Raw genomic sequence first — 57,246 nt, 5'->3', positions numbered from 1 at the left:
AGAAGGGGTGTGACACCATAGAGCAGGTTATCTGGGACGAACAGGTCAAGGCCGGGCTGATCGCGGGCGGCGGCTTCGAGTATGCTTTCACCAAGCATTTCGTCGGGCGCGGAGAATATCTCTACGCTAATTATGGCAGCGTCACACTGTCCAGCCGGGACCGCACCCGCACTGAATTCCGCAACGAGATGCATCTCGTGCGCGTCGGCGCCAGCTACCGGTTCTGATGGTTCGTTCGAATTGGTCCGGCGGCGATTGGCTGCCGGATCATGCTTCTCCACGCGCCTCAGGAGGACCGCGGCGCGGTGATCGCCTTGCGGATCGCCGCGAGCGGCGCGGTGTCGTCGAATTCGAGATCCTCGCCAACCCGCTTCAATCCGAGGTCGCGCCAGAGCGCAGCAAGATCTGGCGTCACCGGCTTCGGCCCCATCTCGTCGTGGAGCCGGGTCAGCACGTCGACGCCGACGGCCTTGTCGGCGGTTGCAAGAATGCGCTCGATCGACCAGTCCTGCTCATGACTGCCGCCGGCGGCGAGCACGCCGCGCATCGCGTCCTGCAGCCCGCGGCGATTATTCGTCGCTTTGCGGATTTCGATATCGGCCAGCAGGCAGAACATCGCGCCGCCCCAGTATCTGCGCCCCCAGGTGGGCGTGTTGTCGAGGCCCTGGTCGCCGGCCTGCGGCAAACCTTTCGGCATGTCGCGCATCATCGCCTGCCAGATTTCCCGCTCGTTAAGATCTCCGGCCTGCACCCGCGCGACCGGCTCGACATAGACGGCCAGTCCTTCCGACAGCCATGCGTAGCGATCGGGCATGTCGGGCAGGGCGGTATGCACCATCTCGTGCACCATCACCCAGTCGCGCTGCAAGACATCCTCGGTGGAATCGCGGCCGAGCGGAATGCGAATGGCGGCGCCGCGATAGCCCCACGTCGTGCCGCCGCGGATGCGCCCGCCGTCGACGGGCACCAATAGCAGTCGCAGCGAGGCGACGGGAAACCGCCCGTAATAGGTCGTGACGGCCCGGGCCGACATCCTGATCCAGCCGAGCAGTTTTTCCCTGGGGAGTGCGATGTCGCCCGGCGCGAACGCGACATGGATGGTGCCGCCAGGCACTTCAAGATCGGTCCTGGGCAGCCGGTCGAACGCATCGTAGGGCATGCGGTCGCCGCGCATGTATTCCGATTGCGCGTCGGCGCGGAACGATAGGGCGCTTGCCAGCATTGCGGCGAGAACAGCGGCGGCAACGGTCCAGCGAAAGGCACCGGCGGATTTCATCGCAGCAGGCTTTGCACTACGGCCGGGCGGTGCTGCTCGGTGCCTTGCGCGATGAAGGCCGCGGCCTGTTCGTGGAGATCGTCAAGCATGGCGGCGAGCAAGGCTTCGCCCTTGGTCGATGTCGCCCGCGTCGGATCGCCATAGCTGCCGGAGCGGCTGTAGTTCGGTGAATTCGGGTCCGACGGTGTCAATGCGCCCGGCGTCCCCTGTTTCAGCTCAGGGCTGGCTTCGGCGCGCGTCATGTCGACCACGTGCGGCGCCAGTGCCAGCATCAGCGACGTTTCCAGTTCGTCGGCATGGCTGCCGTGGCTCTGCTCGGCCAATTGCCTGGCCACGCGGGGATAGCGCGGACCTTCGTGGATCCACAAATGCTTGACCCGCTCGCTGGCGAGGCGCGCCAGGGCGCGGTCGACCGGCGCCAGCGTGCTGATCCCGGTATTGAGCACGAGCAGCTTTGGGCATGCGCTGCCGAGAATCTGCCCCGCCACCTCGCGCACGAGCGCCTCGAAGGTCGAAATCGAAAGGCTGCTGCTGCCGGCATATTCGACGAAGGCGGGGTAATGGCCATAGGTCAGCGTCGGCCAGATCAGCGCGTCGATTTTTTCCGCCATCTGGCCGGCGAGCCATTCGGCCTGAATGCGGTCGGTATTGAGGGGCAAGTGGAAGCCGTGCTGCTTGGCCGCGGCGCCGATCGGCAATATGGCCACCGCGCCATCATTGATGCGCTGCGCGACTTCGTCCCAATGCATGCGCTCGATGAAATGGCGATCGGTGTCTTTTCCCATTCGCCGGGCGCCCCTCTTTATGAACCGACGGAAACATCCGTCAAAAGTCCTGCCGTGATCCAGCCGTGCAGATAGCCCGCGCCGCGGCCCGCCGCGCTGTCGGGATCGTCATAGGTAGCCAGCATTTCGCAGAGCACGCCGAACGGAATGCCGTTCGCGGCCTCGTCCCACATCATCGCTTCCTCCGCCGAAAGTTCGCGGAACATCGGCGTGACGTCCTGGCGCCAGATCAGGAGATGCGCGGGCTGCTCCAGCCCGGTCGCGTCCGGCGGTGCTTCGTCGTTCTTGAGCGCAAGCCAGATCGCAGCCGCATTGGTCGCGACGTCGAGCCGGAATGCAGTGGGATGCGGCTGGAATCGGAGGCCCGACCATGCTTCGGGCGCAAAGCCTGCCATGTCGGTCAACGCGACGACCTTGCCTTCCGCGGCGTCGAAGGCGTCGTTGAGCGCCTTTTCGAGTGCGGCGAGATCGGACAGCTCGGGATGGTCGGAGTAGGGGGCGGTCGATTTGAGGAACGCCGGCAGGCCTTGCGAGAACCAGCGCAGGTTCGGATGCCCGGACGGGCGCGCCTTGACGTAAGCGTGGCCCATCTCATCGAACATCTCGTCGCCGAGATAAAGATGCAGCAGCTCATGGTCGTTGCGCATGGCCTCGACCAGCCGCGAGCCATAGGCATAGCGATAGACGCCGAACAGCACCTCGCGCTTCTCCCGCGGGCTGTCGAGGATTTCAGCCAGCACCTTTTTGTCGCCATCAAGGATGCCGCGCTGAAACTCGGCCTGCTGTCGCGCGAAGTCGCTCATCCCGTCTGCTTGCCTGCCGGCAGAATTTTTTCGGCCATCTCGCGGGTCCTGGCAATCTCGATGAGCAGTTCGTCGAGCGGCGGAATGTTGTCGTCGCGCTCGATCATGGTCGAGACCCGGCCAAAGCGTTTCAGGGCCGCGGCATAGAGCTCCCAGACATCCTCGCACACCGGGTGGTCGTGGGTGTCGATGATATGGGTGCCCATGTGGCTGTGGCCGGCCATGTGAAACTGCACCACGCGATCCGCCGGAATTCCATTGAGGAAGGTCATGGGATCGTAGCCGTGGTTGAAGGCGCTGACATAGACGTTGTTGACGTCGAACAACAGCCAGCATCCGGCGCGTCGCGACAACTCGGACAGGAATTCCCATTCCGTCATTTCGGAATTGTTGAACTGAACGTAGGTCGAGACATTCTCCAGCACGATGGCGCGGCCGAGGAAGTCCTGCACCAGCTGGACGCGGCTGACGACGTGATCGAGCGCTTCCTTCGTGTAAGGAATCGGCAAGAGATCATGCAGGTTCTTGCCGTGGACGCCGGTCCAGCACAGATGGTCCGATACCCATTTCGGCTCGATGCGCTTGGCGAGATCCTTCAAGGCTTGCAGATATTCGAAATTCGGCGGCGCGGTGGAGGCGATCGACATCGACACGCCGTGCATCACCACGGGATAGCGTTCGCAAATGCGATCGAGCGTGCGCAGCGGTTGGCCGCCGGGCAGCATGTAATTTTCGCTGATGACCTCGAACCAGTCGATCGGCGGATTGCCGCCCAGGATTTCGTCGTAATGCTGGTGGCGCAGGCCGAGCCCGAAGCCGAGGAAGGGCGGCTTGGCCGATGTCGCCGGACGGTCTGCAAGCGCAGCCGCCGAAGTGTCTGGCAATCTGCTCGCGACGTTCATCTCGTCTCCGCTCGAACGGCACCGCCATACAATGCGTGTCCCAAACTGTGCCGTCAACCTAGCATGGATGCGAGGCCCGGCCTACACCGGGCCTCGATCGGGCCGTCACTAGGACGGCATGAACTTGCCCTTGGCGGCGTCGCACTTTTCCTTGGTCATGGCCGAGAAGCCCTGACCCTTGCAGGCGTTCTGGCCCTTGCAGGCATTTGCCCCGCCCTTGCATGCGCTCTGACCCTTGCAGGCATTGGCGCCGACGCACTTGCCTTCGCCGGCCGCGTAGGTCGGGCTCGACATGGTGGCGCCCGCCAGGAACAGGGTGGCTGCGGCGGCGGCAATGGCGGTGCCGGACTTGGATGTCATCTTCATGGGTATCCTCCAAAGGAAGTGAGAGGGTGCATCGCCCGCAAGCCGCGACAGTTCCAGCCGACAAACGGCACCCTGAGATAGCTACGCGGCGGGTCTGGCTTTGGTTACGCGCGGGGCCGAATTTATTTCAGCCGCCGGGTCGAAACAACGAGGGCCCGGCAGTGCCGGGCCCTCCCTCGCACTGGTCCGCCGATCAACCCTTGACGAACTTGGCACCCTTGGCGGCGCACTCCTTTTCGGAGGCCATCGAGAAGCCGGTGCCCTTGCAGGCGTTCTGGCCCTTGCAGGCATTGGCCCCGCCCTTGCAAGCGCTCTGGCCCTTGCAGGCGTTACCGGCCATGCACTTGCCCGCGGCGGCGTTCGCTGATGTCGACACTGTCGACACCACCGAGCCGGCGAGGAACAGGGTGGCGGCGGCAGCGGCAAGCGTCGCACCGGACTTGGAATTCAACTTCATGACGATCTCCTCGATGATTGTTTGAAGACAATACGCCGTGCGCACCCGTGGATCTCTCGATCACGGACCCCACAACGCAAGCGATGTGACGGATGGCAATCGGGTCGCGGAGGCCTGCCGTAAACGGCGGGTCTCCGTGACCTTGGTGCTCATCCAGAGCCAGCTACGGGGCATCGGGCGATTTGGTTACAGAGTTTCAAAAGAAAATTTTCTTTTTTTCATTTGGACATCCCGCCCATGTCCAACCCCGGCGGTTCCAAAGTATTTCGTTGCGTATGACAGAGACCTTCGCAGCCGTGCGCCGTGCGGAAAGCGCAGCGCTTCAACGGATTAGCCGGGATGCGGCGGTCGGTTGCATTGCACAACGAGATTCAATCAAGCTATCCACGCACAGGTTTTAGTCTGGCCATCTGCGCAACCGTGGCCCGCAACTCCTCGGCATTGAAGGATGGAAACGAACAGATGCGGTTGCTGCAGGCGAACGCCGCGGGTTCGCCGAGGTCGGGATATTCGACGTCGGGGTTGGGCAGCTTGCCCTCGCGCAGATCGAGCCACTCCAGCCGCTTGTAGCGGGCCGGCAGCGCACGGGCCAGCGCGTGCAGGGTTTTCGCGCGGGCGTCGTCCTTGTGTCCGACGATTGTCATGTGGGTGGGCTCGACCGCGAGTTCTTCGTCGGCGAGCAGGACGCCGGGTACGGGGCGCATCATTCCGGCCGAGGCGCTGGCGAGATAGCGCATCGCGTGCGCAGCCTGCTCGCGATAGGTCTCGCTGCCGAAGTAGCGGTTGAGCAGGTTCGTGAACCTTGCGACCTGCACCTGGTCGTCGATCAGCTTGGCGGGTTTTGCGAGCACGCCGGTCTTGCCTTCCGCGGTCTTCGAGGTCACGAAGCCGCCGGCCTCATCGCGGAAGGTCGCGACGAAATCGCCGGCCTTGGCGGCGGCGGTGAGCCAGTCGCGGTTTCCCGTGGCGGCATAGAGATCGAGGAAGGCTTGGCCCATCGCAAGCGTATCGCCCAGAAATGGTCCGCCGCGATCCTTCTCGCCATGACGGAAACCGCCATCCGGCAGCGCGCGGTTGTCGATCACCCATTTCGCAGCGCGTTCCGCGACCGCCAGCACCTTGGGATCATTGGTAACGTTGTAGTACGCGGCAAGTGCTGAAATGGCCCAGCCATTTTCGCGCGCGTATAAATTCTTGTCGATGCGCGGCATGCCCAGTTTGCGGCGCTCGCCGTCCGGCAGCGCGTAATATTTGTGCCCATCGGTATCGTGATCGAGATCGGCATCCTGGCTGACATAGAACGCACCGTCGGGGCTCGTCAGAAACGCCGCGAGATAGCGTTCGATGTTGCGTGCGGCGGCCAGATATTTCGGATCCTTCCACAGCGCATAGGCCTGGCTGTACTGCCGGAGATATTGCGCCTGGAACGACATGATCTTTTCGAAATGCGCGCGGGTCCAGGAGCCGCCTTCGGAATACTGGTACACGCCGCCCCACACCGGATCGATCAGCGCAGTAGCGGCATCCAGGGTCTGCCGGACGCGCTTGATTGCCACGGCGTCGCCGGCCTCGGCACGGGTGATCGCAAGATCCATGCTGTCGCCGTCGATAAATTTCTGGTCCTCGCCCCAGCCGCCGAGGTTTTCCTCGTAGGATTCGTCGACATTCTTCGTCAACGCGGCGCGCTGCGCCTTGTCGAGGAAGGCCGAGGTCGACGGCTTCACCTCAAAGGCTTCGCCGACCGACGGTCCGGGTGAGGGATCGTCGATGATCGCCTTGAGAAGCGCCTGCATCCGCTCCGGCTCGATATAGCCCCTGATCTTGGCTATCTCGGTGCCGTCGGGGCCGAACACGATGGTCGCCGGCCAGCCCCAGTCGCCATAGCGGCTCGACAGATCCGGGTTGGCATCCTGATCGACGCGCACCGGCAGATATTTTGCGGCGAGCAATTCCCTGACCTCGGGATTGGCGTAGGTCGTCTTCTCCATGACGTGGCACCAGTGGCACCACACCGCCTCGAGATCGAGGATGACGAAGCGCTGTTCGGCCTGCGCGCGGGTGAACAGGTCGTCGCTCCATTCACTCCATTTCGGCCCATCCGAAGCGAACGACGGAGACACGGCAAAGGCGGCGAGGGCGAAGGCGGCAAGGCGGACGAGTTTCATGGCGGCTCCCGGAAACGCTGGCGTTTCGCCAGCTACGCTGCAGGCGAAATCCGGGCTCAGCTTTTCGGGCGTTGTCACAGCATTGTGAGATCAGGTCGATTTCTCGCTGTGGCCGGCCGTATTCACCAGCAGCCGGTCGAGGGACGCAGCGCCGGGACCGGCGATGGCGAGCCACATGAAGCCGGCGAAGTAGACTGCCTCCTCGAAGCCGAGCAGCGTCTCCAGCGAATCGACGTCGCCCCATTTCGCCGCCTTGATGGCAACGACCATGACCACCGCCAGCATCGCGGCCGGAATTCGCGTGAACAGGCCGAGGATCAGCATGGCGCCGCCGAACAATTCGACGCCGGCTACGAAGGGGGTGAGGATGTTCGGGAATGGAATGCCCCAGCCGACAAAATTCTCCGTCACCTGCTCAAGATGGGTGAGCTTGCCCCAGCCGGACAGCATGAAGGTGTAGCCGACGATGAGCCGCATGATCAGGGGCCCGGCCCAGGAAAAATACGATGCGATTTGCGCGGGCAGCAGGATGAGCAGATTGACGATGAAATACATGCGAACCCCCCTTTAATTATTGGCGATGCCGCAACCTGCGGCTTCTTTCACTCCAGTGCGCGCAAAAAGCCACGGGCCGCGATTGCGGCGATCTGGTCCTGACAGGAATTTCGTAATGGCCCGGCCGCTTGTTACGTGGCCTAACCGAAATTTTGCAGTGCGGGGAAAGTCTCCAGCAGCCAGATGCTGATGCTGGTGACGGAACCGGTCAGGAAGCCGATGCCGGTGATCACCATCAGGATGCCCATGGCATGCTCGACCTTGCCGAGGTGCCGCTTCATCCGCGCGAACAGCGAGGAGAACTGCTCGACCATGAAGGCTGCCAGCAGGAACGGAATTCCGAGCCCGGCGGAATAGACCGCGAGCAGGCCGGCGCCCTTGGTGACGGTGGCCTCAGCGGCTGCGATCGACAGGATCGCCGCCAGAATGGGGCCGATGCAGGGCGTCCAGCCGAAGGCGAAGGCGAGGCCCATGGCATAGGCGCCCCACAGGCCGACCGGTTTCGGCATCGTCATCCGGCCCTCGCGCATCAACAGCCCGATCCGCGTCAGGCCGAGGAAATGCAGGCCCATGATGATGATCACGATGCCGGCCAGGATCGAGAGTTCTGCCGACCAGGCGCGGATCAGGCCGCCGATCAGGGAAGCGCTGGCGCCGAGCGCCACGAAGACGGTGGAAAAGCCCAGCACGAACATCAGCGCCGAAGCCATCACCGCCCGCCTGGAGGTCTTCGTGGTCTCCTCATTGGCGACATGCTCGATGGTCGCGCCGGTGAGATAGATCAGATAGGGCGGCACCAGCGGCAGCACGCAGGGGGACAGGAAGCTGACGAGACCGGCAATCAGGGCCGCCGGGATGGAAACATCGTGCATTGCGTGACCTTCGAGAATTGCCACAAGGCATAGCGCCGTACTGGCTTGTACGGAACAGACAATCGATAAGTTTCGTCGCCATTACGGCTCAAGTTCGGTCACAGAGGCGTGTCCGGGCTGCCGAAATGGCCTCGCGGCTGAAACAGACGCTGGTATGGTCCCGTAAGGCCCATAAGCGCCCCCGCGAACAGGACCCCTGCATGCGCCTTGGCATCCGCACCGCCATTTCCGCCCTTGTGCTGACGTCCATCGTCGTCAGCGCCGTCGGCGTGCATCTGTTGTGGTGGCGCACCGCCCATCAGGTCAGCCAGACGCTGGCCAACACCATCAACGACCAGATCGTTTCGGCAGTGGGTGACGAACTGCAATCGGTCACGACGGAGGCGCGCTCGTCCATGATGGCGGTGCGAACGCTACTCGCCGAAAAAGTGTTTGATCCGCGCGATGCCCGAAAACGCGAAGTCGTTTTCCGGTCGCAATTGCTGTCGCAGCCGACCATCTCCTCGGTGGCGTTCGGATGGCCGGATGGATCGTTCTTTGCCGGCCACAAGGCCGGCGACGGTGTGATCGAAATGCTGGAGATCGCGCCCGACCGCAACATGCGCATCAATCGCTACGAATTCGTCGGCAACGATCTTCGGCTCAAGGCCAGCTGGTTCGAAGAAACCGACTATTCCGTGGCAGAGCAAGAATGGTTTCGGGTCGCCAAAGAGACCAACGATGAATACTGGTCGACGCTGACGACGCATCCGCGGGGCGAACGGCTGGCAGCCGCCTTTTCGGCCCCTCTCGACATCGATAAGAAGCCGGCCGGCGTCATCGCCATCATCATCGAACTGACGCGGGTGTCGAATTTCCTGTCGCAGCTCACGGTCGGAAAATCCGCCGGCGCCTTCATCCTCGAGCGGAACGGCAAGGTGGTGGCCTCACCCGATCCGAACGCCAACGAGGCAGTGGCGCTGAAGACCGATCATCCGCTGTTTCCCATCGCGGTCGAGGCGATCCAGAATGCCAGTGCTTACGAACCGGGTGAAGGGCAGCCGTTCAACACCAAGGTGGTTCGCGACGGCAAGGCCTATCAGGCGGTGCTGACGCCGATTTCGTTTCCGGGCTGGTCGCTGGTGACGGTGGTGCCGGAATCCGAATTTCTCGGACCGGTGCAGATGACGATCCGGAATTTGCTGATCGGGCTGGCGGTGTTGATCGTTTTCGCGGGGCTCTTGTCGGCATGGCTCGCCCAGCGCCTGATCGCCGCGCCGCTGATCAAGGTGGTCAACGAGATCAGGCATGTCGAGCGCTTTGACCTCGACAAGGTGCAGCGGCATCCGTCGCGGCTGACCGAGATCGGGAATCTTTCAGGCGCCATCGGCGACATGGCGCAGGGGCTTGCCGCGTTCCGGAAATACATTCCGGCCGACCTGGTGAAGCGGCTGATCAGCGACGGTAATGGTGCGCGCCTCGGTGGTGCGATACGGCCGATGAGCGTGATGTTCATCGATCTCGCCGGCTTTACCGGCATGTCGGAGCGTCTCGGCGACCGCATCATTCCACTGCTGTCGCGCTATTTCGACAGCGTCTCGGTGCAGATTCAAAACCAGAACGGCACCATCGACAAATTCATCGGCGATGCTGTGATGGCGTTCTGGGGCGCGCCGGCGCCCAATCCCGATCATGCCGTCGATTGCTGCCGGGCGGCGCTGGCATGCCGGCGTGCGGTGGAGGAGGCCGGCCTCGTCGACGACCACGGTGAGCCGGTCAAGATTCGCATCGGCATCAATTCCGGCGACATGCTGGTCGGCAATATCGGATCGGAAGTAAGGCTGAATTACACCGTGATCGGCGACGCCGTGAATATTGCGAGCCGGCTGGAGAGCACCAACAAGGCGTACGGCTCCACGATCATCATCGGCCCGGAAACGCGCCGGCTGGCGGGGAAAAGCATCGTCGTTCGCGAACTCGACCGGCTGGCGGTCTATGGCCGCGCCGGCGGACTGCAGATCTATGAATTATTGGGCATGGCCGGCGAGTTCGGCGGCGCCCCCGACTGGGTGGCCTCGTATGAATCCGGCCTCGCCGCCTTCCGCGCGCGTGATTTCAAGGCCGCAATCGCTGCGTTCGAGAACGTGCTGGAAATCCGTAACGATGCTGCGTCATCTGCGATGATCGAACGCTGCCGGCAGCAGCTCGAAAATCCCGCCGGTGAAGATTGGGACGGTACGACGGTCGCCCGATCCAAGTAGCCCGACACGGCCGCCGCAGCCTTGCGCGAGGCGGCGGCTTTGCCATAGATGTGCCGGCCGTGACGCCACATGTCATGGCGATCGACAGGGAAGCCGCCAGCGTTGAAAATCCTGCTGACCCACACGCCCCAGTCTCGCGCCCAGTATTATGGCGAGCGCAGCCTCGAGGGGCTGCAAGCCATCGCGCAGGTCAAGCTGCATCAATCAAGCGACGCGCTCGACGCCGCCGGGCTGATCGAGGCCGCACGCGAGGTCGATATCATCGTGGCCGACCGGCTCACCGCGGGACCGGGCGAGATCTTTCCGGCGCTACCAAACTTGCGCGCCTTCGTTCGCTGCGCGGTCGATATCCGCAACATCGATGTCGAAGCCGCTTCAGCCGCTGGCGTTCTGGTGACGCAGGCCGGGCCGGGCTTCGTGCAATCGGTCGCCGAACTCGCGGTCGGCTTCATGGTCGATCTGTCGCGCGGTGTTTCGCGCGCGACCGCCGACTACCATTCGGAGCGCAAGCCCGAGATCATCATGGGCCGGCAACTGGCCGGCAGCCGCCTCGGCATCATCGGCTACGGCAGCATCGGCCGTTACCTGGCTGATATCGCGAAGGTGCTGAGGATGGAGGTGCTGGTCGCTGATCCCTTTGCAACCGTGAGCGATGCCACGATCCGGCATGTGCCGCTCGACGATCTGCTGGCGCGCGCTGACTATGTCGTCTGTCTCGCGGTTGCCAACGAGCAAACCGAAAACCTGGTCGGGCAGGCGGCGCTGGCGCGCATGCAGAGGCATGCCTTCTTCATCAACCTGTCGCGCGGCAATCTCGTCGACGAGGCCGCGTTGTCGGCGGCGCTCCGCGAAAACCTCATCGCCGGCGCCGCGATGGATGTCGGCCGCGCGCTGGACCAGATGCCGTCGCCGGAATTGGCAAAACTGCCGAACGTCATCGCGACACCGCATATCGGCGGACTGACGCCGCCGGCGATCGAGAGCCAGTCGCTGGAGACGGTGCGGCAGGTCGAGCAGATTGTCAGGGGCGAGGTTCCTCCGGGTGCTGTGAACGCCAACAGCTGGACGCGGCGGCCCTGACACTACGGGGGCTCCAAATTGCCGCCACCGCGTTTCTCGATTTCTACATAGTCGCCCGGAGACGGAACGTCGGTCGCCTGCGGGAATTGAGCCGGCGGCTTGGCAATATGCCGCGCCAGCTGGGGTGCCGCTGTACTGGTACCTGTAAGCCGAAACACGGCGCCGCTCCTGTTGCCTCCCGCACGTATGCCGCCGAGAGCGTAGGACTCGTCGCAGGGCAAGAGGTAATCAGGACCGTAGCGACGGGTAAGCGGGCCGGGGCGAGCCGGGCCAGCCGACGAATAACGCGACTTGCGCCGATTCGAGATAATGAAGCCGCCAGCAACGTGCACGCCGTCATCTTTGGCGGTAGCAATCCCGTTGAGGGTGCCGTGGCGATCGATTAGCGATCCGGTCCTGTTGAACTCCCCATTTGTGTACGTGCATTTGTCCTCGGCCGACCGGGCTCGCTCCCAGTTTCCGTCGACAAAATACGAACGTTTGGCGCCCGTCCGCATATTCATATTGGGATCGGTGCGTGCGACATAGGCATGAAGCTCGACACCTTCGGGGATCTTGGCAACCTGGATCGTCCAGTCGCCATGTTCTGCCACGACCTCGTCGGTGGCGATGGTAGGTTCGACGTGAAGCCGCCACATCGTGTCTTCAGTGGTCCACGGAATCGGGACGTCCACTCCAGCGGGTGGTGTAGGGGGCAAAGGGGTGGGAAGGGGAAGCGGAGGTGCGGTCGGCTTGTACTGGACGCCGCTAGGCGAAATCAAAGTGACTTCGACAGGGGCGGCATAAGCCGTTTTCATCCACACTTCCGCGAAGCACAGACTGGTGTTGTCGGGAGGAAGACGCCAAGTCCATTCGACATGGTCAGGCTGACCACTGGTCCTGCAGAAAGTAACGTGATCCTGAAGCAGATAGGAATTGCCTGCAGCGATCACGATATCGAGCTCGAGCTTTCCTTCGCCGTCGTATTTTTCGACGAACGTCGTCAGCAACGTTTCCAATTCGGCCAAACCGTTGTGCGGTCCTGTCGTCGGCCCGTAACTGAGGTTTATCACGACGCGACCGGGCTTCGTCGAATCCACATGCGACAGGATGTACAGGATGGCATCATGAACATACGCCTTCAGCCACACGCCTGTCGCATCGCGAAGGCAATGCGTTGGGAACTGGACGAACACAACGTCCGTCTCGTCTTGGCTAGCCGCGTCGGCGCCCACGCTCCAACTCGGCGGATCGCGCCGGTCGCCTGGAAAGGGACCGATTCGTGACGAGGTCGGGATGCGCCCCGCGAACAGGTCCATGACATGCGCACCATGCGACGCGTGGTGCGCAAGGCAGGGAAACCCGGCATCGGCATAGCAGCCGTCTTCGTCGACGCTGCCTTGCGGCGTCACATGCAACTCGATCCATTCGTTAAGTCCCATTTGCCGCGGGGACGCGGCGCCGGGCGCGTCGGAAGCACGCCGAAATTCGAGTCCGTATTTGAGATCACCCAGCGTTTTGCCAAACACGCAAGGCTGGCCGTCCTTGTCATTCACATTGATCGGCTGTCTGCCAAAATTCTGATCCCATATGCCGCGCACTCGCGTCCTTCTGCCGACTCCCGACGTACTCTTGAGGAAATGTGCGGCGGCGAACGGGCAGCCATCGTCGATCACGCCCAGCAAGAGCGGCCCCACCGGATCGTCGCCATTTTCGCGACGATCCATCTCCCTCTCCACAACACCCGGTTCAAACTTCGGCTTCAAGGGTAGAGACAGTTCGACCCTTGAGACGAAGCGGTCCCAGACATCCAAGGCTTCGCCAGCCACAGCCGACTTAGTGGCAAACATCGTAGCATACCGGGTGCCGTTTGGCGGGCTCAAGTCGACGGCGCCCCCATGGGCCTTTGCCACGTCATCTACGAATCTTCTGTGCTGATCTTTTTCAGCGGTCTTAAATTCCACCAGAAAGAACAGCGCGGACTGCAAGTCGAAAAATTCGAAATTCCTGAAGTCCGTCGAGATCGCGTACCGGAGATACGGACCGAAGCATTTCGGGTAGCTGCGGGGTTCGGGCATCGTATGCTCTCCGCTTCGGGTTGCGAGATGATACTTCGCCTATGGGAATCTACCCGCCCACTCGTATCGCGCTTTTTCCCAGACGTGCTCCATCAATTCGGACTCCTCTACGTTCCCTGTTCCTCCCGAAAGTTCGGAGTAGAATTTTCCGGTGCTGAGATGCTGGTCGGCGTTGAACGGATTGAAGTCCGTGCGAGGGGCGGCGTCGATCTCTGCAGCGAGGAACTTGCGCTCCATGAATTTCTGGCCACCTGCGCAACGTCCGACGAAGTAGTCAGCCAAAGCAACGCCCAGCATGCGGCCTGCCATGCTATCGACCGGGAAATGGACCCCGGCAACGACACGGTTGGTTGCAATGCGTGCAGCCTGGCGGTCGAGCTGGTCGATTACCGGGGCGTGTGCGGGCTTGGTCGGATCGAGATCCAGCAGCGCTTTCAACATATGTGCGACCGCATGGACCTGGGTGGCGTGTCCGCTCGGAAAGCTTCCGTGCCCGGGAGTCGTGATCATTGGTTGCACCTGGGCGTTGTATTCGACGGGCCGCCAGCATGCGAGCGCATGCTTGAAGCGCATTTCTACATACACGCAGAACTGCAAGAGCATGTTGATGAGTTCGAATGTGCGTTTAGTCCGGTCGGGGTGCATGTAGATGATCGACGACCAGAAGGCGTATTGGGGGTCGATCTGGGCCATGATCTCGGTGGCGCGTTCGCTGCGCAGTTCGGCCCAACTAAGCACCATGGGAATCTGTGCCTCGAACGTCGGCTTATGCGGACGTTGGATTTCCGCAATCAAGTATGTGCCCGATAGAACCTGGAATCCGTTGCCCGCCGCGCGAAAGTTGATCCCCTGCAGCATCTCGCCGATCGCCGTGTAGGCGCGAACCCACGGCTCCCAGCGTTCCATTTGTTCCTCATTATCGATGCCCGGCAAATTCGGCGCGTAGAAGTAGTACCGCGGGGGAGGACCCGGATCTTCAGGAACAACGATCGTCCCTTCGCGACCGAGAATGAGTGCATCCACCATGATCGGATTGGCATAGACGTCGCCCAATGTGCCGAGCATTGCTCCGCCGGCTCCGCCAGCCCCTCCCGCGCCGCCAGCGCCACCGGCGCCTCCCGCTCCACCGGCGCCACCCGCGCCGCCCGCACCACCTGCTCCGCCCGCACCGCCCAGTTGAGCCATTCCTGCCTCCTCTGTGTGTAAGTCAGCTTTCCGCCAGTAAGCGCCTCGTTGCAATTTCCCCGGTCACGCTCGTTCCGAATGTGTACTGCTTCACACGGGCGAGATATTTTTCTCCAGGATCAGTGCCGGTTCGAGTTGCCGTTTCCCGATGGCAACCCCGCCATGGCCAGACAGCACGCCCATTGCCGGCCGGTTTCGAGCGCCGCATTCGGCATGCGCGCAAGATATCGCTCCACCGTCAATTGCGGCTCGAGCTGTCGCAGCCTGGCGAGCGCCTCGCGCGCCTCATCCATTCGATCCTGCGCCACGAGCGAGATCGTCAGGGCCCGCCATGTGGAAGAATGCATGCGGTGGTGCACAAGCGATGAGCGCGCAAGCCTTTCAGCATTCTCGTATTGATGCGCGGAAAGCTCTGCCGCCGCGCCAAGGCACTCGAAGTAGTAGCGTTGCGGATCGAGCGGAGAGAGCTCTATCGCACGGCGTGTCGCGTCCACAGCCGCTTTCCCTTCCCCCATGAACGCGTTAACGGTGCCGAGATAGAGCCAGCCGAGGGCGTGGCTGGGGTTGGCATTCACAGCCTCGTTGCAGCGCTTGCGCGCGGTCTCCAGATCCTTCAACAAGTGACAGTAGACAAAGCCCTCGGTCGCCAGCGCAAGCGCGTCCGACGGATCCCGGTCGAGGGCGGCGTGGGTTGCGCTTAAGGCCTCGACCGCCTCGCGCTTGCGGTCCTCAGACCAGCCGCGTGTCACCTGCAGAATGTACCAGTTGCCGAGCCACGCGCGCGGCGCCGCGATCCGGCTATGCCGGTTAATCAGTTCGTCAAGAATTCTCCGCGTCTGGAGAAACTCCTCCTTGCTGGAGCGGTGCATCAACTTGATGCTGCCAAGCAGCAGCGAGTAGCTCTCGAGGGTCGGCAGCGGCTGGGTCAGAATATGCTCGACCTCAGCGTCGAGGACGGACAAATGCACTGCCTGGGCGATGCGATCCGCCAGTTCGCTTTCCGGCCTCAGCAGATCGCCGATTTCGCCGTTCAGTCGGTCGGTCCAGACCACTTGGTTGTTGCGCGCTTCGGAGAGTTCGGCACTCACCATGATCTTGCCGGCATCCGCAACATACGCGCCGCTGAGGACATAGGTGGCGCCGAGATGTGCCGACACCTCTCCGACATCGCTCGCGCGGCCGCGGAAAACGGCGGTCGACAGACGTGAAATCACCTTCAGGTCCGCTGCCTTCGACAGTCGCCAGATCACGCTGTCGGCAATCAGGTTGCCGACATCGAAAAGCGCTGGGCTGTCGTTCCTCGCAGAGAAGGGGATCACGGCAATGGTCGGCTGCATGGCCGTTCCATAGTCGCGCCGCCGAGTAAGGCTTGGAAGCGGACTAGGCGGGCCAACGCGATAGGCCCGAACCGGCTTGTCAAAATGTTTGAGAATGCATTCTCCAAGGTCTTCGCACGACGCGTCAACACCATGCGTAAGCTCGTCGCGTGCTGTGGCGCTGCCGATGGTCTCGCCGGGCTTCGCAAGACTTGCCAGGGCGGCCGCCAGTTGCTCATGTGCTGAGGCGCTGGCAATCGTCTCGCCCGGGCCGGCCAGCGTTGCCAGCCGCGCCGCCAGGTTTACGCCGGTCCCGTAGATATCGATCCCGTCGCTCCATGCCATCGCGGCGTTGATTCCGGCGCGCAGGTCGAAATGCTGGTCTTCGGGCATGCCGACGTTCTGCGCGGCAAGTGTCCGATGCATCGCGGCGGCGGCATCAGCGGCGTCAGGCACCGTCTCGAAACGCGCCAGAAGGCCATCACCGAGACTCTTCACCAGGACGCCACGATAGCGCGGCAGTATCTCAGTAGTGACGATGCCGACAAAGTCTGCCCATCGGCGAATGGTGAAAGCTTCGTGCTCTCGCATGAGCCGCACCGATTCCACGAGATCGACCAGCAGCACGACGGTCTCTTGACGCACGAGTGCAACGCCTGCACCCGGTACAGCAAATCGCCCGGTCCGGGCGGCTTGTTCTTCGCCTTTGTCCACCGCCTCATCGTTCATGTTGAACCAATTTCGCGATCCGGGCGCTGCATCTTAGATGGTATGGAACCACACGCAAGAGCTGCGCGAAAAGCACTCGGAATCAAGAGCTGCCAACCATGAGTACCCCTCGACAAGCGAAACGATCGTGGTGCGTCACAATTCTAAAGCGATTAAGTGATGAAACACCGGATAAGGTTGTGCATCGAAGCCACATCCGGGTACGGTCCCTGAGAAATTCGTGTCATCTTGAGTCGCGGATGCGAAGGTGATGGCCGATCAGACTATTGCCAAGAACATCCTCATTGCCGAGACATCGAAGAAAATCCATACGAAAAGCCCCCCGATGCATCTTCCCTTCTTCTACGGCTGGCTGATCGTCGTCGTGACGTTCGTCACCATGGCGATCGGCGTCAATGCGCGGACGGCGTTCTCGCTGTTCTTTCCGCCGATCATTTCCGAGTTCGGATGGGAGCGCGGCGTCACCGCGGGCGCTTTCTCGTTCGGCTTCGTGGTATCGGGTGCCGTCAGTCCGCTGATCGGGCGCATGATGGATCGCTTCGGTCCGCGCGCGGTGATGGAGCTCGGCGTCGCGCTGATGGGCGGCGGGTTGTTGCTCGCGCCGCTGACGACGCAGCCATGGCATCTCTATCTCACGATCGGCGTGCTGGTCGGCGCGGGCAGCGTCTGCCTCGGCTATTCCGGCCAATCGCTGTTTCTGCCGAACTGGTTCATCCGCCGCCGTGGGCTCGCCATGGGGCTCGCCTTTGCCGGCGTCGGCATCGGCTCGGTGACCTTGCTGCCATGGGTGCAGCATTTGATCGAGCAGACCGGCTGGCGCACCGCCTGTACAGCGATGGGCATTCTGGTGCTCGCCGTGCTCGCGCCGATCAATTTCTTGCTGCGCAAGCGCCCCGAGGATATCGGCTTGCTGCCGGATGGCGATGCGGCGCCGTCGGCGACATCGGCCGCGCCTCGCTCGAACGTCGTCGATCCCGTGTGGGCCGGCACTGACTGGACGCTTGGCCGCGCGCTGCGCACCGCGCGGTTCTGGTGGATTGCGATTGGTTACTTCTGTGGCCTGTACATCTGGTACGCCGTGCAGGTTCACCAGACCAAATTTCTGCTCGATGTCGGCTTCAGCGCAAACGTCGCGGTGTGGGCGCTCGGCGTCGTCAGCCTGCTCGGCATTCCCGGCCAGATCTGGCTCGGGCATCTTTCCGACCGGATCGGGCGCGAATGGATCTGGGCGATCAGCTGCGCCGGCTTTGCTATCTGTTTCGCCGCGCTGATCGCCTTGAAATTCGCGCCGGTATTGCCGCTGGTCTATCTCATGATCTTCACGCAAGGCGCGCTCGGCTATGGCCTGACGTCGATCATGGGCGCGGTGGTGCTGGAAATCTTTCAGGGCAAGCAATATGGCAGCATCTTCGGCACCATTATGCTGGCGGCGCTGGCCGGCGGCGCCGCGGGTCCGTGGGCGACCGGGGTGCTGTACGATCTTTCGGGCAGCTACACGTCAGCCTTTGCGATCGGCATTGCCGTCAGCATCCTGTCGGCGGTTGCGATCTGGCGGGCGTCGCCGCGCAAGGTGAGGGCGGTCGCGGGACAAATGCACAAGGCGCACATCGGAAGCGACACGGGCTAGCTGCCGTTATTGCAAGGCTCGCGATCGCCGCTCATCGGGCGCGCTTCAATGTCGAACGTCTTTCGCAGCACTTCCGCACCGTCTCTGATCACGAGGCGGATATTTTCGTCTCAGGTCGATGAAATTCCCATCGTCCTCTGCAGGTCGCCGATGGCGCGAAAAAAGCTGTCGGGCGGCGTGGTCTCGGGATCGATCAGGCGGTGCAGACGAAAACCGTCCTCCAGCGCCAGCACCAGCGCGCCGGCCCATGTCGGGTTGAGAATGGTCGTCCTGCCGCTGTTCCTGGCCGTGGTCTCGATGATGTCGGTGACCAGCTTTCGCCGGGCGCGCAGCCGCTTGGCGAGTTCAGGCCGGCGCTTTTCGGCGCGCGCCACGAACAGGATCATTTCCATGTGCAAGAGGGGAGAGCGGCCGAGCGGATCCTGCTGGCTGCGGTTCATGGTCTTCAGCGCATCGATGAAATCCGCAAGGTTCCTGTGCTTCTCAAGCAGGTCGCGGATGCGCCCGATGGATTGCTCGACGTGATTCTCGAGCATGGCGATGATCAGTTCGTCCTTGCTCTTGAAGTTCGAATAGAACGCCCCGCGCGTGAAGCCGGCCGCCGCCGCGATCGCCTCGATGCTGGCGCCGCCGATTCCCTGTTCCTCGAACACGCGCGCCGCCGCTTCGAACAGCTTTTCGCGGGTGTCGTCCCTGGTGGGTCTCGTTCGCACTCTTGACATCTGCCCAGTTTAGGCGAGAATGCAACTCAATACAATAATGTATCGAATTTCGATCGCTCGGCCCGGGGGAAACGCGCTGTACTGCGCATAGCAACCAGTTGAGGTCACCATGAACGAGCACGCTCAGACTGCCAGCAGCGCGCCGCTGTTCAATCCGCTGTCCCCCGATTTCATTCGCGATCCCTATCCGCATTACGAGCGGATGCGCACCACCGATCCGGTGCACCTGACGCCGCTCGGGGTGTATGTCTGCAGCCGCCACGCCGAGGCCAGCCTTGTGGTGCGCGACAAGCGGTTCGGCAAGGACTACGTCGAGCGCACGATCCGCCGCTACGGCCCCAAGATCATGGACGAGCCGGTGTTCCGCAGCATGAGCCACTGGATGCTGCAGCAGGATCCGCCGGACCATACCCGCCTGCGCGGGCTGGTGGTGAAGGCCTTCACCGCGCGCCGGGTCGAGGACATGCGCCCGCGCATCCAGCAGATCGTCGATGAGACGCTCGACCGCATCATCCCGCAGGGCAAGATGGACCTGATCGAGGATTTTGCGTTCCGCCTGCCGGTCACCATCATCTGCGACATGCTCGGAATCCCCGAAGAGCATCGCGAAGTGTTTTATACCGGTTCGCGCGATGGCGGACGCCTGCTCGATCCGGTGCCGCTGACGCCGGACGAAATCAAGCAGGGCAACGCCGGCAATGCGATGGCGGCGATGTATTTCCAGCAGATGTTCGAGCTGCGGCGGAAGACCCCCGGTGACGACCTGATCACGCAATTGGTGCAGGCGGAGGAGGACGGCAGCAAGCTCTCCAACGAGGAACTGACCGCCAATATCATTCTGTTGTTCGGCGCGGGCCACGAGACGACCGTCAACCTGATCGGCAACGGATTGCTGGCGCTGTATCGCAATCCCGACCAGCTTGCGCTGCTCAAGGCCAGGCCCGAGCTCATCACCAACGCCATCGAGGAATTCCTGCGCTACGATTCCTCGGTGCAACTGACCGGCCGGGTGGCGCTGGAAGACATCGACGATCTCGGGGGAAAACGTATCCCGAAGGGCGAGAGCGTGCTGTGCCTGCTGGGCTCGGCCAACCACGACCCGGCGGTCTATCCCGACCACCCGGAACGCCTCGATATCGCCCGGCCCAATGTAAGGCCGCTGTCCTTTGGCGGCGGCATCCATTTCTGCCTCGGCGCCCAGTTGGCGCGGATCGAGGCCGAGGTCGCGATTTCGACCCTGCTTCGGCGGATCCCGGACCTGCGGCTGGATGACGCCGTCAATCCGGAATGGCGGCCGACCTTCGTGCTGCGCGGCCTGAAACGCCTGCCGGCGAGCTGGTAACGCCCTGGCGCGGCGGTTTTGAGCCCCCGGCGTCGGATCTGTTTCAATTCACAGCCGAAAGAGCTCCGGCCGGAGCCCGGCCGGGCGCCTGTCAGTATGCCGCTGTGACATCGCCGCACTTGCCTCTATATTCCGGGCTGCTCCGGGGCCGGGTTCGGCGTAGCGCGGCCTGCGCGCCGGGGCGGTTCAAGGGGAGATACCGTGCAGACGACGCTGCTCGGCCTGGCAATCGCCTTCATCATTGCGTTGATTGCTGCGCTTGTCGGGCCATATTTCATTGACTGGAACCAGTTCCGGCCGCAATTCGAGGCTGAGGCGACGCGGATCGTCGGCGCGCCGGTCCGGGTCGGCGGCAAGCTCGACGCACGGCTGTTGCCGGCGCCGTCGCTACAACTGCGCTCGGTCGTGGTCGGCGGCGCCAACGATCTCGGCAAGGTTCGCGCCGACAAGCTCGACGTGGAATTCAGCCTGGGCTCGCTGATGCGCGGCGAGGTGCGCGCCACCGAACTGACGATCAACGGCATGTCGCTCGATCTCGGGCTCGACGCCAAGGGACGCATCGATTGGCCGGCATCGACCGGGACGGTCAATCTGGGTTCGCTGGCGATCGACCGGCTCAATCTCACCGGGCGCATCGCCCTCCATGACGCGGCCAGCCGCAGCACGCTCGAACTGAACGATATCGCCTTCAGTGGCGACGTGCGCTCGCTGGCCGGCTCGGTCCGCGGCGACGGCAACTTCATGCTGTCGGGCACGCGCTATCCGTTCCGCGTCTCCTCGGGGCAGGGTCCTGACGGCAATGGCACCCGCATTCATCTCAATGTCGACCCGGGCCAGCGCCTGCTCCTGGCAGATCTCGACGGCGTGCTGAACTTCGATTCCCGCAGCCCCCGCTTCGAAGGCGCGATCACGCTGGCCGCTCCTCCCGGCCAGAAGGGCAAGGGTAACGATCCACCGTGGCGCATTGCGGCGAAGGTCAAGGCCGATTATTCGGCGGCGCGGCTCGATCAAATCGAGGTGACCTATGGCGCCGAGGAGCGCGCGCTGAAACTTTCAGGCAATGGCGACATCCGTTTCGGGGTGGCGCCGCTGTTGCGCGCGGCGCTGTCGGCGCGTCAGCTCGATGCCGACAGGTTCGTCGCCAAGGACAATGCCACTGAGCCGGTTCGGGCGTTACCGGCGCTGCGGGCGCTCACATCAGTCATTCCGCATCTGCCGATCCCCGCGCAGGTCGAACTCGCTTCCGAGCAGGTCATGCTGGGCGGACGCCCGTTGCAGGACATCGCCGCCGAGCTGCATGGTGACGACAAATTCTGGCATCTGCGAAGACTGGAGTTCCGCGCGCCCGGCGCCACCAGGGTTTCGCTCAGCGAGGCCAGTGCGACGGTCGCTGCACCGGACCGCTTCAAGGCCGCGCTCAGCGTCGAATCCTCCGATCCCGAGGCGCTGCTGACCTGGCTGCAGGGCCGCGGCGAGATCGCCTATCGCAGCCAGAAGCCGCTTCGGCTGCGCGGCGATGTGACCGTGGCGCCTGAGGGCTTTGCCATCGATGCCATGAAGGCCGACATCGAGGGCGGTACGGTGGAGGGGCGGGTGGTGGTGTCGCACCGGCAAGCCATTCACGGCTCCCGGCTCGATGCGGAACTGAAGGCGGAGCGTCTCGATCTCGATGCCGCCATGGCCTTTGCTCGGTCGCTGGCGGGGCCGCAAGGCGAGTGGCCGGATGAGGGGAAGCTTTCGCTCGACATCGGCCGCGCCACCTCCGCCGGCCAGGAGCTTAGTCCGCTGCTCGCCAGACTGGCCTATTCGCCGGCGAAGATATCGCTCGAGCAGTTGAAGATCGGCCAGCTTGAAAGCGTGACGCTGGACGGTGCGGGCAATTTCGACCGCGTCAGCGCGACCGGATGGTTCGCGCTAAATTCGAGCGCCGCCTCGCTCAGTCGGTTGACCGGCCTGATCGTCCCCTTTTCACCGGCGCTGGCCGCGCGGCTCAATGCAACGGGGACCAGCCCGAGCCCGGCGCGCCTGAAACTGGCGCTCGATCTCACCAGGATTGCCGGGCAGTCCGATCGCGTCCAGGCGCGCGCCACGGCCGACCTCGACTCGGCGCTGCTCAAGGGCGTCACCACGATCACCGCCAGGCCAACTGTGGCGGCCATCCAGGGCATCGATCTCGCCGCGCTCCGGCAGAGCGACGTCGGGATCGAATCGAAATTGTCGTCCGAGCAAGGCCGCGCGCTGCTTGTCCTGCTCGGCCTCGATCGCGCGGTGGCGGCGGGCGACGGCCCGGCGCAATTCGAGGGCAGCGCGACAGGCACGTGGGGCGGGCCGTTGCGGCTCAAGGCAAAGATCTCGGGAACGGGACTTGAAGCCGAAGCGGAAGGCTCCGCCGAACCATGGGCGCAGGAGGCCAAGGGCAGTCTCTCCTTGAAGGTTCGCCGCGCCGATTTCGGGCCGCTGCTCGATCTCAAGCCGGCGGATACGCTGGCGCAGAACATCGGCCTGTCTTCGCGCGTGCAGCTCACCGGAAACAGGTTGACCTTCGACGACCTCGACAGCAGCCTCGGCGGTTCGCGCCTGCGCGGCAGCCTCGCCGTGACGCTCGGCGAGGAAAAGGAGATCGAGGGCGAAATCGGCGCCGAGCAGCTCGCGCTGGCGCCGGCCTTTGCCCTGGCGCTCGGCGCCGCCGGACACGATGCCGCCGAGCCGCTCAGCACCGGGCTCGCGAAGGGCTGGCGCGGCAGGATCGCGTTTCAGGCATTGCGCGGCCTGCTGCCGGGCGGAAGCGAATTGCAGCCGGTGAGCGGCGTGGTCAAGAGCGACGGCCAGTCGCTGAGCTTCGATGCCATCAAGGGCAAGATCGGCGGCGGCGAGGTCACCGCCAGTGTGGATGCGAAGCCGGGCGCGAACGGCATTGCGTTGAACGCGAGCGTCCAGTTCTCCGGTATCGACGGCACGGCGCTGCGCTATCGCAACCTCGCGATGCCGGCCGGCCGCGCGTCGATGCAGATGACGCTGACGAGCCAGGGCCGCAGCGCCTCGGCGCTGGCGGGCGCGCTGTCCGGCAGCGGAACGCTGACGCTGGAGGCGGCGCGGATCTCAGGCCTCGATCCGCGCGCCTTCGAAGTGGCGGTCCGCGCCAATGACAGCGGGCAGGCAAAGGACGACGTCCGATTGAAGCAGATCGTCGAAGCCGCTCTTCCGGCCGGCGCGCTCGCGGTTCCTTCCGCGCAGATCCCGTTCACCGTCAGGGACGGCCGGCTTCGCGTGGGCGCCACGACGCTGGACGGCAACGGCGTGCGGGCCACCGTCTCCGGCGGATACGATATCGCCGCCGATCAGGCCGATATCCGCGCCGCGCTTTCCCTGACGATGACGACCGGGCGTCCGGAGATTCAACTGCTTGCCGTGGGCACGCCCGACGCGCTCAGCCGCAGTGTCGACGTTGCCCCTTTGTCTTCGTGGCTGGCGGTGCGCGCGATCGATCACGAAACCCGAAGGCTCGATGCCATCGAACGTGGCGAACCGCCGCCGCCGGCGCCGGCGCCGATCGTGCTGCCGCCCGTGGATGGACAATTGCCTATCCCGGAAGCGACGCTGCCGCCCGCACTGGTGACGCCAAAGGGGCGCGACCCACGGCGGCCTCCGGCGAAGAAGGCGACGGCGCCGCGTCCACCCGTGGTCAATGCGCCGCCCGCGCCCGTCGCGGGCCAGCCGCAGGTTGCGCCGCTGCCGCCGCCGATCGACGTGAGGCCCGCGCCGGGCGCCGCCAAGCCGAGGCCGCCGCGTCCGCCGCTGGCGCTGACGCCGCAAGTGGGCAATCCGCCGCCGCGCTCGAACTAGGTGTGGCTCATTGGCGCGCAGCCGCAGACTCAGTCGAAAATGACCCTTTTCAGACTTCGCGGGGTAAAGGCCTACCCCCGGCTGCGGGTTCTGCTAACTCGAAATGGGTAGTTTCCTCAACGAACCCGAGTTGCGAATATGCAGCGCAATTGCGGTGGCCGCCGGGGGTGTGGGGGCGGCGTTGATTCCTATCAGAGTCAGCGGCAGGTCGCTTAGCCCGTCTTTAGATGCTCGAGTCTGTCCGTAGTAACAGTAGCGATCTTTGATCTTTATCAAGGAGATCAAAAAGTCAGTCATGGTGGACGATCCAACTGCCTAGTCTAGGCGTCGACGATGTCCGATCCACGATCACTAACGCCAGAGATAAATTTCCGCCGAGGCATTAGCTATGCCGGCGGTCTGGTCGCAATTGGAGTGATCTATTTCGCCCTGGCAAAAGGCGGCCTTGCTCTCGCCTCTATTCATGCCAGTGCAACGCCAATTTGGCCACCGACGGGTGTCGCGCTGGCGGCGGTGATGTTGTGGGGATATCGCGCTTGGCCCGCAATTTTCACGGCAGCGGTGATCGCCAATGCGACGACCGCCGGCTCGGTTGCCACCGCAATTGGGATTGCGACCGGTAACTCTCTTGAAGCGGTCGTTGGCGCTTACCTGATCAATCGATGGTCGAGCGGATGTAATACTTTTTCGACGCCAAATTCTGTCGCGAAGTTTGCTCTGATTTGCTTCGTGATCGCGACACCGATCAGCGCCAGCATTGGGCTGACCAGCCTGGCAACCGCCGGGTACATCGAACGGGCGAATTTTGCGGACGCCTGGGTCACATGGTGGCTGGGAGATGCGACCGGCGCGCTGGTCATTGCCCCCGCTATCGTGCTTTGGGCGTCAAGTCACTACCGTGCTTTCAGCCGCAATGAATTTTTGGAGACGGTCGGCGTCCTCGCAACAGCGGCGGCCGTTGGACTCATTGCCTTCAGCCCCGTGATCGAGCAAACGCCGGGTCGAGATCCGCTGGGTTTTCTTGCGATCCTGCCAATGTTGTGGGCGGCGCTGCGCCGCGGTCCACGTGACACCGCAACGGTTGCGCTGGTGCTTTCCGGCATCACGATTTGGGGGACGTTCACCGGCGGCGGCCCCTTCACGACCGCGGATCAGAACGTTTCATTCCTGCTGGTGTTGATGTTCCTGATCAGTATTACCGTTCCAAGCCTGTTGTTGAGCGCCGACGTCGAGGTGCGCAAGAAGGGGGAGGAAAGTCTGCGCCGCGCGCAGATCGAACTCGAACGGAAGGTCGCAGAGCGTACGCAACAGCTGGAGCTCGCCAATGCAGCAAAATCGCGCTTTTTTGCCATGGCAAGCCATGATTTGCGGCAACCACTACATGCACTCGGCCTGTTCGTTGCACAGCTGCGCACGCCGCTCAAATCGGGGGAAAGGACAAAGACGATCGAGCAGATCGATGCAACGCGCAAAGAAATGGATGAAATGTTCAATTCGCTCCTGGATATTTCCAGGCTCGATGCTGGGATCCTTACACCCAAAATTACCGAATTCCCGATCGCGCGCCTGTTGCAAAAAATTGAGACGACGTTTGATCAGGCAACGCGAGACAGGGGCTTACGTCTACGCGTTAGGCGAAGTGACGCCTGGGTGAGGAGCGACGCCATGCTGCTCGAACGCATACTCCTCAACTTGGTATCCAATGCTGTGCGCTATACATTGCGCGGCGGGATCATTGTCGGCTGTCGTCGGCGCGGTGAAATGTTGCGCATCGAGGTCTGGGATAGCGGTCCCGGCATTCCTGAGGATCAGAAGCAGAATATCTTTGGGGAGTTTTTTCAACTTGCTGCCCCAGAACGGTACCGGTACGGCGGCCTGGGGCTCGGCTTGGCTATTGTCGACAGGCTTCGCCTGCTTCTCAACCATCAAATCGACTTAGCTTCGACTGTGGGCCGAGGTTCGCGCTTCGCAATCCTGGTTCCGATGGCCGATGAGTGCGTCACGTCCACCGAGCCCGTCGACGCACCTCACCCAGCGGCCTTTGCGGTCGAAGGCAAGGTAATTCTTGTTATTGCCGATGCTCCAATTGTGCAGGAGGGAACGGGCGGATTGCTTGGCAGATGGGGATACTCCGTCCTTACCGCCGGATCCGACGAAGCGGCACTTATCCGACTTGCTGAGCGCCAACAACGCCCCGATCTTATAATTTCGGATTATCATCTTGCTAGCGGAAAGACCGGGATCCAAGCAATTGAGCAAATTAATGCCGCGTTTGGCTCTTCAATTCCAGCTATTCTCATCAGCGGCGATACGGCAGCTGAACCACTACGTGACGCAAAGGATAGAGGATACGTTTTGCTGCACAAGCCTGTCGACCCAATGCGGCTCCGCGCTGTCATGCACGAGCTCTTTAGGGGTCATTGACGATAGGAGAGGCGTCGGTGCGGCTTTATGATTCAGATTTCGGCGACGATTCCCAGCCCATTTTTCCTACCTTTATTACTGCCTCGGTGCGGCTCGTTACGCTGAGCGCCTTGAGAACGACCGTGATGTGGTTCTTCACTGTCGGCACCGCCATATTGAGGGTCTTGGCAATGACCTTGTTGCTTTTTCCCTTCATCAGGAGCGCAAGCACTTCAATCTGCCGATCGGTCAACCCGAGACCCTTGAGAGAGTCGCGCGTCGCTAGCTGATTTGTAAGCCGCGGAGACGTTGTTTCCTCCAGAATTTCCGAGGGAATGTAAATACCGCCGGAGAAAACTAACTTGATGGCGTTGAGCATGACCTCACGTTCGGTAGTTTTCGGGATGAATCCCAGAGCGCCAAGTTTGAAGGCGCGCTTGACCGTGTCTTGATCACTTGAGGACGAGAGAATGATGACAGCAATGGTCGGATAGTAGTCTCGCAGTTCGCGTAGGACAGAGAAGCCGTCTCGATCAGGCAAATTGATATCAAGCAAAATGAGGCTGATGTCGGGATGTTCCTCGACTATGTGCATTGCCTGACGGCTGTTCGAAGCTTCAAATATGACGGCTTCCGGCTTCAGTTGTTTCAGGACAGCCTGCAACGCCTCGCGAATCAACGCATGATCGTCGACAATAAGAACTTTCATGAAAAGCTCTCCGTCATCCCATTGTACGGAGATCCAATTGAAGGAAAATCATACACCCATCTCGGGGTCTTTGGCGAGGAAGAGGCTGGCGGAAGACCGGCTCCCGAAACCGTCCGTCCTCCATCGTTGGCCCAATAAGCGGTTCACCGTCAGGCACTCAAGGTAGGAGCCGAATGCCGTTGTGTGCTGTAATTGCAATCACCTCACAGTAGGACACCGAAAAGACGAGTGGGGATCACGAGACCGGGGGACTCAGAGTCTCCTTTGCCTATGCGCAACAGTGAATGTCAAACTGATGCGGAGATCCGTACGATACCTTGATCATAGGACCTAAGGACCTCTCTGTTTGGACCTCCGGCTGATTTACGCGCTGTGCCGTTGAAGGATAATCGTCAATGGACGGCCTCCCGCGCCGTTCTACCAAGCGCCGCCATATGATCGTTCTCGCAATAGCCTTCGTGGCCCGGGTTGGCGTCAAGCAACTCTAGACTGCGACGTTGTCACGATCCGACAGTGCGCGGGCGATGTTTTTTGTTGAATTCGGTCCCTCTTGAGAGCGTGCTCACGCGCCGGACGGGGCAACCAGATGCATGATCGAACTGCCACCCCGAAGCCATCGGCAGGCGCGCTGCCGGAGCTGAAAGGCTACGGCCGCGATCTGCGCATTGATGCCTGCCGCGGCATCGCGCTCTGGTGCATCTTTCTTGACCATGCCCCCAACAACATCGGGAGCTGGCTGACGCCGCGCAACTACGGCTTCAGCGATGCCGCGGAAGTGTTCATGTTCCTCTCGGGCGTGACCTGCGCGCTGGCCTACGGTAAGGCACAGCGGAGCGGGGGCTGGACCGGCGTGATCGGCCGGACGCTGTGGCGGAGCTGGGATATTTATGTCGCATTTCTGCTGCTCACGCTCGCCTGCGCCGTCATGGTTCACCTCGCAGGCGGCGGCCATCTTGCCGACAAGAGCAATACGCGCATTCTGTTTGAACAGCCGGGCGTGACGCTCGCGCACGCGGCGATCCTGCAATACCGCCCGGTCAACACCGACGTCTTGCCGCTCTTCGTGCTTTATCACCTTTTGTTCGCGCCGCTGCTGTGGCTGCTGCTGCGAGTGCCGAACGCAACGCTCGGCGCGTCGCTGTTGCTTTACGCACTGGTGTACGTCTTCGGCTGGACCATCCCGGCATGGCCGAACAGCCACTGGTTCTTCAATCCACTGGCATGGCAGTTGCTCGTCGTGCTTGGCGCGTGGTGGATTATCGAGGGCAAGAGATTCCGGCCGTGGGTGACCTCACGCACCGCACTTGTGCCTGCCGTTCTCTATCTGGGGTTCAGCCTCATTATCGCATTGAGCTGGAGCATCAAACCGCTGGAAGGGCTGGTCCCGCAGGCGCTGCTGACGCTGCTTTACCCGACGGACAAATCGAATCTCGATCCATTGCGACTGCTGCATTTTTTGGCCCTTGCGGTTTTGGCCGTATGGTTCGTGCCTCGCGATTGGCGAGGGCTGACGACGGCGGTGATGCGCGGCGCCATTCTCTGTGGCCAGAACTCGCTGCCAATCTACTGCCTCGGCGTTCTGCTGACGCTCGCCAGCCACCTGGCGCTGCTCGACATCTCGGAGGGGTTGATGATGCAGATCGCGCTCAGTGTTGGTGGCGTCGTGGTGATGATCGTGGCGGCGACGCTGCTGAACTTGATCCAGACCAAACCCGGGCAGCAGCCGCACGCGAAGCCCGCCGACCTGCCCGTCGAGCAGCCAACCAAGTTTGAACTGGTCATCAATCTCAAGACAGCCAAGGCGCTCGGCGTTTCCGCCCACGCTGCTCGCCCGAGCCGACGAGGTAATCGAGTAAAGATGCTGTTTGCTCCGGTGCGCGAGTCCGGCTGCGGCGCTGATCCAGTGCCAGCAATCGCGCACGCCTTCGGGCCACCGGCAAAAAATGCGGCTCAGGATGTGAATTAGACCACAAAGACCGTGGAACCTTATTTTTCCGATTATCGTAGGAGCCTAGGCCATGATTTCCCACCCAAAGACCCACAAGGGCGCGGTGCTGATCGCGGCGTACGTGATGTTTGCCTGCCTAGCGGCATTACTGTCGGTCAACCTGACATCACCCACCAGCGCCGCGCTCGGCGCTGACTGGCAGTGCAGCCGGTTTGCGCTCGTACTCACGACCTGCACCCCGGTGCGTGCACACGAGACCCGTTCCACTGGCGATGATGGCCCGAGTCACAAGCTCGCAATCATAGATTCGCAGTAGATTCGCGTCGCTTTTCGTCTGTACCTCGCACCACCGGTTTATAAGTACACGGCCTAGCCCAGCGCGATCTCCCGCCCGATCCCGATCGCCTGCAGAAATGCCTCGTCATGGCTGACCGCGATCAGCGCGCCGTCGAATCCTTTCAGCGCATTTTCCAGTTCCTCGATCGAAGCGAGATCGAGATGGTTGGTCGGCTCGTCCAGCAGCAGGACGAACGGCGGTTGCGGGCGTGCGAAGGCGCAGGCTAGGCCCGCGCGCAGCCGCTCGCCGCCTGAGAGCGTGGCCGCGATCTGCAGCGCCGCCCGCTTACGGAACGCAAACCGCGCCAGCGCGGCGTGGGCCGCGTTGGCCGAGAGCTCCGGATTCAGGCGGCGCAGATTGTCGAGAATGCTCAGCCCGGGGTCGAGCAGGCCGATATGCTGATCGAGCACGGCAACGCGGTCGGTGTGACGGCGGACATCGCCGCGCGCGGGTTTCAGCTTGCCGGTGATCAGGCGGAACAGGGTGGTCTTGCCACTCCCGTTGGCGCCGCGGATGGCGATCCGCTCGGGTCCGCGAACGTCGAACGACAGCGGTCCGAACAGATGGCGCTCCCCGAAGGCCATCACCACGTCCTTGAAGGCGATGAGTTGGCGCCCGCCGGGCAGATCGGTGCGCGGCAGATCGATCGAAAGCGGCGTCAGGATCTCGACTTGCGCCCTGGCCATCTCCAGCGCCTCGGCGCGCTCGCCGAGCAGGCGGCCGGCGAGCTGGCTTTCGCGCGCGGCGCTGTTCTCGGCGCGCTCCTTCTCGCGGTCCATGAACATTTTGTCCTCTATGCCCTTGCCGCGCCAGGCGCGGCCGGCCTTGTCGCGGCGCGCCTTCTTTTCCCGCGCCTTCTGCAGCGCGCGTTCGGTATTGCGCAGGGCATCCGAGGCGCGCTCGAGGTCGTCAGCGGCGCGGGCGCGGGCCGCCTCGCGCGCTTCGGCAAAGTCCGACCACGCGCCGCCGAATATGCTGATGCCGACCGGCGTCAACTCGACGATGCGGTCGACGCGTTCCAGCAGCGCGCGGTCGTGGCTGGCGATGAGGACGCCGCCCTGCCAGCGTTCGAGCAACTGCGCCACGGCCTGCCGGCCACAGGCATCGAGATTGTTGGTGGGTTCGTCCAGCAGTAAGAGATCCGGCGCCTCGATCAGGAGGCGTGCCAGCGCGAGGCGCGTTCGCTCGCCGCCGCTCAAGGAGACGATCGGGCGATGCAGCGGCAGTGACGGCAGTCCGGCTTCGACCAGCGCCGCCTGTATCCTCGCTTCCAGCGTCCAGTCCGCTTCGGTTGCGTCATCAAGCGATTCTTGAAGCGATCCTTCGCCGCGTTCGAGCCGGCGCAGGCGGGCAAGATCGTCGGCGACGCCGAGCGCTCGGTCGACCGTCAGCCGTTCATCGGTCAGCTGCGCGAGCATGCCGATCGAGCCGATGCGTTGCAGCGATCCGCCCGCAGGTTCGATCTCGCCCGCGATCAGGCGAAGCAATGTGGATTTGCCGCAGCCGTTGCGGCCGACAAGGCCGGTGCGCTCGCGCCCGATGGCAAGCGTCAATCCATCGAACAGCGGGCGTCCGTCAGGCGTGGCGAGGGAGATGGAATCCAGAACGAGAAAGGCAGGCATGGAGAGCTTCCGAAAATGGACTGAGGTCGCGAGGCGCGGTCAGCTTTGCGATGTCCATTTCTCTCTCCAGGCTTTCTCTGTGACGGGTCTTCTTCCGTTGGTCGTCGTCTTCCGTCGGTCGTCGGGTTCCGCCCGCCAGTTAGGCAGGGAACCGCAACGGCCAATCAATTAGATACATTGCCGTCATTCGTCCAGCCTGCCGCAACGCGCAGCGCCTCTGCGCGGCAGGCGGAATACTTGCCGCCCGGCGGGGTCTGTACCTGCGGCTGGACCATGGATTCGCTCACGCTGGAAAACCGGAGGGTTCGCATGTTGAAATCAGCTATCAAGCTCGCAACGCTGGCACTGTTTTCGGTGGCTCTGATCGCATCGCCGCCATCCGTTCCGGCCTTTGCGGCGGGCGGCGGAGGCGGAGGCGGCGGTGATCCGCCTTCGGCCAGCCCGCCGCCGCCGGATACCAGGTCCGCTCCCAGGTCGAGCTCCAAATCCAAGAAGAAGCCCACCAAACAGTCGAGCGCCGACGATGCCGCCTTCCGGGAGGGATACCGTGCGGCTCACGCGACGATCTACGAGCGCAACGATTATGCTGCCGCCATCGATCAGCTCAAGGTGCTCGGCCACGACGACAACGCCGGCGTCGCCAACCTGATCGGCTATTCCTATCGCAAGCTCGGCGATTACAAGCTGTCGCAGACCTGGTACGAGCGCGCGCTGAAGGCGGACCCGAACCACGTGCTGACCTGGCAGTATTACGGCCTGTGGCAGATCGAGCAGGGCAATCGCGACCAGGCGTCGTATCATCTCGGCCGTATCGCGGCGATCTGCGGCACCGGCTGCGAGGAGTACCGGTCGTTGGCCGCAGCGCTCGAAAAGCCGCCTGGCACCGGACTCGTTTATTGAGCGTTGCGATCGAGCTGGGTGGGCGCGCCTTCTGACGCGCTCGCCCTGATCGAAGCCTTAAGCCTGTGGCCGCGGCGCGTCCGGCGCGGCAGGCGGCAGGGCGCGGGTGCGGAAATAGTCGAGCACGAAGAGACGGATCGCCGAGGACAGATTGCCCTGCTGGCGATTGCTGTCGATCTCGCCGACCAGTTCGGACAGCGTCATGTTCCGCAGGCCCGAGATTTCCTTCATGCCGTTCCAGAAAGCCTCTTCGAGGCTGACGCTGGTCTTGTGGCCGGCGACCACGATCGAGCGCTTGACGACAGGTGACTTCATGATGCGTCTCCGTCATCGAGCTTGTGCTGATCCAAGAGATCGCCGGCGCGATCCTTGCGACGTTCGTTGAGAGAGCGTTCGGCCTTGGTGCGGCCGAACCGTGCGCGGTTGGCATCGGCTTGCTTCGCCGATTGTTCCCGCTCGCTGCGCTTCTTGAACCGCTTCAGGTTGATCACGTCTGCCATGTGCGCTTCCATCATCCGGCGACTCGAAGGCGTGATGATCGATGACTTAAGCAAATATTTTCGCGCGGCGCGCGAGCAAACTCGACCGTCATTCAGAATCCCCGTGTGGTGCTCTTTGATAGCACCAAAAAATATATTTCGCTCTGCGAAAACCGAACAATGCTTGCTCCTACCATGCGTCAACGCAACCGCGATAGATGATCAACCTCATTCTTCAGCAATGATCCATAATATTTATATCTCTCACCCCGTAGTTTCCCGGGGGGGGGCGCCGCCGCGGCGATCAGCCCGGGTGTGTCATTTTGTCCGGCTGCACCAGGCGTTCGAATTCGGCGTCGTTGACAAGGCCGAGGCGCACAGCCTCTTCCTTCAATGTTGTTCCGCGCGCATGCGCCGATTTGGCGACCTTCGCCGCGTTGTCGTATCCGATCTTGGGAGCCAGCGCGGTGACCAGCATCAGCGAGCGCTCCATCAATTCGCGAATTCGCTTTTCGTCGGCGCGTATGCCCACCACGCAATGTTCGGTGAACGAACGCGTCGCGTCCGACAGCAGTTGAATGGAATGCATCATACAATATGCCAACACGGGCTTGTAAACATTCAATTCGAAATGCCCCTGGCTCCCGGCAACGGTGACGGTTGTCTGGTTACCGAACACCTGACAGCAGACCATGGTCATCGCTTCGCACTGGGTCGGGTTGACCTTGCCGGGCATGATCGACGAGCCCGGTTCGTTTTCCGGCAGGATCAATTCGCCCAGACCGGAACGCGGGCCCGAGCCCAGCAGGCGAATGTCGTTGGCGATCTTGAACAGGCCGGTCGCGGCTGAGTTGATCGCGCCATGCACCATGACATAAGCGTCGTTGGAAGCCAGCGCCTCGAATTTGTTGGGCGCGCTGGTGAAGGGCTGTCGTGTGATTTTCGCGACGTGCCTGGCAAACAGTTTTGCAAATCTCGGTTTCGAGTTGAGGCCGGTGCCGACAGCCGTTCCGCCCTGCGCCAGCGGGAACAATTCCTTCACCGCGATGCGCAGCCGCGCCATGCCGCTTTCGACCTGCGCGGCGTAGCCCGAGAATTCCTGTCCCAGCGTCAATGGCGTTGCGTCCTGGGTGTGGGTTCGCCCGATCTTGACGATTTTTGCGAAGGCCTTTTCCTTCTTGCGCAATTCGCGATGCAGTTCGTCGAGCGCCGGAATCAGGTCGGCGATGATGCGTCCGGCGGCAGCGATATGCATCGCCGTCGGAAATGAATCGTTCGACGACTGACTCATGTTGACGTGATCGTTGGGATGAACCGGTTTCTTGGCGCCGAGTTCGCCGCCCAGCATCTGGTTGGCGCGGTTGGCGATCACCTCGTTGAGGTTCATGTTGGTCTGGGTGCCGGAGCCGGTCTGCCAGACGACCAAAGGAAAGTGATCGTCAAGCTTGCCTTCGATCACCTCGCGTGCGGCACGGATGATGGCGCCGGCGCGGCGCGCATCGAGCAATCCGAGTTCCCGGTTGGTTTGGGCGGCGGCGAGTTTGACGATGCCGAGCGCATGGACGATCGCGATCGGCATGCGGTCCTGGCCGATCTTGAAATTCTGTCGCGAGCGCTCGGTTTGCGCGCCCCAATAACGATCGGCGGGAACATCGATCGGACCGAAGCTGTCGGTCTCACTGCGGGTGGATTTGTTTCCAGATGTTTCTGTGCGGGCCATGCGTCATGTCCGTTGCGCCGTGAAGTGGCGGAACGTTTACACTACAGCGTAGCCGATTTCTCGCGCTTAGATTATTTCTTGCGGAAACGATCCAGCCGAACCACTTCAGCGCCTTCGCTCGTCTTCACCGGCTCGTCCTTGCTTTCCGCGGCGGGCTCCGGCGCGGCGACGGGCAGGGCGGACGGAGCGGGGACAGCCGGCAGCTTCGCCGCCGGCGCCTCGGCCGCCGTCTCCGACGGCTCGAATTGCAGGCCGAACTGCACCGAAGGATCGAGGAAGCTCTTGATCGCCGCGAACGGAACCACCAGCCGCTCGGGGATGCCGCCGAACGACAGGCCGACCTCGAAACGATCCTCCGTCACCACCAGGTCCCAGAACTGATGCTGCAGGATGATCGTCATCTCTTCCGGGTATTGCGCGAGCAGCCGCGGCGACAGCTTCACGCCGTCGGCGGTGGACAGGAAGGTGATGAAGAAATGGTGCTCGCCCGGCAGGCCGTGTTCGGCGGCGTCGGTGAGCACGCGGCGCAGGACCCCGCGCAGCGCGTCGCGCGCCAGCACGTCATAACGGATGTGATCGGTCGCCATGGTCGTCCTGTATGGTCGTCCTGTTACGTTGGATGGCCGCCGGTCCCCCGACTCGCCCCTTTGCGCCATGCTACCCCGGCGGGAGCCGCAGGTCAGCAGGCGTGACGGAGCGAATTTGCGGCAGAACGGCGTCGTCGGCCGGAAATAAAAAGAATAAAGTGGAGGCTTCTGTTGCCAGGTGCCTCCGAACCCCGCCTAGCGGAGCTTAACCCACCAGGACTTTAGACTTGGTCTTTCAAACTGCGTTACGCAGCCTGAGCAACCGGAGCATAGTTGTCGTTTGCAACTATTGCATAGCCCGATAACGGCGGAACCATACCGAGAAAAAACTCGCCCTTTACGCCCTCGTCGATCCTGGTTCGCCCCCGCCGAAACCCATGCTGCAAGGTAGGCAAGGGTGGGCTTGGGTGGAGGCGCCGGGTACTGCCCCCGGGTCCGAATGGTTTATTGCGACGGTCATTTATTTCCATAGCCGGCGAACCGGCACCCCCAATATAGGGCGCAAATTTGGAGAAAAACAGGGGGCGAAGGCGCTGAACAAGAGGGGAACGCGAGGTAATACTTTCGGTTTGATGTCGGTCAGTTGCGGTTTTGCCACGGATTCGACCGTTCCTGAAGTGCGACGGGTGCCGATCGCGCGTCCCGGCGCTGCATGAATTTTCGCCAGCCGGCCGCGCGGATCGCGCGGCCGATCGCCAATCGCTAGGGGGCTGCGGTGCACCAATCGAAGGTTGCGATCTGCGGCCCCGTTGCTGGGCCTGATTGCAAGCTTTGCATTTCATTTGCCATTCGGCTCGGAAGCGTTTTGGGTTTTGCTGGCGTTGTCTGAGGAAACTCGCTAGCAAGTTTCCGGGACAAGCATCCAGGTTATCCAAGCAACGGGCTCGAAGCCCGCTTTGGGGGAGGAGTATCCATGAACGCCACGCCGGGCCATACGCCGGTTGAATCTATCTTGCCAAAATGGGTCCGCGGCCCGCAGGATTTTATCGGCGGCCTTGCGCTGATTGCCATCGCCCTGTTCGCCCTTTGGGCGTCGAGCGACCTGCAGGGCATGCGCGGATTTTCGTTCGGTGCCGGCACGGCGCCCCGGATGTTCGGATTTCTGCTGCTGGGTCTGGGCGCTGCCATCGCCCTCGTCGGCGTTTTCACCGAAGGCGCTCACCTCGCGAAATACCACTGGCGGGGTCCTCTGTTTGTGTCGCTGGCGATCCTGTCGTTTGCCTTCACGATCCGGCCGATGGGAATGATCTTCGCGGCCATGGCAAGCTTCGTCATCGCGGCATGCGGAACGCCAGAAACCCGGTGGACGGAAACGCTGATCGTCGGCGCCTGCCTGACGGCGTTTTGCGCCCTGCTGTTTCCGTACGCGCTCGGTCTGCCTTTGCAGCTGCTGCCGACTTTCCTGATACGTTGAGGGTACGATGGGAGATATCTTCTCAAATCTTGGGCTCGGCTTCGGTGTCGTTTTCCAGTTCGTACAGTGGACGCCCGCCTTTCTGGGCGGGGCTTCGATTCCGATTCCCGTCAACATTCTGCTGTGTCTGATCGGCGCGCTGGTCGGCACGCTGGTCGGCGTGCTGCCGGGCATCGGCACCATCGCCACCGTGGCCATGCTGCTTCCGATCACCTTCGGCCTGCCGCCGGTTGGCGCGCTGATCATGCTGGCCGGCATCTATTACGGTGCGCAGTACGGCGGCTCGACCACGTCGATCCTGGTCAACATCCCCGGTGAGGCCGGGTCTGTAGTCACCGCGCTGGACGGCTTCCAGATGGCCAAACGGGGCCGCGCCGGTCCGGCGCTCGCGATCGCTGCGATCGGGTCGTTCTTCGCCGGCTGTGTTGCGACCGTTCTGATTGCCGTGCTGGGCGCGCCACTCACCAAGCTCGCGCTGGCATTCGGGCCTGCCGAATATTTCTCGCTGATGGTGCTCGGCCTGATCTTTGCGGTTGTGCTCGCAAAGGGATCGGTGCTGAAGGCGATCGCGATGATCGTGTTCGGGCTGCTGCTGTCCATGGTCGGGTCCGACATCGAGACCGGTGCGTCGCGTATGGCTTTCAACATTCCCGAACTCGCCGACGGTCTTGGCTTCGCCACGGTGGCGATGGGCCTGTTCGGTTTTGCGGAGATCATCAGAAATCTCGATGCCGGCGGTGAAACCGATCGCAAACTGGTGCAGGAAAAAGTCACGGGACTGATGCCGACGCGCAAAGACCTCAAGGATTCGGCCCCCGCGATTCTGCGCGGCACCGTGCTTGGATCGATCCTCGGTATTCTGCCGGGCGGTGGCGCTGTAATCGCTTCCTTCGCCGCCTACACGCTCGAAAAGAAGATTTCGAAAACGCCCCAGCAGTTCGGCCACGGGGTGATCCAGGGCGTCGCGGCGCCTGAAAGCGCCAACAATGCCGCGGCCCAGACCTCGTTCATCCCGTTGCTCACGCTGGGTATCCCACCCAACGCCGTCATGGCGCTGATGGTCGGCGCGATGACGATTCATGGCATCGTGCCGGGTCCGCAGGTAATGCAGAAGCAGCCGGAGCTCGTTTGGGGCATGATTGCCTCGATGTGGGTCGGCAACTTGATGCTGCTGATCATCAACCTGCCGCTGGTTGGAATCTGGGTGCGGCTGCTGCGGGTGCCTTATCGCCTGATGTTCCCGGCCATCGTGGTTTTCTGTTCCATCGGCATCTACTCGGTGAACAACGCCCCAACGGACGTCATGCTTGCCGGTGCGTTCGGGCTGGTCGGCTATTGGCTGATCAAGCACGATTTCGAGCCGGCGCCGTTGCTGCTCGGCATGGTGCTCGGGCCGTTGATGGAAGAGAACCTGCGGCGGGCGCTTCTGATCTCGCGCGGCGACTGGTCAGTGTTCCTGACCCGCCCGTTGTCGGCGGTGCTGATGGCGATCGCTGCGGCCCTGCTTGTGCTTGCGGTACTGCCTTCGCTGCGCAAGAAGCGCGACGAGGTGTTTGTGGAGTCGGAAAACTGACCTGCGTCGGTGCGTCGCAGCTCGAAGTCTGGGCGACTTCGGGCTAACTGATGTGAGAAGCGAATGCCGGCTCGGGAGCGCCGGCATTTACGAATATTTCGGGAGGAAATCAAAATGAACTGGTATGGTCGCTCGCTTGCGAGCGGTTGCTTGGCTGCGCTTGCCGGACTGGCTGTGTTTACGGCGCAGGCGCAGGCTCAAGCCTATCCGACACGCAGCATCACCATGATCGTGCCGTTCGCGGCTGGCGGTCCGACCGATGTCATCTCGCGCATCGTCACCGGCCATATGGCGCAGACGCTCGGTCAAACCATCATCATCGAGAACGTCGTCGGCGCCGGCGGCACCACCGCTACCACGCGCGCCTCGAAGGCAGCCAATGACGGTTATACGCTGATCACCGGGCATATGGGAACGCATGCGGCCTCCGTGCCGCTTTATCCCAAGCTGGCCTATCATCCGGAGAAGGATTTCGAGCCGGTCGGCCTGCTCGCCGGCACGCCGATCCTGATCCTGGCGCGGAAGGATTTCCCGCCGAAGGACCTCAAGGAATTCATCACCTATGTGAAAGCGAATGAATCCAAGGTCAACGCGGCGCATGCCGGCGTCGGTTCGGTCTCGAACGTATCGTGCGAATTGTTGAACTCGATCCTGGGGGTCAAGCCGATCGGCGTTCCTTTCAACGGCACCGGTCCGGCGATGAACGCGCTGGTGGGCGGGCAGGTCGATTACATGTGCGACCAGATCGTCAACGCGGTGCCGCAGATCAATGGCGGCACGATCAAGGCCTATGCCGTGGCGACGGCGGAGCGCAATCCGTCCCTGCCTAATGTTCCGACCACCACCGAGGCCGGTCTGCCGGCCTTCCAGGCTCAAGCGTGGAACGCGATTTTTGCGCCCAAGGGAACGCCAGCGGACGTCGTTGCCAAGTTGAACGCCGCGATCGTCAAGGCGCTGGATGACGAGGGCGTGCGCAAGCGCCTGCTCGATCTCGGCAGCGTTATCCCGGCTGCCGCGGATCGCACCCCGGCTGCGTTGGGAACCCTGGTGAAGAGCGAAGTCGCGAAGTGGACGCCGGTGCTCAAGCCGGTGAATTAACCCATACAATCAAGACAATGGGCGAGGGGCGGGACGCAGGTTCCGCCCCTTGTCGTTTGCGCGCGGGATGATCATTTTTCCGGGTATAATCAGTGTGCGAAGCCGAATCGGCGTGTCGATCGGCTGTCCCGGCCGCTAAATTCGCCGTTCTGACAAAGGCCTGAAGCACCAGCCATGAACCAGTACCACGATCTGCTCGAACGGATTCTCTCTGACGGCGCGGAGAAGCACGACCGTACCGGCACCGGCACGCTGTCGATCTTCGGTCACCAGATGCGGTTCAACCTGTCGGCCGGGTTTCCGATGCTGACGACCAAGCGGTTGCCGCTGAAGGCGATCGTGCACGAATTGCTGTGGTTCCTCGCCGGCGACACCAACATCAAATATCTCAAGGACAATGGCGTTTCGATCTGGGATGAATGGGCCGACGCCAACGGCGATCTGGGGCCGGTCTACGGATCGCAGTGGCGCTCCTGGCCGGCGCCGGACGGGCGCAGCATCGACCAGATTTCCAACGTCATCGACATGATCAAGCGCAACCCGGATTCGCGGCGGCTGATCGTGAGCGCGTGGAATCCGGCCGACGTCGACAAGATGGCGCTGCCGCCCTGTCATTGCCTGTTTCAGTTCTATGTCGCCAACGGCAAGCTGTCCTGCCAGCTCTATCAGCGCTCGGCCGACGTGTTCCTCGGCGTCCCCTTCAACATCGCGTCCTATTCGTTGCTGACCATGATGGTCGCGCAGGTGACGGGATTGAAGCCCGGCGATTTCGTGCACTCGTTTGGCGACACGCATCTCTACTCCAACCACCTCGAGCAGGCGCGGCTGCAACTGACGCGGCCGACGCGTCAATTGCCGGTCATGAAGATCAATCCGGACGTGAAGGACATCTTCGCGTTCCGTTACGAGGATTTTGCGCTCGAGGGCTACGATCCGCACCCGCACATCAAGGCCGAAGTCGCCGTATGAGCAGCAGCGGTGTGAGCATCTGATGTCCCTTCTGATCCGCCGCGCGCGGCCGGGCGAAGCGGGACTTGTGCTGTCCTTTGTTCGCGAACTCGCCGAATACGAAAAGCTGCTTCACGAAATGGAGGCGACGGAGGCCGACATCGATGCGGCGCTGTTCGGCGCCAATCCGCGATTGTTCTGCGAGATCGCCGAATGGGACGGGATGCCTGCCGGCTTCGCGGTCTGGTTCGTCAATTTCTCGACCTTCAGCGGCCGCTCCGGGATCTATCTGGAAGACCTGTTCGTTCGCCCCGCACTGCGCGGCAAGGGTATCGGCAAGGCACTGCTGGTGCGTCTCGCCAGGGAATGCGTGGCGAACGGCTGGTCGCGTTTGCAATGGTCGGTGCTCGACTGGAACACGCCGTCGATCGAATTCTACAAATCGCTCGGCGCCGAACTGATGGACGAGTGGACGATTTGCCGGGTCGGCGGTCCTGATCTGACGGCGCTGGCGCAAGGGACGCGGTAATGGAAATCGTTCTCATCGTGGCAGTCGCCGAGAACGGCGTGATCGGGGCCAGCGGCGCCATGCCGTGGCGGCTGAAATCCGACATGGCGCGCTTCAAGGCGCTGACAACGGGAAGGCCCGTGGTGATGGGGCGCAAGACCTTCGTCTCGATCGGCCGGCCGCTTCCCGGACGGACCAATATCGTCGTCACCCGCGACGCGGGCTTTCGCGCCGGCGGCGTTGTGGTCGCCAACTCCTTCGCGGATGCGAGGGCGATCGCCACCGGCGATGCGCTGCGACGTTTCGCCACTGAGATCGCTGTGATCGGCGGCGCGGAAATCTATGCCCAGTGGATGGAGGACGCCGATCGCCTGGAGATTACCGAGGTGCACGCCCGGCCCGACGGCGACACGCGTTTCCCACCCGTCGATCCAACCGCATGGGAAGAGGTGGGGCGCGTGCGGAATCCGGCCGGGCCGCACGACAGCGCCGATTTCTCCTATGTGACATTTCGCCGGCGCGGGAAGCGCTAATCGTCGCGTTAACCTCGCTAACCAATGTTTCCATTGACAATTATGGCGTCAGGCATAGCTGCTTCGAGCAGTAAGCTTGCGTTGTAAGGGACCTAGCGGTCCCCTATAAAGCCGGGCGGATATGCGAGGCTTAAGGCATCCTGCCCCACAGGCGGACCCCGGCCACCCGCAGAGGAGAGTTTATATGCCGTGGAAGAATCAAGGCGGGGGCCCCTGGGGCCAGGGTCCCAAAGGACCATGGGGCGGCGGTCCGCAATCGGTCGGGCCAAGGCCCCCCGATCTGGAGGACCTCCTGCGGCGCGGCCAGGACAAGCTGCAGCAGCTTCTGCCCGGCGGGCATTTCAGCGGCATGGGCATCGCGCTGGTGCTGGTTGGCGCGCTGGCGATCTGGGGGTTGTCCGGATTCTTCCGCGTGCAGTCGGAAGAACTCGGCGTCGTGCTGCGCTTCGGCAAGCACGTGCGCACCGTGCAGCCCGGCCTGAACTATCATCTGCCCTATCCGATCGAGACCGTGCTGCTTCCGAAGGCGTTGCGCGTCTCCACCCTCTCGATCGGCATGTCGCTGATCGACGATCCGGCGCGGCGCGGCCGCACCATGCGGGACGTGCCGGAAGAAAGCCTGATGCTGACCGGCGACGAAAACATCGTCGACGTCGACTTCACCGTGTTGTGGCGGATCAAGCCCGACGGCGTCGGCAATTTCCTGTTCAACATCCAAAACCCCGAAGGCACCGTGAAGGCAGTGGCCGAAAGCGCGATGCGCGAGGTGATCGGCCGCTCCTTGATTCAGCCGATCCTCACCGGCGCCCGCACCACGAACGAGCAGGGCGTGCAGGAATTGATGCAGAGGACGCTCGACACCTACGGCTCCGGGATCCAGATCACGCAGGTACAGATGCAGAAGGTCGACCCGCCCGCGCAGGTCATCGACGCGTTCCGCGACGTGCAGGCCGCGCGTGCCGACTTCGAGCGGCTGCAGAACGAGGCGCAGAGCTATGCCAACCGCGTCGTCCCCGACGCGCGCGGACGCGCCGCGCAGATCCTGCAGGTCGCCGAAGGTTACAAGGAACAGGCGGTCGCCGAGGCCAAGGGCCAGAGCTCGCGCTTCACGAAAGTCTACGACGAGTACAAGAAGGCGCCTGACGTGACGCGGCAGCGAATTTACCTGGAGACGATGGAGCGGATTCTCGGCGGGTCCGAGAAGCTGGTCTATGACGGCGGCAACTCGGCACAGAGCCTCGTGCCGTATCTGCCGCTCAGCGAATTGACGCCGCGCCGTCCGGCGCCGACGGCTGGCCAGCAGCAGACCGGAGGCACCCGATGAGGTCTCCCGTTACAGGTATTGTCACCCTGATCCTGCTGTTTCTCGCGGTGATCGTGGTCTACAGCTCGATCTTCACGGTGTCGCAGACCGAACAGGCGCTCGTTGTCCGGCTCGGCCGGCCGGTCGACGTCGTGTCGGAGCCGGGCCTTAACTTCAAGGCGCCGTTCATCGACACCGTCATCAGCATCGACAAGCGCATCCTCGATCTGGAAAATCCGTCGCAGGAAGTCATCGCTTCCGACCAGAAGCGGCTCGTTGTCGACGCCTTCGCCCGCTACCGGATCAAGAACCCGTTGCGCTTCTATCAGAGCATCGGCTCGATCCAGGCCGCCAACATCCAGCTCACCACGCTCTTGAACGCGGCGCTGCGCCGCGTGCTGGGCGAGGTCAGCTTCATCAATGTGGTGCGCGACGAACGCGAGGGCCTGATGACGCGCATCCGCGAGCAGCTCGACCGGGAGGCCGATCAGTACGGCATCCAGGTGGTCGACGTGCGTATCCGCCGCGCCGATCTGCCGGAACAGAACAGCCAGGCGGTCTACAAGCGCATGCAGACCGAACGTGAGCGCGAGGCCCAGGAATTCCGCGCCCAAGGCGGCCAGAAGGCGCAGGAGATCCGTTCGAAGGCCGATCGCGAAGCGGTCGTCATCGTCGCCGATGCCAATTCGACCGCCGAGCAGACCCGCGGCGTGGGCGACGCCGAACGCAACCGGCTGTTCGCCGAGGCCTATGGCAGGGATCCGGAATTCTTCGCCTTCTACCGCTCGATGTCGGCCTACGAGACCGGGCTCCGTTCCAACGACACCCGTTTCCTGCTGCGGCCGGATTCCGAGTTCTTCCGCTTCTTCGCCAATCCGTCGGGCCATCCGCCGGCGGCCGCGGCGCCGAAGCCTTAAGAACGTCCGGGCCGGATACACGCGTTACGGCGAAGCGGGGCCCGCTTCGCCGGCATAAAAGCAAAAGACGCTTGAATAGCGGGGGGTTGTTTTCCGATGAGGTCCATAGCGTTCACCGACTTCCTCATCGGTGTGGGCATCCTCTTTGTGCTCGAAGGCCTGATGTTCGCCGCCAGTCCGGCCTGGATGCGCCGGGCGATGAAGAGCGCGCTGGCAACGCCGGATAATGTCCTGCGGATCGTCGGCATCGTCTCGGCGGTCGTGGGTCTGGTGCTGATCTGGTTCGTGCGGCGGTAGACGTTCACCGTCATTCCGGGGTGTTCCGGAGGACCAGCCCTCAGGTGTGCAAGTGCACACCGGGGAACCCAAAGATTCCAAGATGTGCAATTGCACATCTAGTTTGACTTCGCGCCCCGGAATGACGGCAATAAACGGCCCGCAACTAGCTGTGGCGTCAACGCAATCGTGAGCCGCCTGGGGCCGGTTTTCCGGCGGAATATCAGGCGAGATGCTTGCGCCTCGGACCCGTTCGGGCGCACTGTGGGCCCGAATCCACCCCCTTGGAGACAAGCCGACATGACCGGTGCCAGACCCGCCTTGAGCCGCCGCCTGTGCCTGATGGGGATTGCGATCTCGCTCAGTGCCGCCAGCTTGCTGGCGTCGGTGCCGGCTAGCGCGCGCGGGCCGGACGGCATCGCTGACATTGCCGAAAAGGTGATCGACTCCGTCGTCAATATCTCGACCTCGCAGAACGTCGAGGCCAAAGGCGGCGGCAACAACAGGGAAGCGATGCCGCAATTGCCGCCGGGCTCGCCGTTCGAAGAGTTCTTCGACGATTTCTTCAAGAACCGTCGCGGCGGCGCTGCTCCCAAGGACGGCGACAAGAGCGGTGAGTTGCAGCGCCGCAAGACCAATTCGCTCGGCTCCGGTTTCATCATCGATGCCGCAGGCGTCGTCGTCACCAACAATCACGTCATCGCGGACGCCGACGAGATCAACGTGATCATGAACGACGGCACCAAGATCAAGGCCGAACTGGTCGGCGTCGACAAGAAGACCGACATCGCCGTGCTGAAGTTCAAGCCGGTGAAGCCGGTGAACGCGGTGAAGTTCGGCGATTCCGACAAGCTGCGGCTCGGCGAATGGGTGATCGCGATCGGCAATCCGTTCAGCCTCGGCGGCTCGGTCACGGCCGGCATCGTGTCGGCGCGCAACCGCGACATCAGCCAGGGGCCGTATGACAGCTACATCCAGACCGACGCCTCCATCAATCGCGGCAATTCCGGCGGGCCGCTGTTCAACCTCGAAGGCGAAGTGATCGGTGTCAATACGCTGATCATCTCGCCGACCGGCGGCTCGATCGGCCTCGGCTTCGCGGTGCCCTCGAAGACGGTGGCGGGCGTGGTCGATCAGCTCCGGCAGTTCGGCGAACTGCGCCGCGGCTGGCTCGGCGTGCGGATTCAGCAGGTCACCGAGGAGATCGCCGAAAGCCTCAACATCAAGCCCGCCCGCGGCGCGCTGGTCGCCGGCATCGACGACAAGGGGCCGGCCAAGCCGGCCGGCATCGAGCCCGGTGACGTCGTCGTCAAGTTCGACGGCAAGGATGTCAAGGATCCGAAGGATCTCTCGCGCGTCGTCGCCGACACCGCCGTCGGCAAGGAAGTCGACGTGGTCATCATCCGCAAGGGCAAGGAGGAAAGCCGCAAGGTCACCCTCGGGCGCCTCGAGGATACCGAAAAGGTGCAGCAGGCCGCCGCCAAGACCAAGGAAGACCCCGTCGAAAAGCCCGTGACGCAAAAGGCGCTCGGCCTCGATCTCGCCGCGCTGAGCAAGGACCTGCGCACCAAGTACAAGATCAAGGACAGCGTCAAGGGCGTGATCGTCACCGGCGTCGACAACGGTTCCGATGCCGCCGAAAAGCGGCTGTCGGCCGGCGACGTCATCGTCGAGGTGGCGCAGGAAGCGGTCGGCAACGCGGCCGACATCAAGAAGCGCGTCGATCAGCTCAAGAAGGACGGCAAGAAGTCGGTGCTGCTGCTGGTCTCGAACGGCGAAGGCGAATTGAGGTTCGTGGCGCTGAGCGTGCAGTAGTTAGAGTCGACGTAACCGGGCTGGCCGCTCCAAACGACAATGTCGTCCCTGCCTAGTGCGCAATTGCGCACGGGCGCAGGGACCCATACGCCGCGGCACCAATTGTTTTGGAAGACGTCAGCCATCGTGCTCTTATCGACAGGACAACGCGGTATGGGTCCCTGCGTTCGCAGGGACGACGTAGAGTCTTAATCCCCCACAAACTCCTCGCGCCGATACCTTGCGCATACAGCAACGCCGTGAGATAGCCGTCGTCGATCCATACGTCCGCCGGCCAGCGTCACCGCAAGTTCTTCGGTAGCGATACTCAAAATGGCTCACGTCAGCGAGACCACGGCCAGAAAGTGGATTGGCTCAAGGCGAAGCTTCGATCGCTTGACTTCAGGTATCTTGCTGTAGTGCTGTAGCCATAGTTCAAGAAAGCGGTCGAGGTCGACCAGTTCGATGTGAACGGCGCCGTGGCCTGCTTCGCGACGCGCCTCCCGTGAGAAGCCGCCGGAAGAAACAAACAGGCCAATTTCCCGATCGCCCCGAATGATGCCTCGAAGTGCCGCGACATCTTCACGCGAAGCTGTCTGGTCTCGATGCTTTACTTGAACGCGGATATGCGGCGTCTGCGCGCCCAGCGGATCGATATAGGCAAGGATATCCGTTCCTCCATCCGAGCCTGGTTTTGAAACGGTGCTGGTGGCGTATCCCATCCCTTCAAGCAAGGCCGCCACGAGGTTCTGAAATTCGTAGCCCGAGAGGGTGTCGAGATAGGTGTCGATTTCTTCGCGCGCCTTCTCCTTGGCATCTTCGAACAAAACCGAAGTGTCGAGTGGCGCCGTTTCGTCGGCAGCGTTTGCAATTCCGGCGTCCGGCTTGCCCTTCGGGTGGCTCCAGCGCCATTCGCGGTAGCGGGATCGCATCAGCCGCTTGAGTTCGTAATCCGGCAGCGTCACGAACTTCTGGCCTTCGTCGGTCACACGCCATCGTCCGTCCGACTTGACGAGCAATACAGCCTTCGTCGCAGCGACAGAGTGGAAATGCAGGGCGGCTCGCCACCGCGGCAGCCCCGATCCCTTCATCGTCTCCTTGTCGAAATCATCCAAGGGCAGCTTTGATTCGATCTCCGCGTAGATGTCGCGTGGGCGCATGCCGTCCGGGTGAGCCCTTAGAAGTCCAAGCACGAATTTGATGAATGAAACGCCACGATCAACCGTCTTAGGTTGGCTCATTGCGACCCCTTAAGATGCTCATTCGTAGCAAGCTACTTAAGGTTGCTCATCGTCGCAATAGGTTCACGTTGCTGGCGTGAGCAACGAACCGATTTCAATTAGTCCGCGAACTCCTCGCGCCGATACCCCTGCGCATACAGCAACGCGGTGAGGTCGCCGTAGTCGATCCGCGCGGCGGCGGCAGCCGCGACTGCCGGCTTGGCGTGATAGGCGACGCCGAGCCCCGCCGCCTGGATCATGCCGAGATCGTTGGCGCCGTCGCCGGTCACCAGCGTGTCGATCTCGTCGAGGTCGAAGGACTCGCGGAGCTCGATCAGCGTTGCCAGCTTGGCGGCGCGGCCGAGAATCGGCTCGGCGACTTCGCCGCTGAACTTGCCGTCGCGAACCATCAGTTCGTTGGCGCGGTTCTCCTGGAAGCCGATCTTGGCGGCGACCGCATGGGTGAACAGCGTGAAGCCGCCCGAGATCAGGCAGGTGTAAGCGCCGTTGGCGCGCATGGTCATCACCAGCTCCCGGCCGCCCGGCGTCGGCGTGATGCGTTTTGCCAAGACCTCGTCGACCACGCCGACAGGCAGATCCTTCAAGAGCGCAACGCGCTCGCGCAGCGCCGGCTCGAACTCGATTTCGCCGCGCATCGCCCGTTCGGTGATTCCGGCGACATGCGCCTTCAGCCCGGCGAAATCGGCCAGCTCGTCGATGCATTCCTGGCCGATCATGGTGGAATCCATGTCGGCCAGAAAAAGCTTCTTGCGCCTGAAAGCTACAGGCTGCACGACAATGTCGATCGGCAGGTCGCCGCGCGCCTGTTGCAGGCGGGCTTCGATCGCCTTGATGTCATCAGGGCTCTTGACCCGATAGTCGAAGGGAATGTCGACTGCCACCTCGTCGAACAGCCATTGCGCCGTTCCCGGCGAGGGGAGAACGGCCAGCGCGCCGTCGACGATGGTGGTGTCGAGCGCGGGATTGGCCGGGTTGCAGATAAGGGTGGCGACGAGGGACATGCAGGCGAATTCGCTAATGTTGAGCAAGGCCGTGCTTATCGCAGGGCCGACCGCCAGCGGCAAGTCGGCCCTGGCGCTCGAATTGGTGCAAAAGGCCGACGGTATCATCATCAACACCGATTCCATGCAGGTCTATCGCGATCTCCGCATCATCACGGCGCGGCCGACGGTGGAGGAGGAGGCCCGCGCGCCGCACCGGCTCTATGGCCATGTCGACGCGTCAGTCAATTTCTCGGCGGGCGCCTGGGTGGTGGACGCTGCCAAAGTGCTAGCGGAGGCGCGGGCGGAAAAGCGCTTGGCCGTCTTCATCGGGGGCTCGGGCCTGTACTTCAAGGCGTTGACGCGCGGTCTTTCCGCGGTGCCGCCAATCCCGGCCGAGGTGCGCGAGGCTGTTCGCGCCCGGCTGGAACGTGACGGTGTCGAAGCGCTGCATGCAGACCTGGCGCGGCGCGATTCCGTCTCGGCCGAACGCCTGAAGCCGCGCGACCGCACACGGATTGCGCGCGCGCTGGAGGTCGTGGAGGCCACTGGCCGTACGCTGCCGGACTGGCATCGCGAAGGCCTGCCGCCGCTGCTGCCGCCGCGCGAATTCACCGCCCTGTTCCTGGCGCCCGAACGGGACCAGCTTTATGCGCGGATCGATGCGCGGTTCGGCACGATGCTGGACGCCGGCGCGCTGGAGGAAGTCGCGGCGCTTGCCGCGCGAAAGCTCGATCCCCTGCTGCCGGCAATGAAGGCCCACGGCGTGCCCGCGCTGATCCGCTTCCTCCGCGGCGAAATCACGCGCGAACAGGCCGCCGAAATCGGCCGCGCCGACACCCGCCATTACGCCAAGCGGCAATTCACCTGGTTCAGGCATCAACTGCCGGAGTTCGAGTGGGTGAAGCCGGAGGCGGCGAGGGAGTGGGTGGAAAGCCATCTGCCGTAGCCCGGGTGGAGCGCAGCGCAATCCGGGATTCGTCCAGCAACCACCGGCCCCGGATTTCGCTGCGCTCCATGCGGGCTACGAGCCTCCCCGCATGGCTGCACGCATAAAAATCCCACTCGCCGAACCGCCGGAACACAGTTACACTGCCTAAATCGCGCAAATGGCGTCCTTCCCTTGACTTTCGGGGACCGGGCGGTATAACCGCGCAACCTTTGGGAAGTCCGAGCCGCCGAATGCGCAATATTATTACCAAACTCCTTATCGTAGTCGTACCCAGGCGCACCGCCGGGGGTGGCTGAGGCCATCCCAAATTCAGGCGGTGTGCATGGGGCCTCTCGGGCCCTTTTTTTATTCCCTAGAGCATGATCCGGAAAAGTGGGAACCGGTTTTCCGAAAAGATCATGCTCAAACAAGAAGATAGAGCGAGATGAAGTTTCGAAGAAACGTCATCTCGCTCTAGACCTCGAAACCGAAGAAAGCCGCGCCAAACAGCGCATCCGGAGCAGACCATGACCGACAAGAGCCACGATCCGAACCAGATGACCGGCGCCGCGATGATCGTGCGCGCGCTCATCGATCATGGTGTCGAGCACCTGTTCGGCTATCCCGGCGGCGCGGTGCTTCCGATCTATGACGAGATTTTCCAGCAGAGCGACGTCGAGCATATTCTGGTGCGGCACGAGCAGGGCGCCGGCCATGCGGCCGAAGGTTATGCGCGCTCGACCGGCAAGCCCGGCGTGGTGCTGGTGACGTCAGGTCCCGGCGCCACCAACATGGTGACGCCGCTGACGGACGCGCTGATGGATTCGATTCCCCTGGTCTGCATCACCGGGCAGGTGCCGACGCATCTGATCGGCAACGACGCGTTCCAGGAATGCGACACCGTCGGCATCACGCGTCCCTGCACCAAGCACAACTGGCTGGTGCGTGACGTCAACGATCTCGCCAAGGTGCTGCACGAGGCGTTCTATGTCGCGACCACAGGCCGTCCCGGACCCGTGCTGGTCGACGTGCCCAAGGACGTGCAGTTTGCAACCGGCACCTATCATCCGCCGCGCAGGGACGACGTGCACGTTTCCTACACGCCGCGCGTGAAGGGCGATGCGACGCAGATTCGCAAGGCCGTCGCGCTGCTGGCTTCGGCCAGGCGGCCGGTGATCTACTCCGGCGGCGGCGTCATCAATGCCGGACCCGAGGCGTCCAAGCTGTTGCGCGAGCTGGTCGAGGTCACGGGATTCCCGATCACTTCGACCCTGATGGGCCTCGGCGCCTATCCCGCGACCGGCAAGAACTGGCTGGGCATGCTCGGCATGCACGGCACCTACGAGTCCAACATGGCGATGCATGGTTGCGACGTCATGCTGTGCGTCGGCGCGCGCTTCGACGACCGCATCACCGGCCGCGTCGATGCGTTCTCGCCGGGCTCCAAGAAGATCCACATCGACATCGATCCCTCTTCGATCAACAAAAACATTCATGTCGACGTGCCGATCATCGGCGATGCCGGCAACGTGCTCGGCGATTTGCTGCAGGTGTTCAAGGCGGAGGCGAAAAAGCCCGACATCAAGAGCTGGTGGCAGGAGATTGCCACCTGGCGCGCACGTAATTCGCTCGCCTACAAGAAGAGCAACGACGTCATCCTGCCGCAGTATGCCATCCAGAAACTGTTCGAGGCGACGCGCGGCCATGACACCTACATCACGACCGAAGTCGGCCAGCACCAGATGTGGGCGGCGCAGTTCTTCGGGTTCGAGGAGCCGCACCGCTGGATGACGTCGGGTGGTCTCGGCACCATGGGCTACGGCCTGCCGGCAGCACTCGGCGTGCAGGTCGCGCATCGCGACAGCCTCGTGATCGATATCGCGGGCGACGCCTCGGTGCAGATGACGATGCAGGAGATGTCGACGGCCGTTCAGTTTGAATTGCCGATCAAGATATTCATCCTGAACAACCAGTACATGGGCATGGTGCGGCAGTGGCAGCAGCTCCTGCATGGCAACCGGCTGTCGCATTCTTACTCCGAGGCGCTGCCGGATTTCGTCAAGCTGGCCGACGCCTTCGGCTGCGTCGGCCTGCGGGCGATCAAGCCTGGCGATCTCGACGGCGCGCTCAAGGAGATGATCAAGGTCAAGCGCCCGGTGCTGTTCGATTGCCGCGTCGCTGCGCTGGAAAACTGCTTCCCGATGATTCCGTCCGGCAAGGCGCATAACGAAATGCTGCTGCCGGCGGAAGCCACCGACGAAGCCACCGCCGCGGCGTTCGCCGGCGGAAAGGCGCTGGTGTGAGGTGAGACCGCAAAATGTTTGACCTCGAGGAGCTCGAACGCGCGCACGAAATCGTGGGGCAGGCGGTGCCGCCGACGCCGGCGCACGCGTGGCCGTTGCTTAGCGAGCGGCTCGGCGCTGATGTCGTAGTCAAGCATGAGAACCACACGCCGATCGGCGCCTTCAAGGTGCGCGGCGGGCTGGTCTATCTCGACCGGCTGAAGCGGGAGCGGCCGAATACGCCCGGGATCATTTCCGCCACGCGCGGCAATCACGGGCAGAGCCTCGCCTTCGCGGCCGGCCGCCATGGCGTTCCGGCCGTGATTTATGTGCCGCGCGGCAATTCGGTGGAGAAGAACCGCGCCATGCGCGCGTTCGGTGCCGAACTGGTCGAACATGGCGAGGACTTTCAGGCGGCAGCCGAAGAAGCTGCGCGCCACGCCCAGTTCGCCGGCCTTCACATGGTGCCGTCATTCCATCCCGACCTCGTTCTCGGCGTCGCGACCTATGCGCTCGAATTGCTGCGCGCGGCGCCCGACCTCGACGTGCTCTACGTGCCGATCGGGCAGGGTTCTGGCATCTGCGGCTGCATCTTGGCGCGCGATCTGCTCGGGCGCAAAACCGAGATCGTCGGCGTGCAGTCGACCGAAGCGCCATCCTATGCGCTGTCGTTTGCGGCCGGCACGGTCGTGACGACTGAGTCCAGCAACACGCTGGCCGACGGCATGGCCACCCGCGTTCCCGTGGCCAAAGCGCTTGCGGTCATCCGCAAGGGCGCCTCGCGCATCGTGCAGGTCACGGACGATGAGGTCGCCGCGGCGGTGCGCGCCTACTGGACCGACACGCACAATCTCGCTGAAGGCGCGGGCGCGGCTGCGCTCGCCGCCGCGCTGCAGGAAAAGGCAAAGCTCGTCGGCAAACGCGTCGGCCTGATACTGAGCGGCGGCAATATCGATTTCGATTTGTTCCGAAAATGGATCGGGACGGACATCACTGCTACCGCCCAACGGGCGATGGCGTGACGAGAGGACATTTGAGGGGACGATAATGAACCAGCCCGCATCCGCCTACTTCCTGGAAGAGCGCCATGATCCCAACGAGACGCACACGCTCTCGGTCCTGGTGCAGAACGAGCCGGGCGTGCTCGCGCGCGTGATCGGGCTGTTCTCCGGCCGCGGCTACAACATCGAGAGCCTCACGGTCTCTGAAACCGAAAGCCAGAAACATCTCTCCCGCATCACCATCGTCACGACGGGCACGCCGATGGTGATCGAGCAGATCAAGCACCAGCTCGACCGCATGGTGCCGGTCTATCGCGTCGTCGACATGACGATCACCGGCCGCTCGATCGAACGGGAGCTCGCCATGGTGAAGGTGCGCGGCGGCGGCGACCACCGGGTCGAGGCGCTGCGGCTGGCGGATGCGTTCCGCGCCCGCGTGATCGACGCCACCACCGAGAGTTTTGTGTTCGAGATCACAGGCAATTCTTCCAAAATCAGTCAATTCATCGACCTGATGCGCCCGCTCGGCCTTGTCGAAGTGTCGCGCACCGGCGTTGCCGCGATCGGGCGCGGGCCTGAGGGGATGTGAAACATGCTGGCGCGGGACTGGTATTACAATCAAAGGCGGCAACTCGGGCTCGATTCCGCGGTCGCCTCGATCTACGACCGGCATGACGACAGCGACCTCCGCGCCCGCGCGGCGCTGACCATGCTCGGTGTGCAGAAGGGCTGGCGGGTGGCCGATATAGGCTGCGGCAACGGCGTACTGGCCTGCGAGGCGGCGCTGCTGGGCGCCGAAGTCGACGCGATCGACATTTCGCCGGCGATGCTGGCGCTCGCCAACATCCAGGCCCGCGACCGCAAGGTGGCGATCCGCACCCAGCCGGCCGGCATGCTGAGCTTCGCCTACCAGCCGAATTCCTATGACCTGATCGTCAGCGAATTCACGCTGCACCATTTGCCGGATTTCTGGAAGGCGGTGTCGCTGGCAAGAATCTATGCGGCGCTGAAGCCCGGCGCCAATTTCTACCTGCGCGATATCGTGTTCGTCAGCACGCCCGACGGCACCGAGCGCGATGTCGAGCAGTGGGCCGATTTCACCATAAAGAACCACGATTTCCAGCGCGAGGGCGTGGTCACCCATATGCGCGACGAATACTCGACCTTCGGCTGGGTGATCGAGCGCATGCTGACCGATGTCGGCTTCACGCTGGAATCGGTCGACTATCACGCGCCGCTGCACGGCACCTACCTCCTGCGCAAACCGAAGCCGGACCAACAGAGCTAAGAAAACCAACAGAGCCAAGAACCAACAGAGCCAAGAAAAATGAAACCGGCCGATGTTTGCATCGCCGTCCTGGTGGCGGTGATCTGGGGGCTTGCCTTTGTCGCGAGCCGGATCGCGCTCAACGAATTTTCGCCGGAACTGATGACGACGCTGCGCTTTGCCATTGCCGCCTTGCCCTGTCTGTTCGTGGCGCGGCCGAAGGTTTCATGGACGGTGCTAGTCTCGATCAGCTTCACTTTGTTCCTCGGCCAGTTTCTGGCGCAAGCTTTTGCCATCGCCCTTGGCGTTCCCGTCGGTCTTTCCAGCGTGATCGTGCAGAGCCAGGCGCTGTTCACCATCGGCTTTGCCGCGCTGCTGTTCCGCGAGTGGCCGGGCGCATGGCAGACGGTGGGCATCGGTGTTGCCACGATTGGCCTGCTGATGATCTGCGGCACCGTCGGTTACGATTTCAGCGTCGGTGCGTTTGTGATCTTGATGATCTCGCCGCTCAGCTTCGCGGCCGGCAATCTGTTGCTCCGGCGCGCGCCTGATGTGCCGATGTTCGACCTGTTCGCGTGGCTGTGTCTGGTCGCGGCGGTCCCGCTGCTTGCGCTGACGCTGGTCAGCAATGGCCCGCAGCCGACCTGGCATGCGCTGACCCATATGTCGCTGACCGGCCTGATGTGCATGATCGGTCTCGGCGGGGTCTCCACCAGCATCGCCTACTGGCTGTGGGGGAGGCTGCTGCGCGACTACCCGGCGGCGCAGGTGGTGCCGTTCGCGCTGCTGGTGCCGTTCGTCGGTTCCGCCGCCTCGAGCGTGGTGTTCGGCGAAACCTTTGGACCGCTGCGGCTCGCCGGCATGGTCACGGTGGTGGGTGGCATTGCCGTCATGCTGCTGTCGAAGCGTCCCAAGACTTCAGAAGATTCGGCCTTAGAAAAACAAGTTCTGCCAAAGATCGCGTGAGGCCCCATGTCGCATTCGCTCCTGATCGCCTTCGTCATGTTCGCCACGGTGATGTTCTTCACGCCGGGGCCGAACAACATCATGCTGCTGTCGTCGGGGCTGACCTACGGCTTCCGTCCCACCATCCCCCACATCATGGGCATTACGGTCGGCTTTGCCTTCATGGTCGGCGCGGTTGGCCTCGGGCTCGGGACCATCTTCATCGCCTATCCGATTTTGCAGACCGTCCTGAAATATGCCGGGGTGGCCTACCTGGTCTATCTGGCCTGGGCGATCGCGATCTCCGAGCCGCCCTCGGCCGAGCAGGACAATGCCCGCGGCCGCCCGATGACGTTCTGGGGCGCGGCCATGTTCCAGTGGGTCAACGCCAAGGGCTGGGTCATGGTGATCGGCACCATCACCGCCTATGCGGCGATCGCCGCTTACCCCTGGAACATCGTGATCCAGGTCGGGCTGAGCCTGCTCCTGGGTATCCTGTCCTGCACCACCTGGGCTCTGTTCGGCACCGCGCTGCGGCCGGTCCTGACCTCCCGGCGGGCGGTGCGGGCCTTCAACATTGTTATGGCGGTGCTGCTGCTGGCCTCGCTCTACCCGGTCTTCATGGACGCATGATGCCGCACCGCGCCATGCAGAAACGGGTTTCCCCTCGGGGGGAAAATGCTCTAGACAACGCCGGAAATTCGCGGGCGACCGGCGGTCCCACTTAACCCAAATGCCTGATTAACCGGCCGATTTGGCCATCGATTAAGGAAACGACCCATGCGTGTTTATTACGATCGCGACGCCGACCTGAACCTGATCAAGGGCAAGAAGGTCGTCATCGTCGGCTATGGCAGCCAGGGCCACGCCCATGCGCTGAACCTGAAGGATTCCGGCGTCAAGGAAGTCGCGATTGCGCTCCGCAAGGGTTCGGCCTCGGCCAAGAAGGCGGAAGCCGCAGGCTTCAAGGTGATGGAAGTCGCCGAAGCCGCCAAATGGGCCGACCTCGTCATGATGCTCACCCCCGACGAGCTGCAGGGCGACATCTACCGCGAGCACCTGCACGACAACATGAAGAAGGGCGCAGCCCTCGTGTTCGCCCACGGTCTCAACGTCCATTTCAACCTGCTCGATCCGCGCGCCGACCTCGACGTGCTGATGATCGCGCCGAAGGGCCCCGGCCACACCGTCCGCTCGGAATACCAGCGCGGCGGCGGCGTGCCCTGCCTGATCGCGATCGCCAAGGACATCTCGGGCAACGCCCATGACCTCGGCCTGAGCTACGCCTCGGCAATCGGCGGCGGCCGCGCCGGCATCATCGAGACCACCTTCAAGGAAGAGTGCGAGACCGACCTGTTCGGCGAGCAGGTGGTGCTCTGCGGCGGCCTGGTCGAGCTGATCAAGGGCGGCTACGAGACGCTGGTCGAAGCCGGCTACGCCCCGGAGATGGCCTATTTCGAGTGCCTGCACGAGGTGAAGCTGATCGTCGACCTGATCTATGAAGGCGGCATCGCCAACATGAATTACTCGATCTCCAACACCGCCGAGTACGGCGAATACGTCACCGGCCCGCGCATCGTGACCGCGGAGACCAAGGCCGAGATGAAGCGCGTCCTCGCCGACATCCAGGGCGGCAAGTTCGCCCGCGACTGGATGCTGGAGAACAAGGTCAACCAGACCTCGTTCAAGGCCACCCGCGCCAAGCTCGCCGAGCATCCGATCGAGGAAGTCGGCGCCAAACTCCGCGACATGATGCCGTGGATCAAGAAGGGCGCGCTGGTGGATAAGACAAAGAACTAGGGCTTGATCCACGCTCGAAGTGCGAGATCGCGCAAGCGCGATCTCGATGATCAAGAAGGGCGCGCTGGTCGACAAGACCAAGAATTGATGGTGTCGTTCCCCGGATGCAGCGCAGCACGCAAGTGATGCGCTGCTGGTCCGGGGTCCATCTCGCGAAGCGGTTCTGGCTCTGCGGCGCATCGCTAACGCGCTGCACCGCGTCCGGGACGCGAGAGTATGCAGTGGCCGGTTCGACGATGCACTACCGGCATACCAAATCTTAAACCTTGATCGGCATTATCCGGCGAGATCGCGAACGCGGTCTCGCCGTTTCTTCGAAGAATTGTTGGCTCGACTATATTCTTGAACGCGTCGCACCGAGTGTGCCGCCCGAGCCGAAACGAAGAGCTGACGCTTCATGCACATTCTTGGTGCGAAGCAATTCAACAAATACATTAGCGACGGAAAAGCCAGCGTTTACCGAGTCAAAGCGCAGTTACTTAATCTGCGCTCTCATTCGTGAAACGAGATCGACGGTGCTTTGAACAAGCAGGACCGGTATCCGTTTCCTCGCTCCGAACGTCTCACGTGTTGGATCAGCAGCGAACCCGGCCTCGACCTTGCGTCTCTGCGGAGTGATGCGCGTTCCGTCGTCGGAACGTGCGACAGTCTCCAGCATTGCGTGGCATTTACTGGGCCGGGAAGTCGCCTCTGTCGCGGACTAGGATTTGGATTTCGCGACCGTGGCCGTGTCCCCGGGAATCACAATCCAGTAGTTTCTGCCGTTGTATCGGGGATCGGTGTTGTCGCTGGACGAGAACATAATGCCGAAATCTTTCCAGTGGGCATATCGGCCCAGACCAATGTCCTCGATGGTATGGTGTGCGCTGTAGGCCGGTCCTAGCGCCTTGTCGTTCTCGTAGAGAATAACCGGAGACCTCTGGTTTTGTGGATCGCTGTCTTCCAGCGCCCGCAAGCCCGGCGGCCCCCTGTAGAGGAACATATGTTTGGTCTTGTCGCTGCCGAAAAGTGTCGCACCACTTACAAGCAGCGCGCCGGGCTTCGGCGGCTGCGGAGCGGAGGGGGCGGTCCAAAGCGCGACAGGCAAATAGGCTGCAAAGACAGCCAACGCCATGCCAGTCACCTTTGACGTTTGGTGACGCTCGATCATGTGTCTGGCGGGAAAAAGTACCGCATGGTGAAGCGAGCCGCGAGCAGCAGCACCACGAGGGTGACCGTCGCGCAAATGAGAAGTTCCAGTTTCATTCGGTTATTGCAGCCCCCTGCACCACGAGTCGGATCATAGCATTCTAACCAAACCGCGAACAACCTTAAATAGTTGCTCGGATGCCTCACCCGGGGCACAGCCTGACTCGGGCGACGCCGCAACGATCGCGTCGACGTTCCAGGCCAAGCCCGCGAATCCAAA

General features: G+C 62.7%; 50 protein-coding genes and 1 other RNA gene (1 of these 51 cut by a window edge). 28 read left to right on the top strand and 23 right to left on the bottom strand.

What is annotated here, in order from left to right:
• Positions 1-227, top strand: the 3' portion of a protein-coding gene (locus C7G61_RS15235; protein WP_108515443.1) for an outer membrane protein. 472 nt of this gene lie to the left of the window's left edge; the window shows 227 of its 699 coding nt (coding positions 473-699); its start codon lies off the left edge, out of view; the stop codon is at positions 225-227.
• A 59-nt stretch (positions 228-286) separates the two neighbouring features.
• Here C7G61_RS15235 and C7G61_RS15230 read toward each other — a convergent pair whose 3' ends face one another.
• From C7G61_RS15230 to C7G61_RS15190, 9 genes are all read right to left on the bottom strand, one after another.
• Positions 287-1,276, bottom strand: a complete 990-nt coding sequence (locus C7G61_RS15230; protein ID WP_244608309.1) for a hypothetical protein — start codon at positions 1,274-1,276, stop codon at positions 287-289.
• A complete protein-coding gene (locus tag C7G61_RS15225) occupies positions 1,273-2,061 on the bottom strand; it encodes a creatininase family protein (protein ID WP_108515441.1) in 789 nt (262 codons plus the stop codon). Before C7G61_RS15225 ends, C7G61_RS15230 begins: the two co-directional genes overlap by 4 nt.
• Before the next feature lie 17 nt (positions 2,062-2,078).
• The gene (locus C7G61_RS15220; RefSeq protein WP_108515438.1) at positions 2,079-2,864 is read right to left on the bottom strand and encodes an HvfC/BufC N-terminal domain-containing protein; all 786 of its coding nucleotides are present in this window, start codon (positions 2,862-2,864) and stop codon (positions 2,079-2,081) included.
• Positions 2,861-3,766: an MNIO family bufferin maturase gene (gene bufB, locus C7G61_RS15215; RefSeq protein WP_108515436.1), complete on the bottom strand. Its 906-nt coding sequence runs from the start codon at positions 3,764-3,766 to the stop codon at positions 2,861-2,863. Before bufB ends, C7G61_RS15220 begins: the two co-directional genes overlap by 4 nt.
• A 108-nt stretch (positions 3,767-3,874) precedes the next feature.
• Positions 3,875-4,132, bottom strand: coding sequence for a BufA2 family periplasmic bufferin-type metallophore (bufA2, locus tag C7G61_RS15210; protein WP_244608308.1), 258 nt, complete (start codon positions 4,130-4,132; stop codon positions 3,875-3,877).
• Between the two features lie 193 nt (positions 4,133-4,325).
• Positions 4,326-4,589: a BufA2 family periplasmic bufferin-type metallophore gene (gene bufA2 / locus C7G61_RS15205; protein WP_190241832.1), complete on the bottom strand. Its 264-nt coding sequence runs from the start codon at positions 4,587-4,589 to the stop codon at positions 4,326-4,328.
• Positions 4,590-4,969: 380 nt separating this feature from the next.
• Positions 4,970-6,754, bottom strand: a complete 1,785-nt coding sequence (locus C7G61_RS15200; protein ID WP_108515434.1) for a thioredoxin domain-containing protein — start codon at positions 6,752-6,754, stop codon at positions 4,970-4,972.
• 90 nt (positions 6,755-6,844) lie between these two features.
• Positions 6,845-7,309, bottom strand: a complete 465-nt coding sequence (locus tag C7G61_RS15195) for a DoxX family protein (protein WP_108515432.1) — start codon at positions 7,307-7,309, stop codon at positions 6,845-6,847.
• A 140-nt stretch (positions 7,310-7,449) separates the two neighbouring features.
• The gene (locus C7G61_RS15190; protein WP_108515430.1) at positions 7,450-8,181 is read right to left on the bottom strand and encodes a cytochrome c biogenesis CcdA family protein; all 732 of its coding nucleotides are present in this window, start codon (positions 8,179-8,181) and stop codon (positions 7,450-7,452) included.
• A 200-nt stretch (positions 8,182-8,381) separates the two neighbouring features.
• Between C7G61_RS15190 and C7G61_RS15185 the strand changes: the two genes are divergently transcribed.
• Together C7G61_RS15185 and C7G61_RS15180 are read left to right on the top strand one after the other, a co-directional pair.
• The gene (locus C7G61_RS15185) at positions 8,382-10,421 is read left to right on the top strand and encodes an adenylate/guanylate cyclase domain-containing protein (protein WP_108515428.1); all 2,040 of its coding nucleotides are present in this window, start codon (positions 8,382-8,384) and stop codon (positions 10,419-10,421) included.
• A 102-nt stretch (positions 10,422-10,523) separates the two neighbouring features.
• Positions 10,524-11,501 (top strand): hydroxyacid dehydrogenase, encoded by a 978-nt coding sequence (locus C7G61_RS15180; RefSeq protein ID WP_108515425.1) that lies wholly within the window; start codon positions 10,524-10,526, stop codon positions 11,499-11,501.
• A 2-nt stretch (positions 11,502-11,503) separates the two neighbouring features.
• Here C7G61_RS15180 and C7G61_RS15175 read toward each other — a convergent pair whose 3' ends face one another.
• The 3 genes from C7G61_RS15175 to C7G61_RS15165 all read right to left on the bottom strand — a co-directional run bounded on the left by C7G61_RS15175 (position 11,504) and on the right by C7G61_RS15165 (position 16,788).
• A complete protein-coding gene (locus C7G61_RS15175) occupies positions 11,504-13,558 on the bottom strand; it encodes a S8/S53 family peptidase (protein WP_108515423.1) in 2,055 nt (684 codons plus the stop codon).
• A gap of 39 nt (positions 13,559-13,597) precedes the next feature.
• Positions 13,598-14,743, bottom strand: a complete 1,146-nt coding sequence (locus C7G61_RS15170; RefSeq protein ID WP_108515421.1) for a phosphatase PAP2 family protein — start codon at positions 14,741-14,743, stop codon at positions 13,598-13,600.
• 119 nt (positions 14,744-14,862) lie between these two features.
• The gene (locus C7G61_RS15165) at positions 14,863-16,788 is read right to left on the bottom strand and encodes an adenylate/guanylate cyclase domain-containing protein (RefSeq protein ID WP_108515419.1); all 1,926 of its coding nucleotides are present in this window, start codon (positions 16,786-16,788) and stop codon (positions 14,863-14,865) included.
• A 325-nt stretch (positions 16,789-17,113) separates the two neighbouring features.
• Here C7G61_RS15165 and C7G61_RS15160 point away from each other — a divergent pair, with 325 nt between their 5' ends.
• Positions 17,114-18,415 (top strand): MFS transporter, encoded by a 1,302-nt coding sequence (locus C7G61_RS15160; RefSeq protein WP_108515711.1) that lies wholly within the window; start codon positions 17,114-17,116, stop codon positions 18,413-18,415.
• A gap of 110 nt (positions 18,416-18,525) precedes the next feature.
• Here C7G61_RS15160 and C7G61_RS15155 read toward each other — a convergent pair whose 3' ends face one another.
• Positions 18,526-19,137, bottom strand: coding sequence for a TetR/AcrR family transcriptional regulator (locus tag C7G61_RS15155; RefSeq protein WP_108515417.1), 612 nt, complete (start codon positions 19,135-19,137; stop codon positions 18,526-18,528).
• A 109-nt stretch (positions 19,138-19,246) separates the two neighbouring features.
• Between C7G61_RS15155 and C7G61_RS15150 the strand changes: the two genes are divergently transcribed.
• The 3 genes from C7G61_RS15150 (at position 19,247) to C7G61_RS15140 (ending at position 26,746) form a co-directional block, all read left to right on the top strand.
• On the top strand, positions 19,247-20,479 hold the full coding sequence (locus tag C7G61_RS15150; RefSeq protein WP_108515415.1) for a cytochrome P450: 1,233 nt from the start codon (positions 19,247-19,249) through the stop codon (positions 20,477-20,479).
• 201 nt (positions 20,480-20,680) lie between these two features.
• Complete coding sequence (locus tag C7G61_RS15145) at positions 20,681-24,322, top strand: AsmA family protein (protein ID WP_108515413.1); 3,642 nt, start codon at positions 20,681-20,683, stop codon at positions 24,320-24,322.
• A gap of 333 nt (positions 24,323-24,655) precedes the next feature.
• Positions 24,656-26,746, top strand: coding sequence for an MASE1 domain-containing protein (locus C7G61_RS15140; protein ID WP_190241831.1), 2,091 nt, complete (start codon positions 24,656-24,658; stop codon positions 26,744-26,746).
• 25 nt (positions 26,747-26,771) lie between these two features.
• Here C7G61_RS15140 and C7G61_RS15135 read toward each other — a convergent pair whose 3' ends face one another.
• Positions 26,772-27,434, bottom strand: a complete 663-nt coding sequence (locus tag C7G61_RS15135; RefSeq protein WP_108515411.1) for a response regulator transcription factor — start codon at positions 27,432-27,434, stop codon at positions 26,772-26,774.
• A 586-nt stretch (positions 27,435-28,020) separates the two neighbouring features.
• Here C7G61_RS15135 and C7G61_RS15130 point away from each other — a divergent pair.
• Both C7G61_RS15130 and C7G61_RS15125 read left to right on the top strand, forming a co-directional pair.
• Positions 28,021-29,400 carry an OpgC domain-containing protein gene (locus C7G61_RS15130; RefSeq protein ID WP_108515408.1) on the top strand — a complete coding sequence of 460 codons (1,380 nt, stop codon included), beginning with the start codon at positions 28,021-28,023 and terminating at the stop codon, positions 29,398-29,400.
• 52 nt (positions 29,401-29,452) lie between these two features.
• Positions 29,453-29,698 carry a hypothetical protein gene (locus C7G61_RS15125; protein WP_108515406.1) on the top strand — a complete coding sequence of 82 codons (246 nt, stop codon included), beginning with the start codon at positions 29,453-29,455 and terminating at the stop codon, positions 29,696-29,698.
• A gap of 53 nt (positions 29,699-29,751) precedes the next feature.
• Here C7G61_RS15125 and C7G61_RS15120 read toward each other — a convergent pair whose 3' ends face one another.
• On the bottom strand, positions 29,752-31,341 hold the full coding sequence (locus C7G61_RS15120) for an ABC-F family ATP-binding cassette domain-containing protein (RefSeq protein WP_108515403.1): 1,590 nt from the start codon (positions 31,339-31,341) through the stop codon (positions 29,752-29,754).
• Positions 31,342-31,650: 309 nt separating this feature from the next.
• On the opposite strand from C7G61_RS15120, the gene C7G61_RS15115 reads away from it, so the two are divergent.
• Positions 31,651-32,241, top strand: a complete 591-nt coding sequence (locus C7G61_RS15115) for a tetratricopeptide repeat protein (protein WP_108515401.1) — start codon at positions 31,651-31,653, stop codon at positions 32,239-32,241.
• Positions 32,242-32,298: 57 nt separating this feature from the next.
• Here C7G61_RS15115 and C7G61_RS15110 read toward each other — a convergent pair whose 3' ends face one another.
• From C7G61_RS15110 to ssrA, 5 genes are all read right to left on the bottom strand, one after another.
• On the bottom strand, positions 32,299-32,556 hold the full coding sequence (locus tag C7G61_RS15110; RefSeq protein ID WP_108515399.1) for a ribbon-helix-helix domain-containing protein: 258 nt from the start codon (positions 32,554-32,556) through the stop codon (positions 32,299-32,301).
• Complete coding sequence (locus C7G61_RS15105) at positions 32,553-32,741, bottom strand: DUF4169 family protein (protein WP_108515709.1); 189 nt, start codon at positions 32,739-32,741, stop codon at positions 32,553-32,555. Before C7G61_RS15105 ends, C7G61_RS15110 begins: the two co-directional genes overlap by 4 nt.
• Before the next feature lie 283 nt (positions 32,742-33,024).
• A complete protein-coding gene (gene fumC / locus C7G61_RS15100; protein WP_108515397.1) occupies positions 33,025-34,440 on the bottom strand; it encodes a class II fumarate hydratase in 1,416 nt (471 codons plus the stop codon).
• A gap of 71 nt (positions 34,441-34,511) precedes the next feature.
• Positions 34,512-35,027: an SspB family protein gene (locus C7G61_RS15095; protein WP_108515394.1), complete on the bottom strand. Its 516-nt coding sequence runs from the start codon at positions 35,025-35,027 to the stop codon at positions 34,512-34,514.
• A gap of 157 nt (positions 35,028-35,184) precedes the next feature.
• Positions 35,185-35,551: a transfer-messenger RNA gene (gene ssrA, locus C7G61_RS15090) on the bottom strand.
• Positions 35,552-35,940: 389 nt separating this feature from the next.
• Between ssrA and C7G61_RS15085 the strand changes: the two genes are divergently transcribed.
• The 10 genes from C7G61_RS15085 to C7G61_RS15040 all read left to right on the top strand — a co-directional run bounded on the left by C7G61_RS15085 (position 35,941) and on the right by C7G61_RS15040 (position 45,412).
• Positions 35,941-36,441: a tripartite tricarboxylate transporter TctB family protein gene (locus C7G61_RS15085; RefSeq protein WP_108515391.1), complete on the top strand. Its 501-nt coding sequence runs from the start codon at positions 35,941-35,943 to the stop codon at positions 36,439-36,441.
• Positions 36,442-36,448: 7 nt separating this feature from the next.
• Entirely contained in the window at positions 36,449-38,014 is a 1,566-nt protein-coding gene (locus tag C7G61_RS15080) for a tripartite tricarboxylate transporter permease (protein ID WP_108515388.1), read from the top strand.
• Between the two features lie 114 nt (positions 38,015-38,128).
• Positions 38,129-39,112, top strand: a complete 984-nt coding sequence (locus C7G61_RS15075) for a tripartite tricarboxylate transporter substrate binding protein BugD (RefSeq protein ID WP_108515386.1) — start codon at positions 38,129-38,131, stop codon at positions 39,110-39,112.
• Between the two features lie 174 nt (positions 39,113-39,286).
• Positions 39,287-40,081 carry a thymidylate synthase gene (locus tag C7G61_RS15070; RefSeq protein WP_108515384.1) on the top strand — a complete coding sequence of 265 codons (795 nt, stop codon included), beginning with the start codon at positions 39,287-39,289 and terminating at the stop codon, positions 40,079-40,081.
• 22 nt (positions 40,082-40,103) lie between these two features.
• Positions 40,104-40,589 carry a GNAT family N-acetyltransferase gene (locus C7G61_RS15065; RefSeq protein WP_108515381.1) on the top strand — a complete coding sequence of 162 codons (486 nt, stop codon included), beginning with the start codon at positions 40,104-40,106 and terminating at the stop codon, positions 40,587-40,589.
• Positions 40,589-41,101 (top strand): dihydrofolate reductase, encoded by a 513-nt coding sequence (locus tag C7G61_RS15060; protein ID WP_108515378.1) that lies wholly within the window; start codon positions 40,589-40,591, stop codon positions 41,099-41,101. Before C7G61_RS15065 ends, C7G61_RS15060 begins: the two co-directional genes overlap by 1 nt.
• Positions 41,102-41,285: 184 nt before the next feature.
• Positions 41,286-42,425 (top strand): FtsH protease activity modulator HflK, encoded by a 1,140-nt coding sequence (gene hflK, locus C7G61_RS15055; protein ID WP_108515377.1) that lies wholly within the window; start codon positions 41,286-41,288, stop codon positions 42,423-42,425.
• The gene (hflC, locus tag C7G61_RS15050) at positions 42,422-43,321 is read left to right on the top strand and encodes a protease modulator HflC (RefSeq protein WP_108515374.1); all 900 of its coding nucleotides are present in this window, start codon (positions 42,422-42,424) and stop codon (positions 43,319-43,321) included. The genes hflK and hflC overlap by 4 nt, the downstream gene beginning before the upstream one ends.
• A 96-nt stretch (positions 43,322-43,417) precedes the next feature.
• Entirely contained in the window at positions 43,418-43,618 is a 201-nt protein-coding gene (locus C7G61_RS15045; protein ID WP_108515372.1) for a DUF2065 domain-containing protein, read from the top strand.
• 321 nt (positions 43,619-43,939) lie between these two features.
• Entirely contained in the window at positions 43,940-45,412 is a 1,473-nt protein-coding gene (locus C7G61_RS15040) for a Do family serine endopeptidase (RefSeq protein ID WP_420836761.1), read from the top strand.
• Between the two features lie 317 nt (positions 45,413-45,729).
• Here the strand turns inward: C7G61_RS15040 and C7G61_RS15035 are convergent, their stop codons facing one another.
• Both C7G61_RS15035 and serB read right to left on the bottom strand, forming a co-directional pair.
• On the bottom strand, positions 45,730-46,632 hold the full coding sequence (locus C7G61_RS15035) for a restriction endonuclease (protein WP_108515367.1): 903 nt from the start codon (positions 46,630-46,632) through the stop codon (positions 45,730-45,732).
• Between the two features lie 98 nt (positions 46,633-46,730).
• On the bottom strand, positions 46,731-47,633 hold the full coding sequence (gene serB / locus C7G61_RS15030; RefSeq protein ID WP_108515365.1) for a phosphoserine phosphatase SerB: 903 nt from the start codon (positions 47,631-47,633) through the stop codon (positions 46,731-46,733).
• A 16-nt stretch (positions 47,634-47,649) separates the two neighbouring features.
• Here serB and miaA point away from each other — a divergent pair, with 16 nt between their 5' ends.
• The 8 genes from miaA (at position 47,650) to ilvC (ending at position 55,838) form a co-directional block, all read left to right on the top strand.
• Positions 47,650-48,561 (top strand): tRNA (adenosine(37)-N6)-dimethylallyltransferase MiaA, encoded by a 912-nt coding sequence (gene miaA / locus C7G61_RS15025; RefSeq protein WP_244608307.1) that lies wholly within the window; start codon positions 47,650-47,652, stop codon positions 48,559-48,561.
• 509 nt (positions 48,562-49,070) lie between these two features.
• Positions 49,071-50,846: an acetolactate synthase 3 large subunit gene (locus C7G61_RS15020; protein ID WP_108515361.1), complete on the top strand. Its 1,776-nt coding sequence runs from the start codon at positions 49,071-49,073 to the stop codon at positions 50,844-50,846.
• 14 nt (positions 50,847-50,860) lie between these two features.
• Positions 50,861-51,847: a threonine dehydratase gene (locus tag C7G61_RS15015; RefSeq protein WP_108515359.1), complete on the top strand. Its 987-nt coding sequence runs from the start codon at positions 50,861-50,863 to the stop codon at positions 51,845-51,847.
• 25 nt (positions 51,848-51,872) lie between these two features.
• Positions 51,873-52,415 carry an acetolactate synthase small subunit gene (gene ilvN, locus C7G61_RS15010; protein WP_108515356.1) on the top strand — a complete coding sequence of 181 codons (543 nt, stop codon included), beginning with the start codon at positions 51,873-51,875 and terminating at the stop codon, positions 52,413-52,415.
• A 3-nt stretch (positions 52,416-52,418) separates the two neighbouring features.
• A complete protein-coding gene (locus C7G61_RS15005; RefSeq protein WP_108515354.1) occupies positions 52,419-53,114 on the top strand; it encodes a class I SAM-dependent methyltransferase in 696 nt (231 codons plus the stop codon).
• Positions 53,115-53,153: 39 nt separating this feature from the next.
• Positions 53,154-54,059: an EamA family transporter gene (locus tag C7G61_RS15000; protein ID WP_108515352.1), complete on the top strand. Its 906-nt coding sequence runs from the start codon at positions 53,154-53,156 to the stop codon at positions 54,057-54,059.
• A gap of 6 nt (positions 54,060-54,065) precedes the next feature.
• On the top strand, positions 54,066-54,671 hold the full coding sequence (locus tag C7G61_RS14995) for a LysE family translocator (RefSeq protein WP_108515350.1): 606 nt from the start codon (positions 54,066-54,068) through the stop codon (positions 54,669-54,671).
• Positions 54,672-54,818: 147 nt separating this feature from the next.
• Positions 54,819-55,838: a ketol-acid reductoisomerase gene (ilvC, locus tag C7G61_RS14990; protein ID WP_108515348.1), complete on the top strand. Its 1,020-nt coding sequence runs from the start codon at positions 54,819-54,821 to the stop codon at positions 55,836-55,838.
• 700 nt (positions 55,839-56,538) lie between these two features.
• On the opposite strand, the gene C7G61_RS14985 is transcribed toward ilvC, so the two are convergent.
• The gene (locus C7G61_RS14985; RefSeq protein ID WP_145963623.1) at positions 56,539-56,952 is read right to left on the bottom strand and encodes a hypothetical protein; all 414 of its coding nucleotides are present in this window, start codon (positions 56,950-56,952) and stop codon (positions 56,539-56,541) included.
• Between the last annotated feature and the right edge of the window lie 294 nt (positions 56,953-57,246).

This window comes from Bradyrhizobium algeriense, from assembly GCF_003062295.1.
GTDB classification, from domain to species: Bacteria; Pseudomonadota; Alphaproteobacteria; order Rhizobiales; family Xanthobacteraceae; genus Bradyrhizobium; species Bradyrhizobium algeriense.
The sequence above is the reverse complement of the archived record's forward strand: the minus strand, read 5'-3'. Positions and strand labels throughout refer to the sequence as shown.

Bases quoted from the DNA above. Each gene is read 5' to 3' on its own strand.
- bufB (WP_108515436.1), bottom strand. From the start codon at position 3,766: ATGAACGTCGCGAGCAGATTGCCAGACACTTCGGCGGCTGCGCTTGCA.
- C7G61_RS15220 (WP_108515438.1), bottom strand. From the start codon at position 2,864: ATGAGCGACTTCGCGCGACAGCAGGCCGAGTTTCAGCGCGGCATCCTT.
- C7G61_RS15080 (WP_108515388.1), top strand. From the start codon at position 36,449: ATGGGAGATATCTTCTCAAATCTTGGGCTCGGCTTCGGTGTCGTTTTC.
- hflC (WP_108515374.1), top strand. From the start codon at position 42,422: ATGAGGTCTCCCGTTACAGGTATTGTCACCCTGATCCTGCTGTTTCTC.
- C7G61_RS15230 (WP_244608309.1), bottom strand. From the start codon at position 1,276: ATGAAATCCGCCGGTGCCTTTCGCTGGACCGTTGCCGCCGCTGTTCTC.
- C7G61_RS14985 (WP_145963623.1), bottom strand. From the start codon at position 56,952: ATGGCGTTGGCTGTCTTTGCAGCCTATTTGCCTGTCGCGCTTTGGACC.
- bufA2 (WP_190241832.1), bottom strand. From the start codon at position 4,589: ATGAAGTTGAATTCCAAGTCCGGTGCGACGCTTGCCGCTGCCGCCGCC.
- C7G61_RS15170 (WP_108515421.1), bottom strand. From the start codon at position 14,743: ATGGCTCAACTGGGCGGTGCGGGCGGAGCAGGTGGTGCGGGCGGCGCG.
- C7G61_RS15190 (WP_108515430.1), bottom strand. From the start codon at position 8,181: ATGCACGATGTTTCCATCCCGGCGGCCCTGATTGCCGGTCTCGTCAGC.
- C7G61_RS15125 (WP_108515406.1), top strand. From the start codon at position 29,453: ATGATTTCCCACCCAAAGACCCACAAGGGCGCGGTGCTGATCGCGGCG.
- C7G61_RS15130 (WP_108515408.1), top strand. From the start codon at position 28,021: ATGCATGATCGAACTGCCACCCCGAAGCCATCGGCAGGCGCGCTGCCG.
- C7G61_RS15075 (WP_108515386.1), top strand. From the start codon at position 38,129: ATGAACTGGTATGGTCGCTCGCTTGCGAGCGGTTGCTTGGCTGCGCTT.
- C7G61_RS15060 (WP_108515378.1), top strand. From the start codon at position 40,589: ATGGAAATCGTTCTCATCGTGGCAGTCGCCGAGAACGGCGTGATCGGG.
- C7G61_RS15065 (WP_108515381.1), top strand. From the start codon at position 40,104: ATGTCCCTTCTGATCCGCCGCGCGCGGCCGGGCGAAGCGGGACTTGTG.
- miaA (WP_244608307.1), top strand. From the start codon at position 47,650: ATGTTGAGCAAGGCCGTGCTTATCGCAGGGCCGACCGCCAGCGGCAAG.
- C7G61_RS15005 (WP_108515354.1), top strand. From the start codon at position 52,419: ATGCTGGCGCGGGACTGGTATTACAATCAAAGGCGGCAACTCGGGCTC.
- C7G61_RS15105 (WP_108515709.1), bottom strand. From the start codon at position 32,741: ATGGCAGACGTGATCAACCTGAAGCGGTTCAAGAAGCGCAGCGAGCGG.
- ilvN (WP_108515356.1), top strand. From the start codon at position 51,873: ATGAACCAGCCCGCATCCGCCTACTTCCTGGAAGAGCGCCATGATCCC.
- C7G61_RS15150 (WP_108515415.1), top strand. From the start codon at position 19,247: ATGAACGAGCACGCTCAGACTGCCAGCAGCGCGCCGCTGTTCAATCCG.
- C7G61_RS15135 (WP_108515411.1), bottom strand. From the start codon at position 27,434: ATGAAAGTTCTTATTGTCGACGATCATGCGTTGATTCGCGAGGCGTTG.
- C7G61_RS15160 (WP_108515711.1), top strand. From the start codon at position 17,114: ATGCATCTTCCCTTCTTCTACGGCTGGCTGATCGTCGTCGTGACGTTC.
- C7G61_RS15115 (WP_108515401.1), top strand. From the start codon at position 31,651: ATGTTGAAATCAGCTATCAAGCTCGCAACGCTGGCACTGTTTTCGGTG.
- C7G61_RS15140 (WP_190241831.1), top strand. From the start codon at position 24,656: ATGTCCGATCCACGATCACTAACGCCAGAGATAAATTTCCGCCGAGGC.
- bufA2 (WP_244608308.1), bottom strand. From the start codon at position 4,132: ATGAAGATGACATCCAAGTCCGGCACCGCCATTGCCGCCGCCGCAGCC.
- hflK (WP_108515377.1), top strand. From the start codon at position 41,286: ATGCCGTGGAAGAATCAAGGCGGGGGCCCCTGGGGCCAGGGTCCCAAA.
- C7G61_RS15120 (WP_108515403.1), bottom strand. From the start codon at position 31,341: ATGCCTGCCTTTCTCGTTCTGGATTCCATCTCCCTCGCCACGCCTGAC.
- C7G61_RS15045 (WP_108515372.1), top strand. From the start codon at position 43,418: ATGAGGTCCATAGCGTTCACCGACTTCCTCATCGGTGTGGGCATCCTC.
- C7G61_RS15035 (WP_108515367.1), bottom strand. From the start codon at position 46,632: ATGAGCCAACCTAAGACGGTTGATCGTGGCGTTTCATTCATCAAATTC.
- C7G61_RS15000 (WP_108515352.1), top strand. From the start codon at position 53,154: ATGAAACCGGCCGATGTTTGCATCGCCGTCCTGGTGGCGGTGATCTGG.
- C7G61_RS15185 (WP_108515428.1), top strand. From the start codon at position 8,382: ATGCGCCTTGGCATCCGCACCGCCATTTCCGCCCTTGTGCTGACGTCC.
- C7G61_RS15070 (WP_108515384.1), top strand. From the start codon at position 39,287: ATGAACCAGTACCACGATCTGCTCGAACGGATTCTCTCTGACGGCGCG.
- C7G61_RS15225 (WP_108515441.1), bottom strand. From the start codon at position 2,061: ATGGGAAAAGACACCGATCGCCATTTCATCGAGCGCATGCATTGGGAC.
- C7G61_RS15165 (WP_108515419.1), bottom strand. From the start codon at position 16,788: ATGAACGATGAGGCGGTGGACAAAGGCGAAGAACAAGCCGCCCGGACC.
- C7G61_RS15020 (WP_108515361.1), top strand. From the start codon at position 49,071: ATGACCGACAAGAGCCACGATCCGAACCAGATGACCGGCGCCGCGATG.
- C7G61_RS14995 (WP_108515350.1), top strand. From the start codon at position 54,066: ATGTCGCATTCGCTCCTGATCGCCTTCGTCATGTTCGCCACGGTGATG.
- C7G61_RS15095 (WP_108515394.1), bottom strand. From the start codon at position 35,027: ATGGCGACCGATCACATCCGTTATGACGTGCTGGCGCGCGACGCGCTG.
- C7G61_RS15085 (WP_108515391.1), top strand. From the start codon at position 35,941: ATGAACGCCACGCCGGGCCATACGCCGGTTGAATCTATCTTGCCAAAA.
- ilvC (WP_108515348.1), top strand. From the start codon at position 54,819: ATGCGTGTTTATTACGATCGCGACGCCGACCTGAACCTGATCAAGGGC.
- C7G61_RS15110 (WP_108515399.1), bottom strand. From the start codon at position 32,556: ATGAAGTCACCTGTCGTCAAGCGCTCGATCGTGGTCGCCGGCCACAAG.
- C7G61_RS15155 (WP_108515417.1), bottom strand. From the start codon at position 19,137: ATGTCAAGAGTGCGAACGAGACCCACCAGGGACGACACCCGCGAAAAG.
- C7G61_RS15040 (WP_420836761.1), top strand. From the start codon at position 43,940: ATGGGGATTGCGATCTCGCTCAGTGCCGCCAGCTTGCTGGCGTCGGTG.
- serB (WP_108515365.1), bottom strand. From the start codon at position 47,633: ATGTCCCTCGTCGCCACCCTTATCTGCAACCCGGCCAATCCCGCGCTC.
- C7G61_RS15175 (WP_108515423.1), bottom strand. From the start codon at position 13,558: ATGCCCGAACCCCGCAGCTACCCGAAATGCTTCGGTCCGTATCTCCGG.
- C7G61_RS15015 (WP_108515359.1), top strand. From the start codon at position 50,861: ATGTTTGACCTCGAGGAGCTCGAACGCGCGCACGAAATCGTGGGGCAG.
- C7G61_RS15195 (WP_108515432.1), bottom strand. From the start codon at position 7,309: ATGTATTTCATCGTCAATCTGCTCATCCTGCTGCCCGCGCAAATCGCA.
- C7G61_RS15200 (WP_108515434.1), bottom strand. From the start codon at position 6,754: ATGAAACTCGTCCGCCTTGCCGCCTTCGCCCTCGCCGCCTTTGCCGTG.
- fumC (WP_108515397.1), bottom strand. From the start codon at position 34,440: ATGGCCCGCACAGAAACATCTGGAAACAAATCCACCCGCAGTGAGACC.